Annotated in this window: 53 protein-coding genes, 1 tRNA gene and 5 pseudogenes (1 of these 59 running past the window's edge); 29 read left to right on the top strand and 30 right to left on the bottom strand. The window is 70.0% G+C overall.

Going from position 1 to position 56,384, the window contains the following annotated elements:
• The 6 genes from ABZ078_RS12365 to ABZ078_RS12340 form a co-directional block, all read left to right on the top strand.
• A protein-coding gene (locus ABZ078_RS12365) for a SulP family inorganic anion transporter (protein ID WP_356574339.1) crosses the window boundary here: on the top strand, window positions 1–1,233 show its end. 1,365 nt of this gene lie to the left of the window's left edge; 1,233 of the gene's 2,598 nt are visible here — the last part of the coding sequence; the start codon falls outside the window, past its left edge; the stop codon is at window positions 1,231–1,233.
• Between the two features lie 284 nt (window positions 1,234–1,517).
• Window positions 1,518–3,473, top strand: coding sequence for an acetate--CoA ligase (acs, locus tag ABZ078_RS12360; RefSeq protein WP_356574338.1), 1,956 nt, complete (start codon window positions 1,518–1,520; stop codon window positions 3,471–3,473).
• A gap of 201 nt (window positions 3,474–3,674) precedes the next feature.
• Window positions 3,675–5,114 (top strand): Na+/H+ antiporter NhaA, encoded by a 1,440-nt coding sequence (gene nhaA / locus ABZ078_RS12355; RefSeq protein ID WP_356574336.1) that lies wholly within the window; start codon window positions 3,675–3,677, stop codon window positions 5,112–5,114.
• A gap of 77 nt (window positions 5,115–5,191) precedes the next feature.
• A complete protein-coding gene (locus ABZ078_RS12350) occupies window positions 5,192–5,695 on the top strand; it encodes a phage holin family protein (protein ID WP_356574334.1) in 504 nt (167 codons plus the stop codon).
• Window positions 5,692–6,630, top strand: a complete 939-nt coding sequence (locus tag ABZ078_RS12345; protein ID WP_356574332.1) for an alpha/beta hydrolase — start codon at window positions 5,692–5,694, stop codon at window positions 6,628–6,630. The genes ABZ078_RS12350 and ABZ078_RS12345 overlap by 4 nt, the downstream gene beginning before the upstream one ends.
• A 127-nt stretch (window positions 6,631–6,757) precedes the next feature.
• Window positions 6,758–6,940: a hypothetical protein gene (locus ABZ078_RS12340; protein WP_356574330.1), complete on the top strand. Its 183-nt coding sequence runs from the start codon at window positions 6,758–6,760 to the stop codon at window positions 6,938–6,940.
• Between the two features lie 88 nt (window positions 6,941–7,028).
• Here ABZ078_RS12340 and ABZ078_RS12335 read toward each other — a convergent pair whose 3' ends face one another.
• The 3 genes from ABZ078_RS12335 to nth all read right to left on the bottom strand — a co-directional run bounded on the left by ABZ078_RS12335 (window position 7,029) and on the right by nth (window position 10,182).
• A complete protein-coding gene (locus ABZ078_RS12335; RefSeq protein ID WP_356574329.1) occupies window positions 7,029–8,228 on the bottom strand; it encodes a MarP family serine protease in 1,200 nt (399 codons plus the stop codon).
• Window positions 8,229–8,348: 120 nt separating this feature from the next.
• Complete coding sequence (locus ABZ078_RS12330; RefSeq protein WP_356574327.1) at window positions 8,349–9,044, bottom strand: CoA pyrophosphatase; 696 nt, start codon at window positions 9,042–9,044, stop codon at window positions 8,349–8,351.
• Between the two features lie 106 nt (window positions 9,045–9,150).
• On the bottom strand, window positions 9,151–10,182 hold the full coding sequence (nth, locus tag ABZ078_RS12325; protein WP_356574325.1) for an endonuclease III: 1,032 nt from the start codon (window positions 10,180–10,182) through the stop codon (window positions 9,151–9,153).
• Window positions 10,183–10,523: 341 nt separating this feature from the next.
• Here nth and ABZ078_RS12320 point away from each other — a divergent pair, with 341 nt between their 5' ends.
• From ABZ078_RS12320 to ABZ078_RS12310, 3 genes are all read left to right on the top strand, one after another.
• Entirely contained in the window at window positions 10,524–11,198 is a 675-nt protein-coding gene (locus tag ABZ078_RS12320; RefSeq protein ID WP_015658871.1) for a Crp/Fnr family transcriptional regulator, read from the top strand.
• 128 nt (window positions 11,199–11,326) lie between these two features.
• Window positions 11,327–12,193: an NUDIX hydrolase gene (locus tag ABZ078_RS12315; protein WP_356574323.1), complete on the top strand. Its 867-nt coding sequence runs from the start codon at window positions 11,327–11,329 to the stop codon at window positions 12,191–12,193.
• A 58-nt stretch (window positions 12,194–12,251) separates the two neighbouring features.
• On the top strand, window positions 12,252–13,082 hold the full coding sequence (locus ABZ078_RS12310; protein WP_356574321.1) for an MBL fold metallo-hydrolase: 831 nt from the start codon (window positions 12,252–12,254) through the stop codon (window positions 13,080–13,082).
• Window positions 13,083–13,101: 19 nt separating this feature from the next.
• Here the strand turns inward: ABZ078_RS12310 and ABZ078_RS12305 are convergent, their stop codons facing one another.
• The 3 genes from ABZ078_RS12305 to ABZ078_RS12295 all read right to left on the bottom strand — a co-directional run bounded on the left by ABZ078_RS12305 (window position 13,102) and on the right by ABZ078_RS12295 (window position 14,717).
• On the bottom strand, window positions 13,102–13,920 hold the full coding sequence (locus ABZ078_RS12305) for a nucleotidyltransferase domain-containing protein (protein WP_356574320.1): 819 nt from the start codon (window positions 13,918–13,920) through the stop codon (window positions 13,102–13,104).
• 171 nt (window positions 13,921–14,091) lie between these two features.
• Entirely contained in the window at window positions 14,092–14,559 is a 468-nt protein-coding gene (locus tag ABZ078_RS12300; RefSeq protein ID WP_356574318.1) for a RidA family protein, read from the bottom strand.
• Window positions 14,556–14,717: a DUF4177 domain-containing protein gene (locus ABZ078_RS12295; protein ID WP_003975360.1), complete on the bottom strand. Its 162-nt coding sequence runs from the start codon at window positions 14,715–14,717 to the stop codon at window positions 14,556–14,558. The genes ABZ078_RS12300 and ABZ078_RS12295 overlap by 4 nt, the downstream gene beginning before the upstream one ends.
• Before the next feature lie 117 nt (window positions 14,718–14,834).
• Here ABZ078_RS12295 and ABZ078_RS12290 point away from each other — a divergent pair, with 117 nt between their 5' ends.
• Complete coding sequence (locus ABZ078_RS12290; protein WP_356574317.1) at window positions 14,835–15,812, top strand: ArsA-related P-loop ATPase; 978 nt, start codon at window positions 14,835–14,837, stop codon at window positions 15,810–15,812.
• A 52-nt stretch (window positions 15,813–15,864) separates the two neighbouring features.
• On the top strand, window positions 15,865–17,262 hold the full coding sequence (locus ABZ078_RS12285; protein WP_356574315.1) for an ArsA family ATPase: 1,398 nt from the start codon (window positions 15,865–15,867) through the stop codon (window positions 17,260–17,262).
• Window positions 17,263–17,396: 134 nt separating this feature from the next.
• On the opposite strand, the gene wblA is transcribed toward ABZ078_RS12285, so the two are convergent.
• Window positions 17,397–17,735 carry a transcriptional regulator WblA gene (gene wblA / locus ABZ078_RS12280; RefSeq protein ID WP_356574313.1) on the bottom strand — a complete coding sequence of 113 codons (339 nt, stop codon included), beginning with the start codon at window positions 17,733–17,735 and terminating at the stop codon, window positions 17,397–17,399.
• Between the two features lie 589 nt (window positions 17,736–18,324).
• Between wblA and ABZ078_RS12275 the strand changes: the two genes are divergently transcribed.
• Window positions 18,325–20,625, top strand: coding sequence for a transglycosylase domain-containing protein (locus ABZ078_RS12275; RefSeq protein ID WP_356574311.1), 2,301 nt, complete (start codon window positions 18,325–18,327; stop codon window positions 20,623–20,625).
• A 192-nt stretch (window positions 20,626–20,817) separates the two neighbouring features.
• On the opposite strand, the gene ABZ078_RS12270 is transcribed toward ABZ078_RS12275, so the two are convergent.
• Complete coding sequence (locus tag ABZ078_RS12270) at window positions 20,818–21,282, bottom strand: GatB/YqeY domain-containing protein (RefSeq protein ID WP_356574310.1); 465 nt, start codon at window positions 21,280–21,282, stop codon at window positions 20,818–20,820.
• A gap of 204 nt (window positions 21,283–21,486) precedes the next feature.
• Here ABZ078_RS12270 and ABZ078_RS12265 point away from each other — a divergent pair, with 204 nt between their 5' ends.
• From ABZ078_RS12265 to ABZ078_RS12255, 3 genes are all read left to right on the top strand, one after another.
• Entirely contained in the window at window positions 21,487–22,413 is a 927-nt protein-coding gene (locus ABZ078_RS12265) for a metallophosphoesterase (protein ID WP_356574308.1), read from the top strand.
• A gap of 194 nt (window positions 22,414–22,607) precedes the next feature.
• A complete protein-coding gene (locus tag ABZ078_RS12260) occupies window positions 22,608–23,417 on the top strand; it encodes a Pr6Pr family membrane protein (RefSeq protein WP_356574306.1) in 810 nt (269 codons plus the stop codon).
• 33 nt (window positions 23,418–23,450) lie between these two features.
• Window positions 23,451–23,524 (top strand) — tRNA-Pro (locus ABZ078_RS12255).
• A 402-nt stretch (window positions 23,525–23,926) separates the two neighbouring features.
• On the opposite strand, the pseudogene ABZ078_RS12250 reads toward ABZ078_RS12255, so the two are convergent.
• The 3 genes and pseudogenes from ABZ078_RS12250 to ABZ078_RS12240 form a co-directional block, all read right to left on the bottom strand.
• A pseudogene (locus ABZ078_RS12250) lies at window positions 23,927–24,130 on the bottom strand (site-specific integrase); the annotation flags it as partial.
• A 1,111-nt stretch (window positions 24,131–25,241) separates the two neighbouring features.
• Window positions 25,242–25,826, bottom strand: a complete 585-nt coding sequence (locus ABZ078_RS12245) for a DinB family protein (RefSeq protein ID WP_356574305.1) — start codon at window positions 25,824–25,826, stop codon at window positions 25,242–25,244.
• A gap of 266 nt (window positions 25,827–26,092) precedes the next feature.
• Window positions 26,093–27,355: pseudogene (locus tag ABZ078_RS12240) on the bottom strand (MFS transporter); the annotation flags it as partial.
• A gap of 89 nt (window positions 27,356–27,444) precedes the next feature.
• Here ABZ078_RS12240 and ABZ078_RS12235 point away from each other — a divergent pair.
• Window positions 27,445–28,425 carry a winged helix-turn-helix domain-containing protein gene (locus ABZ078_RS12235; protein ID WP_356574303.1) on the top strand — a complete coding sequence of 327 codons (981 nt, stop codon included), beginning with the start codon at window positions 27,445–27,447 and terminating at the stop codon, window positions 28,423–28,425.
• A gap of 91 nt (window positions 28,426–28,516) precedes the next feature.
• Here ABZ078_RS12235 and ABZ078_RS12230 read toward each other — a convergent pair whose 3' ends face one another.
• The 3 genes from ABZ078_RS12230 to ABZ078_RS12220 all read right to left on the bottom strand — a co-directional run bounded on the left by ABZ078_RS12230 (window position 28,517) and on the right by ABZ078_RS12220 (window position 30,940).
• Window positions 28,517–29,542, bottom strand: a complete 1,026-nt coding sequence (locus tag ABZ078_RS12230) for a transposase (RefSeq protein ID WP_356574521.1) — start codon at window positions 29,540–29,542, stop codon at window positions 28,517–28,519.
• Between the two features lie 379 nt (window positions 29,543–29,921).
• Window positions 29,922–30,332 (bottom strand): DUF6069 family protein, encoded by a 411-nt coding sequence (locus ABZ078_RS12225; RefSeq protein ID WP_356574301.1) that lies wholly within the window; start codon window positions 30,330–30,332, stop codon window positions 29,922–29,924.
• Window positions 30,329–30,940, bottom strand: a complete 612-nt coding sequence (locus ABZ078_RS12220; protein ID WP_356574299.1) for a TetR/AcrR family transcriptional regulator — start codon at window positions 30,938–30,940, stop codon at window positions 30,329–30,331. The genes ABZ078_RS12225 and ABZ078_RS12220 overlap by 4 nt, the downstream gene beginning before the upstream one ends.
• 165 nt (window positions 30,941–31,105) lie before the next feature.
• Between ABZ078_RS12220 and ABZ078_RS12215 the strand changes: the two genes are divergently transcribed.
• Window positions 31,106–31,882, top strand: coding sequence for a hypothetical protein (locus ABZ078_RS12215; RefSeq protein ID WP_356574297.1), 777 nt, complete (start codon window positions 31,106–31,108; stop codon window positions 31,880–31,882).
• Between the two features lie 183 nt (window positions 31,883–32,065).
• Here ABZ078_RS12215 and ABZ078_RS12210 read toward each other — a convergent pair.
• Window positions 32,066–32,263: pseudogene (locus tag ABZ078_RS12210) on the bottom strand (LacI family transcriptional regulator); the annotation flags it as partial.
• On the opposite strand from ABZ078_RS12210, the gene ABZ078_RS12205 reads away from it, so the two are divergent.
• Entirely contained in the window at window positions 32,202–32,426 is a 225-nt protein-coding gene (locus tag ABZ078_RS12205; protein ID WP_356574295.1) for a hypothetical protein, read from the top strand. The pseudogene ABZ078_RS12210 and the gene ABZ078_RS12205 overlap by 62 nt on opposite strands.
• Window positions 32,427–32,625: 199 nt before the next feature.
• Here the strand turns inward: ABZ078_RS12205 and ABZ078_RS12200 are convergent, their stop codons facing one another.
• The gene (locus ABZ078_RS12200) at window positions 32,626–33,621 is read right to left on the bottom strand and encodes a YafY family protein (protein WP_356574293.1); all 996 of its coding nucleotides are present in this window, start codon (window positions 33,619–33,621) and stop codon (window positions 32,626–32,628) included.
• A gap of 63 nt (window positions 33,622–33,684) precedes the next feature.
• On the opposite strand from ABZ078_RS12200, the gene ABZ078_RS12195 reads away from it, so the two are divergent.
• Window positions 33,685–34,071, top strand: a complete 387-nt coding sequence (locus tag ABZ078_RS12195) for a VOC family protein (protein ID WP_356574291.1) — start codon at window positions 33,685–33,687, stop codon at window positions 34,069–34,071.
• 148 nt (window positions 34,072–34,219) lie between these two features.
• On the opposite strand, the pseudogene ABZ078_RS12190 reads toward ABZ078_RS12195, so the two are convergent.
• The 3 genes and pseudogenes from ABZ078_RS12190 to ABZ078_RS12180 all read right to left on the bottom strand — a co-directional run.
• Window positions 34,220–34,589: pseudogene (locus ABZ078_RS12190) on the bottom strand (ATP-binding protein); the annotation flags it as partial.
• 747 nt (window positions 34,590–35,336) lie between these two features.
• Entirely contained in the window at window positions 35,337–35,573 is a 237-nt protein-coding gene (locus ABZ078_RS12185; protein WP_356574290.1) for a hypothetical protein, read from the bottom strand.
• Between the two features lie 36 nt (window positions 35,574–35,609).
• Complete coding sequence (locus ABZ078_RS12180; RefSeq protein WP_356574288.1) at window positions 35,610–35,777, bottom strand: hypothetical protein; 168 nt, start codon at window positions 35,775–35,777, stop codon at window positions 35,610–35,612.
• Between the two features lie 78 nt (window positions 35,778–35,855).
• Between ABZ078_RS12180 and ABZ078_RS12175 the strand changes: the two genes are divergently transcribed.
• Window positions 35,856–36,416, top strand: coding sequence for a hypothetical protein (locus ABZ078_RS12175; protein ID WP_356574286.1), 561 nt, complete (start codon window positions 35,856–35,858; stop codon window positions 36,414–36,416).
• 102 nt (window positions 36,417–36,518) lie between these two features.
• Here ABZ078_RS12175 and ABZ078_RS12170 read toward each other — a convergent pair whose 3' ends face one another.
• A complete protein-coding gene (locus ABZ078_RS12170) occupies window positions 36,519–37,679 on the bottom strand; it encodes a transposase (RefSeq protein WP_356574284.1) in 1,161 nt (386 codons plus the stop codon).
• A 45-nt stretch (window positions 37,680–37,724) separates the two neighbouring features.
• On the opposite strand from ABZ078_RS12170, the gene tnpA reads away from it, so the two are divergent.
• Window positions 37,725–38,129 carry an IS200/IS605 family transposase gene (tnpA, locus tag ABZ078_RS12165; RefSeq protein ID WP_356574519.1) on the top strand — a complete coding sequence of 135 codons (405 nt, stop codon included), beginning with the start codon at window positions 37,725–37,727 and terminating at the stop codon, window positions 38,127–38,129.
• Window positions 38,130–38,151: 22 nt separating this feature from the next.
• On the opposite strand, the gene ABZ078_RS12160 is transcribed toward tnpA, so the two are convergent.
• The 5 genes and pseudogenes from ABZ078_RS12160 to ABZ078_RS12140 form a co-directional block, all read right to left on the bottom strand.
• Entirely contained in the window at window positions 38,152–38,556 is a 405-nt protein-coding gene (locus ABZ078_RS12160) for a hypothetical protein (protein ID WP_356574533.1), read from the bottom strand.
• Window positions 38,555–38,716, bottom strand: a pseudogene (locus tag ABZ078_RS12155) (LacI family transcriptional regulator); the annotation flags it as partial. The pseudogene ABZ078_RS12155 and the gene ABZ078_RS12160, both read right to left, overlap by 2 nt.
• A gap of 31 nt (window positions 38,717–38,747) precedes the next feature.
• Complete coding sequence (locus ABZ078_RS12150) at window positions 38,748–39,551, bottom strand: MerR family transcriptional regulator (RefSeq protein ID WP_356574283.1); 804 nt, start codon at window positions 39,549–39,551, stop codon at window positions 38,748–38,750.
• Entirely contained in the window at window positions 39,544–40,077 is a 534-nt protein-coding gene (locus tag ABZ078_RS12145) for a VOC family protein (RefSeq protein WP_356574281.1), read from the bottom strand. The genes ABZ078_RS12150 and ABZ078_RS12145 overlap by 8 nt, the downstream gene beginning before the upstream one ends.
• Window positions 40,074–41,117: a site-specific recombinase gene (locus tag ABZ078_RS12140; protein WP_356574279.1), complete on the bottom strand. Its 1,044-nt coding sequence runs from the start codon at window positions 41,115–41,117 to the stop codon at window positions 40,074–40,076. The genes ABZ078_RS12145 and ABZ078_RS12140 overlap by 4 nt, the downstream gene beginning before the upstream one ends.
• A gap of 389 nt (window positions 41,118–41,506) precedes the next feature.
• Between ABZ078_RS12140 and ABZ078_RS12135 the strand changes: the two genes are divergently transcribed.
• The 7 genes from ABZ078_RS12135 to ABZ078_RS12105 all read left to right on the top strand — a co-directional run bounded on the left by ABZ078_RS12135 (window position 41,507) and on the right by ABZ078_RS12105 (window position 49,914).
• A complete protein-coding gene (locus ABZ078_RS12135) occupies window positions 41,507–41,785 on the top strand; it encodes a hypothetical protein (RefSeq protein ID WP_356574277.1) in 279 nt (92 codons plus the stop codon).
• Between the two features lie 77 nt (window positions 41,786–41,862).
• A complete protein-coding gene (locus tag ABZ078_RS12130) occupies window positions 41,863–42,549 on the top strand; it encodes a hypothetical protein (protein ID WP_356574275.1) in 687 nt (228 codons plus the stop codon).
• Between the two features lie 106 nt (window positions 42,550–42,655).
• On the top strand, window positions 42,656–43,381 hold the full coding sequence (locus tag ABZ078_RS12125) for a TetR/AcrR family transcriptional regulator (protein WP_356574273.1): 726 nt from the start codon (window positions 42,656–42,658) through the stop codon (window positions 43,379–43,381).
• A gap of 125 nt (window positions 43,382–43,506) precedes the next feature.
• A complete protein-coding gene (locus ABZ078_RS12120) occupies window positions 43,507–43,785 on the top strand; it encodes a hypothetical protein (RefSeq protein ID WP_356574271.1) in 279 nt (92 codons plus the stop codon).
• A gap of 378 nt (window positions 43,786–44,163) precedes the next feature.
• Window positions 44,164–48,237, top strand: a complete 4,074-nt coding sequence (locus ABZ078_RS12115) for an AAA family ATPase (protein WP_356574269.1) — start codon at window positions 44,164–44,166, stop codon at window positions 48,235–48,237.
• Between the two features lie 283 nt (window positions 48,238–48,520).
• Complete coding sequence (locus tag ABZ078_RS12110; RefSeq protein ID WP_356574267.1) at window positions 48,521–49,144, top strand: GntR family transcriptional regulator; 624 nt, start codon at window positions 48,521–48,523, stop codon at window positions 49,142–49,144.
• A complete protein-coding gene (locus ABZ078_RS12105) occupies window positions 49,141–49,914 on the top strand; it encodes a glycosyltransferase (RefSeq protein WP_356574265.1) in 774 nt (257 codons plus the stop codon). The genes ABZ078_RS12110 and ABZ078_RS12105 overlap by 4 nt, the downstream gene beginning before the upstream one ends.
• Here the strand turns inward: ABZ078_RS12105 and ABZ078_RS12100 are convergent.
• The 4 genes from ABZ078_RS12100 to ABZ078_RS12085 form a co-directional block, all read right to left on the bottom strand.
• Window positions 49,904–50,092, bottom strand: a complete 189-nt coding sequence (locus ABZ078_RS12100) for a ferredoxin (RefSeq protein WP_356574263.1) — start codon at window positions 50,090–50,092, stop codon at window positions 49,904–49,906. The genes ABZ078_RS12105 and ABZ078_RS12100 overlap by 11 nt on opposite strands.
• Window positions 50,093–50,309: 217 nt before the next feature.
• Complete coding sequence (locus ABZ078_RS12095) at window positions 50,310–51,551, bottom strand: amidohydrolase family protein (RefSeq protein WP_356574261.1); 1,242 nt, start codon at window positions 51,549–51,551, stop codon at window positions 50,310–50,312.
• Between the two features lie 83 nt (window positions 51,552–51,634).
• Complete coding sequence (locus ABZ078_RS12090) at window positions 51,635–52,387, bottom strand: TIGR03943 family protein (protein ID WP_356574259.1); 753 nt, start codon at window positions 52,385–52,387, stop codon at window positions 51,635–51,637.
• A complete protein-coding gene (locus ABZ078_RS12085) occupies window positions 52,384–53,403 on the bottom strand; it encodes a permease (protein ID WP_356574258.1) in 1,020 nt (339 codons plus the stop codon). The genes ABZ078_RS12090 and ABZ078_RS12085 overlap by 4 nt, the downstream gene beginning before the upstream one ends.
• A gap of 183 nt (window positions 53,404–53,586) precedes the next feature.
• On the opposite strand from ABZ078_RS12085, the gene ABZ078_RS12080 reads away from it, so the two are divergent.
• Window positions 53,587–55,521 carry an NAD-binding protein gene (locus ABZ078_RS12080; RefSeq protein WP_356574517.1) on the top strand — a complete coding sequence of 645 codons (1,935 nt, stop codon included), beginning with the start codon at window positions 53,587–53,589 and terminating at the stop codon, window positions 55,519–55,521.
• Here ABZ078_RS12080 and ABZ078_RS12075 read toward each other — a convergent pair.
• Window positions 55,516–56,241: a hypothetical protein gene (locus tag ABZ078_RS12075; RefSeq protein ID WP_356574256.1), complete on the bottom strand. Its 726-nt coding sequence runs from the start codon at window positions 56,239–56,241 to the stop codon at window positions 55,516–55,518. The genes ABZ078_RS12080 and ABZ078_RS12075 overlap by 6 nt on opposite strands.
• Between the last annotated feature and the right edge of the window lie 143 nt (window positions 56,242–56,384).

The raw sequence follows: 56,384 nt of genomic DNA, 5'->3' as shown, positions 1-56,384 counted from the left end.
CTCGCGGTGCCCCGGCTCAGCCGGGCCCTGCATCTCGTCCCGCAAGGCTCCCGTGCCGTCGTGGAGTTGGACGGCTCCTTCATGGACCACGCGGCGTACGAGTCACTGCAGGACTGGCAGAACACCCACACCGCGCACGGCGGCTCCGTCGAGCTGGTCGGTCGCAGAGCCGGAGTCCGGATCGGCGAGCCGACAACGCCGATCGGCCTCCATCTCGACACCGGGACGGCCGCGGCAGAGTCGGCCGACTGCCGTTGCCACCCCTGGACCGCCTGGCGCAACCACCAGTGCGAGATCCCGGACTCGGTCCCGTCCCACGACGGACGCGACGCACACCCCGGGGAACCGCAGGCGAACACAACCGGTGCAGCCGACGAGTCCGGAGCGTCCCGCGCCCCGGACGCCTCCAGCGGTCCGGCCGAGCCCGACACGGCCGGCGGGTCCAGCAGTGCCGATGGACTCACCGGGGGCGGCGGTCCCAGCACTGGCGACAGGCCCGGCGGGTCAGGCCGACCAGGTGAGAGCGGAGCCGACGCCTCCGGCGGAACCGACGGAATCCGGCCGAGCGCGCATCAACTGGCCCGGGGCATCAGCGCGTTCCAGCGCAACACCGCACCCCTGGTGCGGGGCGAGCTGGCGCGGCTGGCGCGCGAGGGGCAGCAGCCTTCCCAGCTGTTCCTCACCTGCGCGGACTCGCGGCTGGTCACCTCGATGATCACCTCCAGTGGTCCCGGCGACCTGTTCGTGGTGCGCAACGTGGGCAACCTCGTTCCGCTGCCCGGCGAGGAGAGCGGGGACGACTCGGTGGCGGCCGCGATCGAGTACGCCGTGGACGTGCTGCGGGTGCGGTCGATCACGGTGTGCGGGCACTCCGGGTGCGGGGCCATGCAGGCGCTGCTCGGTTCCGAGCCCGGCGACCCGCAGACCCCGCTCAGGCGGTGGCTGCGGCACGGGCAGCCCAGCCTGGAGCGGCTGTCCGACGACAGCCGGCCGTGGGCCAGACTCGCCGGGCGGGCTCCGGCCGACGCGGTCGAGCAGCTCTGCCTGACCAACGTGGTCCAGCAGTTGGAGCATCTGCGCGCCCATGAGTCGGTGACCCGGGCCCTCAGGGCGGGTGAGCTGGAACTGCACGGGATGTACTTCCACGTGGGTGAGGCACAGGCGTACCTGCTCACCGAGGGACAGGGGGACGAGGTGTTCGACGACGTGGGCGTGGCCGATCTGCCGGCGTGAGGCGGGCAGGTGCTGTGCGGTCCCGTTCGGCGCGGGGCCGCACAGCGCGCGCCCGGAGTACGGCGTATCGCCTGCTCCTGGGCCGAATGTGAGAGGGATTACAGACCTGAACCGCCTCCGCCTCACGTCCGTGGGAACGGATGACCCCGGGCGCCGTGAGGAGCTCCGGAATCCACCCCGCAGACAGGTCTAAACCAATTTTCCGTCGACCCTTGTCATCGGCCCCTCGGGTCTGATGAGCTGTGGCCTGGGACACAACGGACACCCTGGGAAAGGGAGATGTCGTGAGCAACGAAAGCCTGGCCAACCTGCTGAAGGAAGAGCGCAGGTTCGCACCCCCCGCCGACCTGGCAGCCAACGCCAATGTCACCGCGGAGGCGTATGAACAGGCCAAGGCTGACAGGCTCGGCTTCTGGGCCGAGCAGGCCCGTCGGCTGACCTGGGCCAAGGAGCCGACGGAGACGCTGGACTGGTCGAACCCGCCGTTCGCCAAGTGGTTCAAGGACGGCGAGCTCAACGTCGCGTACAACTGCGTCGACCGGCATGTGGAGGCCGGGCACGGCGACCGGGTCGCCATCCACTTCGAGGGCGAGCCCGGCGACAGCCGCGCCCTCACCTACGCCGAGCTCAAGGACGAGGTCTCCAAGGCCGCCAACGCGCTGCTGGAGCTGGGGGTCCAGAAGGGCGACCGGGTCGCCGTCTACATGCCGATGATTCCCGAGACGGCGGTCGCGATGCTGGCCTGTGCCCGCATCGGTGCCGCCCACTCCGTCGTCTTCGGCGGGTTCTCGGCGGACGCCCTCGCCACCCGTATCCAGGACGCGGACGCCAAGGTCGTCATCACCTCCGACGGCGGCTACCGGCGCGGCAAGCCCTCCGCGCTCAAGCCGGCCGTGGACGAGGCGATCGGCAAGGTGGACAACGTCGAGCACGTGCTCGTCGTACGGCGCACCGGCCAGGACGTCGCCTGGGACGACAGCCGCGACGTCTGGTGGCACGAGATCGTCGAGCGGCAGTCCGCCGCACACACCCCCGAGGCGTTCAACGCCGAGCAGCCGCTGTTCATCCTCTACACGTCCGGTACCACGGGTAAGCCGAAGGGCATCCTGCACACCTCCGGCGGCTACCTCACCCAGGCCGCGTACACCCACCACGCCGTCTTCGACCTCAAGCCGGAGACGGACGTGTACTGGTGCACGGCCGACGTCGGCTGGGTCACCGGCCACTCGTACATCGTGTACGGGCCGCTGGCGAACGGCGCGACGCAGGTCATGTACGAGGGCACCCCGGACACCCCGCACCAGGGCCGCTTCTGGGAGATCGTGCAGAAGTACGGGGTGACCATCCTGTACACGGCGCCGACCGCGATCCGTACGTTCATGAAGTGGGGCGACGACATCCCCGCGAAGTTCGACCTCAGCAGCCTGCGGGTGCTGGGTTCCGTGGGCGAGCCGATCAACCCCGAGGCGTGGATCTGGTACCGCAAGCACATCGGCGCCGACCGGACGCCGATCGTGGACACCTGGTGGCAGACCGAGACCGGCGCGATGATGATCTCGCCGCTGCCGGGCGTCACGCAGACCAAGCCCGGCTCCGCCCAGACGCCGCTGCCCGGCATCGCCGCGACCGTCGTCGACGACGAGGCGAACGAGGTGCCCGACGGCGGGGGCGGCTACCTGGTGCTGACCGAGCCGTGGCCGTCGATGCTGCGCACCATCTGGGGCGACGACCAGCGGTTCCTCGACACGTACTGGTCGCGGTTCGAGGGCAAGTACTTCGCCGGTGACGGGGCGAAGAAGGACGACGACGGCGACATCTGGCTCCTGGGACGCGTCGACGACGTCATGCTCGTGTCGGGCCACAACATCTCCACGACCGAGGTCGAGTCCGCCCTGGTGTCCCACCCCTCCGTCGCCGAGGCGGCCGTCGTCGGCGCCGCCGACGAGACCACCGGGCAGGCCATCGTGGCCTTCGTGATCCTGCGGGGCACGGCGGCCGAGACCGAGGACCTGGTCGCCGAGCTGCGCAACCACGTCGGCGCCACTCTCGGCCCGATCGCCAAGCCGAAGCGGATCCTGCCGGTGGCCGAGCTGCCGAAGACCCGTTCCGGCAAGATCATGCGCCGTCTGCTGCGGGACGTCGCCGAGAACCGCCAGCTCGGTGATGTGACGACGCTGACCGACTCGACCGTCATGGACCTCATCCAGGCGAAGCTCCCCGCAGCGCCGAGCGAGGACTGAACCCGGCCAGGACTGAGTACGGCCGTCGAGGGGTACCCGGCACAGAGCGCGCCGGGTGCCCTTCGTGTACGTACGGTGGGCAGCGCTGGATGCACTCCGGCGCATTCTTAAGTAAGCTAACCAAAGATTCTCACCCTCAGGTGCGCCGGGAAGTCTGGTCGGCATGTGTTCCGTCATGCCCACCGACCGGAGGTCTCCCCCGTGCCCGCGCCCCGCACCCCCGCCCCCGTCCGCAAGGTGTTCGGACGCCTGTCCCTTCCCGAGCGGAACTTCGTCGCGGAAGCACTGCGCACCGAGACGGTCGGTGGTGTGCTGCTGCTCGTCGCCGCGATCACCGCGCTGCTCTGGGCGAACGTGCCCCTGCTGCACGACAGCTACGAGAGCGTCGGCCACTTCCACATAGGCCCCGAGGCCCTCGGCCTGAACCTGTCCATCGAGCACTGGGCCGCCGACGGGCTCCTCGCGATCTTCTTCTTCGTCGCCGGGATCGAGCTCAAGCGTGAGCTGGTCGCCGGCGACCTCAAGGATCCGAAGGCGGCCGCACTGCCGGTCGTCGCCGCGCTGTGCGGGATGGCGGTGCCCGCGCTCGTCTACACGCTGACCAATGTCACCGGGGGTGGCTCACTGGCGGGCTGGGCCGTCCCGACCGCCACCGACATCGCCTTCGCGCTCGCCGTGCTCGCCGTCATCGGCACCTCCCTGCCGAGCGCCCTGCGCGCCTTCCTGCTGACGCTCGCCGTCGTCGACGACCTCTTCGCGATCCTGATCATCGCGGTCTTCTTCACCCATCAGATCAACTTCGCCGCACTCGCCGGTGCCGTCGTGGGCCTCGCCGTGTTCTGGCTGCTGCTGAGGAAGGGCGTACGCGGGTGGTACGTGTACGTCCCGCTCGCCCTCGTCATCTGGGGGCTGATGTACAACAGCGGCGTCCACGCCACCATCGCGGGCGTGGCGATGGGCCTGATGCTGCGCTGCACGCGGCACGAGGACGAGGCGCACTCCCCCGGTGAGCACATCGAGCATCTCGTACGCCCCCTGTCGGCGGGGCTGGCCGTACCGCTGTTCGCGCTGTTCAGCGCCGGTGTGGCCGTCTCCGGCGGTGCGCTCGGTGATGTGTTCACCCAGCCGGAGACGCTGGGTGTCGTCCTCGGGTTGGTCGTCGGCAAGACGGTCGGCATCTTCGGCGGTACGTGGCTGACGGCACGTTTCACCAGGGCCTCGCTCAGCGACGACCTGGAGTGGGCCGACGTGTTCGCCGTCGCGGCCCTCGCCGGCATCGGCTTCACCGTCTCGCTGCTCATCGGCGAGCTCGCCTTCGAGGGCGACGCCGCGCTGACCGACGAGATCAAGGCCGCCGTGCTCATGGGGTCCCTCATCGCGGCGGCCCTGGCGACCGTGCTGCTGAAGATAAGGAACGCCAAGTACCGCCGGATGGTGGAGGAAGAGGAGCGCGACGAGGACGCCAGCGGCATTCCGGACATCTACGAGCAGGACGAACCGGAGTACCACCTGCGGATGGCCGCCGTCTACGAGCGCAAGGCGGCAGACCACCGCCGTATCGCCGAGGAGAAGATCGCCGCGCGCCACGCGCTTGCCGAAGTGGCGGGCGGGGCAAGCGAGGAGGACCAGCGTCGGGCATGATCTGACGGGACGGTACAAAAGACGGAACCGTACGCACTCAGGCAGAACACGGAACCGTAACGACGAGGGAGACCGCGATGAGCGCACCCGACGGCAGCCCGGTCGGCGCCGAACGCAGCATCGGCCAGCTGTTCGCCTCGGCGACGACCGAGATGTCGGCGCTGGTGCACGACGAGATCGCACTGGCGAAGGCGCAGCTCAAGCAGGACGTCAAGCGCGGCGCGACGAGCGGCGGCGCGTTCATGGTGGCCGGCGGGGTGCTGCTGTTCTCCCTGCCGATGCTCAACTTCGCCCTCGCGTACGGCATTCGGACCTGGAGCGACTGGAACCTCGCGATCTGCTTCCTGCTGTCCTTCGCGGCGAACGTCCTCATCGCCCTGGTCCTCGCGCTGATCGGGGTCGTCTTCGCGAAGAAGGCCAAGAAGAGCAAGGGCCCGCAGAAGGTCGCCGCCTCGGTGAAGGAGACGGCGGGCGTCCTGCAGAAGGCCAAGCCGCACCCGCGTCCGGCCCCGGCACCGGAACTGGAGCCGGCGGACCGCGCGCCCGCGGCCATCGAGGCTGTGGCACGCTCGTCGTCATGACGGATCCCGCCACCCCTTCGGCGCAACCTGCCTCAGTCGTCCGAATCGACGGTCCCTGGACACACCGGGACGTCGCGGCCAACGGCGCGCGCTTCCACATCGCCGAGCTGGGTGACGGGCCGCTGGTGCTGCTGCTGCACGGCTTCCCTCAGTTCTGGTGGACCTGGCGGCACCAGCTCGTCGCGCTCGCCGACGCGGGTTTCCGGGCCGTCGCGATGGACCTCAGGGGCGTCGGCGGCAGCGACCGCACCCCGCGCGGCTACGACCCGGCCAACCTCGCTCTCGATGTCACCGGCGTGATCCGCTCCCTCGGCGAGCCCGACGCCGCGCTGGTCGGCCACGACCTGGGCGGGTACCTGGCGTGGACGGCGGCCGTGATGCGCCCCAAGCTCGTACGGCGGCTCGCGGTCTCCTCCATGCCACACCCCCGGCGCTGGCGCTCGGCGATGCTCTCGGACGTCAAGCAGACCAGTGCGGGTTCCTACATCTGGGGGTTTCAGCGCCCCTGGATCCCGGAGCGTCAGCTCACGGCGGACGACGGGGCGCTCGTCGCCCGGCTGGTCCGCGACTGGTCGGGCCCGCGGCTGCCGGAGGACGAGGCGGTGGAGATGTACCGCCGCGCGATCTGCATCCCGTCGACGGCGCACTGCTCCATCGAGCCGTACCGCTGGATGGTGCGCTCGCTGGCCCGCCCCGACGGCATCCAGTTCAACCGGCGCATGAAGCGGCCGGTGCGCGTGCCGACGCTGCATCTGCACGGCTCGCTCGACCCCGTGATGCGCACGCGCAGCGCGGCCGGCTCGGGTGAGTACGTCGAAGCACCGTACCGCTGGCGGCTGTTCGACGGGCTCGGGCACTTCCCCCATGAGGAAGACCCGGTCGCCTTCTCAACCGAATTGATCAACTGGCTGAAGGATCCCGAACCCGATCGGTGACCGCGTCGACGCGCCCGGTATCCGGACCTGAACACCTGTCCTACGAACAGCCAATTGCCTGGCGCATAGGCCAATTGGGGGCGCCTGAGGCGGTTATCGACCATGGGGCAGGGGCAGACGTCGGGGTATGGGCTGGACGCACGACTACAGTGACGCAGCACGCAATCGCCGCTCGGCCAGTGGGCTGAGCTCCCACCAGCGAGGCAGCGCCCCGCAGATAGCGGAGCCGGACCCCCGGGTGGGCATTCCGCGCATTCTGCGCCGCCGGGCCCGCTGGGTCTCGGTACGGCTGCGCCACCCGCGCGGCTGACCGGCCGCCTTTCCCACGGCCGGGCTCAGCAGCCCTCACGACCGGGCTCGACGGCCTCACCACCGGGCAGCACGCCTTCAGCGGGGACCTACAGCGCGCAGCTGTCGCTGTCCACCTGCTGGTTGGCGGTACGGCCCTTGACGATGTCCTCCTGGATCTCGTCCGCGGTGAGCGCGTAGCCGGTGTCGGCGTCGTCGAGGGACTTGGCGAAGACCACTCCGTACACCTTGCCCTCGGGCGTGAGGAGCGGGCCGCCGGAGTTGCCCTGACGGACGGTCGCGTACAGCGAGTAGACGTCACGACTCACGGTGCCGCGGTGGTAGATGTCCGGGCCGTTGGCCGGCAGGCGCCCGCGCACGCGCGCGGCACGCACGTCGTACGCCCCGTTCTCCGGGAATCCCGCGATGATCGCGCCGTCACCGCTCTCGGCGTCGGTGGACGCGAACTGCAGCACGGGTGCCTTCATGTCCGGCACGTCGAGTACGGCGATGTCGCGCTCCCAGTCGTAGCGGACGACCGTCGCGTCGTACTTCCTGCCCTCACCGCCTATCTGGACGGTGGGTTCGTCGACGCCGCCGACGACATGCGCGTTGGTCATGACGCGGCGGTCGGCGAAGACGAAGCCGGTGCCCTCCAGGACCTTGCCGCAACTGGTCGCCGTGCCCATGACCTTGACGATGGAGCGCTTGGCGCGGGCGGCGACCGGGCTGTTGGCCAGAGCCGGGTCGGGTGGCTGGACCTCGTTGATCGGCTCGTTCGAGAACGGGCTGAAGACCTGGGGGAAGCCGTTCTGCGTGAGGACCGAGGAGAAGTCCGCGAACCAGGTGTCCGCCTGGTCGGGCAGCGCCTGTGAGACGCCGTGCAGCACCTTGGAGTTGCGGACCTCCTTGCCGAGCGTCGGCAGCGTCGTCCCGGCGAGAGCGGAGCCGATCAGCCAGGCCACGAGGAGCATCGCGACGACGTTGACGAGGGCGCCGCCGGTCGCGTCGAGGGCGCGGGCCGGGGACCAGGTGATGTAGCGGCGCAGCTTGTTGCCGAGGTGGGTGGTCAGGGCCTGCCCGACGGACGCGCAGACGATCACGACGACGACCGCGACCACGGCGGCGGTCGTGCTCACCTCGGCGTTGTCCGTCAGCGCGTCCCAGATGACCGGGAGCAGGTACACGGCCACGAGGCCGCCGCCGAGGAAGCCGATCACCGACAGGATGCCGACGACGAAGCCCTGGCGGTAGCCCACGATCGCGAACCACACGGCGGCGACCAGCAACAGGATGTCCAGCACGTTCACTGCTTCAGGCTCCGCCTCGTCACTTTCCGATCACGCCCGGTCGGCCCGGGGCCCGGCCGACCGCACAACGGCACAGCGGCGTGGCGGCCCCCGGGAGAACACAGCACGGCAGACACCCTGTCATGACCGCCAGTCGAGCGGGACCCGCTTGTCCCGGTCCCAGGGCCGCTCCCAGCCCGAGTAGTGGAGCAGACGGTCGATGATTCCTGCCGTGAAGCCCCAGACAAGGGCCGATTCGACCAGAAATGCCGGACCTCGGTGGCCGCTGGGGTGAACGGCCGTGGCTCTGTTGTCCGGATTCGTGAGATCCGCCACGGAAACGGTGAAGACACGGGCCGTCTCGTTCGGATCGACGACACCGACCGGACTCGGCTCGCGCCACCAGCCCAGTACAGGCGTGACGACGAACCCACTGACCGGGATGTACAGCTTGGGCAGCACGCCGAACAGTTGGACGCCGCTCGGATCGAGTCCGGTCTCCTCCTCGGCCTCGCGCAGAGCGGCCCGCAGTGGCCCGTCGGCCTGCGGGTCGCCGTCCTCGGGGTCGAGGGCGCCGCCCGGGAAGGAAGGCTGGCCGGCATGGGAGCGCAGGGAGCTGGCGCGCTCCATGAGCAGCAGCTCGGGTCCGCGCTCACCGTCGCCGAAGAGGACCAGGACGGCGGACTGGCGACCCGCGCCGTTCTCCGGTGGCAGGAAGCGGCTCAGCTGCATCGGCTCGACGGTCTCCTCCACCCGCACGACGGGATCCAGCCAGGCGGGCAGCCCCTTCTTGCTCAGCACCACCGACCCGTTCTGCGTATCGCTCGCCCGCGTCATCGCCGCCCCCCTCGTCCTGCCGAGTCCAACGCCTGACGGGTCTTGGATCGTTCCGTCCGGATGGGACGGGTGCGCGGCGGTGTCCCGCTCCGCCCGGTTCGTCCCGTCATCCGGCCCCCAGCGGCAGGGCCGGCTTTCCGCCGGCGTCCAGGTAGGACTGCGGGGGCTTGAGGCGTTGACCGGGGAAGCCGCCCTTCTCGTACTTGAGGAGCTTCTTCGCCTTCTCGGGGTCCGTCTCCCCTTCGCCGTAGGCCGGGCAGAGCGGCGCTATGGGGCAGGCGCCGCAGGCGGGCTTGCGGGCGTGGCAGATACGGCGGCCGTGCCAGATCACGTGGTGCGAGAGGTCCGTCCAGTCGCTCTTGGGGAACAGCGCGCCGATCTCGGCCTCGATCTTGTCGGGGTCCGTCTGCTCGGTCCACTGCCAGCGCCGCACCAGCCGCTGGAAGTGGGTGTCCACGGTGACGCCGGGGCGCCCGAAGGCGTTGCCGAGGACGACGAAGGCGGTCTTGCGGCCGACGCCGGGCAGCTTGACCAGGTCTTCGAGCCGGCCCGGGACCTCCCCGCCGTGGTTCTCCATCAGCGCCTTCGACAGCCCCATGACCGACTTGGTCTTGGCCCGGAAGAAACCGCACGGACGGAGGATCTCCTCGACCTCCTCCGGGTTGGCGGCGGCCAGGTCCTCCGGGGTGGGGTACTTGGCGAACAGCGCGGGGGTCGTCTGGTTGACGCGCAGGTCGGTGGTCTGGGCGGACAGGACCGTGGCGACCAGGAGCTGGAAGGGGTTGTCGAAGTCCAGTTCGGGGTGGGCGTACGGGTAGACCTCGGCGAGCTCCCGGTTGATACGGCGGGCCCGGCGGACGAGGGCGGTGCGGGACTCGGCGGTGGGGGGCTTCGGGGTGACGGTCTTGACGGGGGAGGCGGCCTTCACCCGGGCAGTGGCCTTCTTGGGGGCGACGACGGGCTTCTTGGTGATCGCCTTCTTCGTGACCACCTTCTTCGCGGGGGCTGCCACGTCCGCGGGTGCCTTCTTGGCCGCCGCCTTCTTGGCCGCGGGTGCCTTCTTCGCGGGCGTCTTCGCGGCCGCCGTCTTCCTCACCGCCGTCTTCCTCACCGCCGCCTTCTCGCCACCTGCCGCCATCTCACCCGGCGCCTTGTTCGCCGCTTTCGCGGCTTTCCTTCCGCCACCAGGGTCCTGTTCGCCCACAGCGGAATCGCGACGTACAACCACCCGCCCAGCCCCCTTGGCCTGTGCTCTCACCGGCGATTTGGACACTCGGCCAGCCTAAAGCCCGGCACCGACATCCGCCCCGGACCCTGAAGATCGGCCCCCAATTGGACCCCTGCCGCTTACCCCGGGACACCTGTGCGGCATCCTTGTGACAGATCACACTGTTTGGACTGTCCGGCAAAATGGGCACCACGGTCCCCTGGTACGTGGGGGAGCACGATCCCCTGAGCAGGTCGACAAGGAGAGAACTCGTGGACGACGTTCTGCGGCGCAACCCGCTCTTCGCGGCGCTCGATGACGAGCAGTCCGCGGAGCTCCGCGCCTCCATGAGTGAGGTGACCCTCGCACGCGGTGACTCCCTGTTCCACGAGGGCGACCCCGGTGACCGGCTCTATGTCGTCACCGAGGGCAAGGTGAAGCTGCACCGCACCTCACCCGACGGCCGGGAGAACATGCTGGCCGTCGTCGGTCCCGGCGAGCTCATCGGCGAGCTGTCCCTCTTCGACCCGGGTCCGCGTACGGCGACGGCGACCGCGCTGACCGAGGTCAAGCTGCTGGGTCTGGGCCACGGCGACCTCCAGCCCTGGCTGAACGCCCGCCCCGAGGTGGCGACCGCCCTGCTGCGCGCCGTCGCGCGCCGCCTGCGCCGCACCAACGACGCGATGTCCGACCTCGTCTTCTCGGACGTACCCGGCCGCGTGGCCCGCGCGCTGCTCGACCTCTCCCGCCGCTTCGGTGTGCAGTCCGAGGAGGGCATCCACGTAGTCCACGACCTGACGCAGGAGGAGCTGGCCCAGCTGGTCGGCGCGTCCCGCGAGACGGTCAACAAGGCGCTGGCCGACTTCGCACAGCGCGGCTGGCTGCGCCTGGAGGCGCGTGCGGTGATCCTGCTGGACGTGGAGCGGCTGGCCAAGCGGTCGCGGTAACGCGGTAAGACGCGCTTCTTCGTACGACGCCGGGGTCCCGTCTCACCGCGAGGCGGGGCCCCGTCGCGTTCGGCCGCCCGGACCGGCCACCCCTCGAACATCCGCGCACCAAGAGATAGCCTCCGCCCATGGCGAACGGGCAGTGGTACCCACCGGAGTGGCCGGACCGTATCCGCGCGCTCGCGGAAGGAGAGCTCACCCCCGTCGTTCCGAAGCGTGCGGCGACCGTCATGCTGCTCAGGGACGCCGAGAACGGCCCTGCCGTGCACATGCTGCGGCGCCGTGTCTCCATGGCGTTCGCCGGTGGGGCGTACGCCTACCCGGGCGGCGGTGTCGATCCGCGCGACGAGCATCCGATCCGCTGGGCGGGCCCCACGCGCGCGTGGTGGGCGCAGCGGCTCGGCGTCGACGAGGCGGCGGCCCAGGCGATCGTGTGCGCCGCCGTGCGGGAGACGTACGAGGAGGCGGGTGTCCTGCTCGCCGGGCCGACCGACGACTCCGTGGTCGGTGACACGACCGGCGAGCAGTGGGAGGCGGACCGCGCCGCCCTGGTCGCCCGGGACGTGTCGTTCGCCGAGTTCCTGGACCGCCGGGGACTGGTGCTGCGTTCGGACCTCCTGGGCGCCTGGACGCGCTGGATCACCCCGGAGTTCGAGCCCCGCCGCTACGACACGTGGTTCTTCGTCGCCGCCCTCCCCAAGGGCCAGCGCACCCGGAACGCCTCCACCGAGGCCGACCGTACGGTGTGGATCCGCCCCGCGGACGCCGCCGCCTCGTACGACAAGGGCGAGCTGCTGATGATGCCGCCCACCATCGCGACCCTGCGCCAACTGACCCCGTACGACAGCGCCGCCAGGGCCCTCGCCGCCGCCCCCGAGCGCGATCTCACGCCCGTGCTGGCGCAGGCCCGCCTGGAGGACGGCGAGATCGTGCTGTCCTGGCCGGGCCACGACGAGTTCACCAAGCACATCCCGACCGGCGGAGCCCCCGCATGACCATGCCGCCGCCGGCCGCATCGCTCGCATCGCCCGCAGCACCGGAAGGCCCCCTCGCATGACGGACGCAGCAGCCCTCCCCGGCCAGCCGCGAGGCGGAGTCCTCTCCGGCCCCGCCACCCCGCGCGCCGTCAACGTCCTCGCGCCCAACCCCTCCGCGATGACCCTGGACGGCACCAACACCTGGATCCTCTCCGAGCCGGACTCCGACCTGGCCGTCGTCGTCGATCCCGGCCCGCTGGACGAGGGGCACCTGCGCAACGTCGTCGCCACGGCCGAGAGGTCCGGCAAGCGCATCGCCCTGACCCTGCTCACGCACGGCCATCCCGACCATGCCGAGGGCGCCGCACGCTTCGCCGAGCTGACCGGCACGCGCGTGCGCGCCCTCGACCCGGCGCTGCGGCTCGGCGACGAGGGGCTCGCCGCGGGCAACGTGGTCACCGTGGGCGGCCTGGAGCTGCGGGTCGTGTCGACGCCCGGGCACACCGCCGACTCGCTCTCCTTCCACCTCCCGGCCGACCGTGCCGTCCTGACCGGGGACACGATCCTGGGCCGCGGTACGACGGTCGTGGCGCACCCCGACGGCCGCCTGGGCGACTACCTGGACTCACTGCGACGCCTCAGGTCCCTCACGGTCGACGACGGCGTCCACACCGTCCTTCCCGGCCACGGACCCGTCCTCGAGGACGCCCAGGGCGCGGTGGAGTTCTACCTCGCCCACCGCGCCCACCGCCTCGCCCAGGTCGAGACGGCCGTAGAGGACGGCTACCGCACACCGGCCGAGGTCGTGGCTCATGTGTACGCGGACGTGGACCGCTCCCTGTGGCCGGCGGCCGAGCTGTCGGTGCGGGCCCAGCTGGACTACCTGGAGGAACACGGCCTCATCTAGCCCACGCCGGGAGCGTCCATCAGGGCCGCGGCGCTTTGACACCGTGCACGCGCGCGTACTCCTCCGCGAGCCATGGCCCGAGATCCTCGACGTACGACCGCAGGACGGCCGCGTCGCCCGTCGGCTCGTGTCCGAGCAGGGCCGCCGTCCTCATGTGCCCGGCCCGCGCGGGGTAGTACGACGCGAAGGCTTCCGCCATCTCCCCGAGATCGCTGGTCCATCCGCCCCAACGGGGCATGACGAGCGTGAACCCGGTACGCACCAGATGCCGCGACATGAACCGCACGAGCGGCCGCCTGGCCTCGTGGCTGTCCCCGGCGTCGGTGATCCGCTCCCGCCAGCGGGGCAGCAGCAGGCCCAGATCGCCGTTGGTCTCCCGCGCGAGCAGCGAGTCGGGCCGGTAGCGCGGCAGGTACGTGGCGAGATCCTCCCCGAGCAGGGGTGTACAGAGGCAGGCGACGAACCATCCGAGGTCGTACCTCTCCAGGTCGCTCAGCAGCCGCCCGCGGCCGTACAGCAGCGTCCCGACGCCGTCGAGCTGCGCGAACTCCTCATCCAGCCCGGCGCCGAGCACGCGCGCGTCCGCCCGGTCCGCCTCGGTCGGCTCCTGGTGCAGGGCGACCAGCAGATCCAGGTCGCTGCGCCCCTCGCGCGCGGTGCCGCGCGGAATCGACCCGTAGAGATAGGCGCTGTGCAGCCGCGCCCCGAACACGGCCGGCAGACGGCCACGCGCCGCGGCGACAACGGGCCGGAAAGCATCGGGAACGCGCCCGAGGGATCCTTCGCGCGCGATGTACCCCTGAGCGTCGAGTCCCCTGTGGAGAGCGGCTGCGGCCATAGGGCCATAGGGCCATAGGGCCATAGGGCCATAGGGCCATAGGGCCACTGTGCCGTGGCGGGCGTACGAGGGTGACTGATTTTTTGCGGGAGTGACTGATTTTTCCGTCGCCGCCCGACAGTCCCGGCCCTTCGCGGTGACCGGGAGCACGCCGCCCGCCACGCCGAAGGGCTACGCCTGCGTCAGCTCCACCTGGATCTCGACCTCCACCGGCGCGTCCAGCGGGAGGACGGCCACACCCACGGCGCTGCGCGCGTGGACGCCCTTGTCGCCGAGGACCTCGGCAAGCAGCTCACTCGCGCCGTTGATCACGCCCGGCTGCCCGGTGAAGTCCGAGGCCGAGGCCACGAAGCCCACCACCTTCACCACGCGCGCGATACGGTCCAGGTCGCCCGCCACCGACTTCACGGCGGCGAGGGCGTTCAGGGCGCACGTGCGGGCGAGTTCCTTGGCCTCCTCGGGGGTGACCTCCGCGCCCACCTTGCCGGTGACCGGGAGCTTGCCCTCCACCATGGGGAGCTGGCCGGCGGTGTAGACGTACACGCCCGACTGGACCGCCGGCTGGTACGCGGCAAGCGGAGGCACGACGTCCGGGAGCGTCAGGCCCAGCTCGGCGAGGGTCGCCTCGACCGCGCTCACGCCTGCTTCTCCCGCTTCAGGTAGGCCACGAGCTGCTCGGGGTTGTTCGGCCCGGGCACGACCTGGACGAGCTCCCAGCCGTCCTCGCCCCAGGTGTCCAGAATCTGCTTCGTGGCGTGGACGAGCAGAGGCACGGTTGCGTATTCCCACTTGGTCATGTGGCCGACTTTATCCGCTGCCCGGCAGGGGTCGAGCGGCGGCCGAGCGGCCGACCGCGGTCACGTTGTCCACAGGCTGTCGCGTAGTCGGCGCACCGACTGGTTAGGCTCGAAGACGTGAGCAGGCTCCAGGTCGTCAGCGGCAAGGGCGGGACCGGCAAGACCACGGTCGCCGCCGCACTCGCGCTCGCCCTCGCGACGGAGGGGAAGCGGACGCTTCTCGTCGAGGTCGAGGGCAGGCAAGGCATCGCGCAGCTCTTCGAGACAGAGGCGCTGCCCTACGAGGAGCGGAAGATCGCCGTCGCTCCAGGGGGCGGGGAGGTGTACGCCCTCGCCATCGACCCCGAACTGGCCCTTCTGGACTACCTCCAGATGTTCTACAAGATGGGCGGCGCCGGCCGGGCCCTGAAGAAGCTCGGCGCCATCGACTTCGCCACCACCATCGCGCCGGGCCTGAGGGACGTACTGCTGACCGGCAAGGCGTGTGAGGCCGTGCGGCGCAAGGACAAGAGCGGGCGGTTCGTCTACGACTACGTCGTGATGGACGCCCCTCCCACAGGGCGCATCACCCGCTTCCTGAACGTCAATGACGAGGTGGCGGGGCTCGCCAAGATCGGCCCGATACACAATCAGGCGCAGGCCGTGATGAGGGTGCTGAAGTCGGCGGAGACGGCCGTGCATCTGGTGACGCTGCTGGAGGAGATGCCCGTCCAGGAGACCGTGGACGGCATCGCCGAGCTGCGGGCGGCGCGGCTTCCGGTGGGGCGGATCATCGTGAACATGGTGCGGCCCGAGGTGTTGGACGCGGCCGACCTGGAACTCGTACGCAGCGTTCCGCGCGCCGCCATGGCCAAGGCGCTGTCCTCGGCCGGGCTCGGCGGGGCGCGGCGCGGCGGGAACGCCGAGCGGCTGGTGGACCCGCTGCTGGCGCAGGCCGACGAGTACGCCGAGCGGCACGCGCTGGAACACGATCAGCGGTCGGTGCTGGGCGAGTTGGGGCTGCCGGTGCACGAACTGCCCCTGCTGGTCGAGGGCATGGACCTGGCGGGCCTGTACGAACTCGCGGGCGAGCTGCGGGAACAGGGACTGTCATGAGGTCGTTGACAAGTCGGGAGCCGCACGCGGTACGTCGGAAGCAGGGGATGTCATGACTCGTCCGGAACCCGCCCACGCGCACGACACCGCACGTCACCATGCCCCGCACCTCTCCCCCGCCCGCGTACTCGACCTCGACCCGCTGCTCGACGACCCGAAGACCCGCATCGTGGTGTGCTGCGGCGCGGGCGGAGTCGGCAAGACCACGACCGCGGCGGCGCTCGGACTGCGGGCCGCCGAGCGCGGGCGGAAGGTGGTCGTGCTCACCATCGACCCGGCCCGCCGGCTCGCCCAGTCCATGGGCATCGACTCCCTCGACAACACTCCGCGCCGGGTGAAGGGCGTCGAGGGCGACGGCGAGCTGCACGCCATGATGCTCGACATGAAGCGCACCTTCGACGAGATCGTCGAGGCGCACGCGGACCACGAGCGGGCGGCCGCGATCCTGGGCAACCCCTTCTACCAGTCGCTCTCGGCGGGCTTCGCGGGCACGCAGGAGTACATGGCGATGGAGAAGCTGGGGCAGCTCCGGGCGAAGGACGAGTGGGACCTCATCGTCGTCGACACGCCGCCGTCCCGCTCGGCGCTGGACTTCCTGGACGCCCCCAAGCGCCTCGGCTCGTTCCTGGACGGCAAGCTGATCCGCGTACTGCTGGCGCCGGCGAAGGTCGGCGGGCGCGCGGGGATGAAGTTCCTGAACGTCGGCATGTCGATGATGACGGGGGCACTGGGCAAGCTGCTCGGCGGTCAGCTGCTGAAGGACGTACAGACGTTCGTAGCCGCGATGGACTCGATGTTCGGTGGGTTCCGTACGCGCGCGGACGCCACGTACAAGCTGCTTCAGGCACCCGGGACGGCGTTCCTGGTGGTGGCGGCGCCGGAGCGGGACGCACTGCGTGAGGCCGCGTACTTCGTGGAGCGGCTGGCCGCCGAGGACATGCCGCTCGCCGGGCTGGTGCTCAACCGGGTCCACGGCAGCGGCGCCGACCGGCTGTCGGCCGAGCGGGCGCTCGCCGCCGCGGAAAATCTTGAAGAGCCTGGCATTGTGGATCAGGAGGGCGGGAAAGCTGGACTTCGTAACTCCCCCGAGACATACGACAGTTCAGAATCGCCCGCTCCCGAGGCACCGGCTCCTGACGAAGGCTCCCCCGCCGTCACGGACATGGAGCACACCGCGACCACGGACGAACCTCGATCCGTCGTCCCCCATCTGGAGCGGTCCGTCGACCAGCTCACCGCAGGCCTGTTGAAGCTGCACGCCGAGCGTATGCAGCTCATCTCCCGTGAGCAGCGCACGCGTGACCGCTTCACCGCGCTCCACCCCGAGGTGGCGGTGGCCGAAGTGGCCGCGCTGCCCGGCGATGTGCATGACCTCACGGGGCTGCGGGACATCGGAAACCGGCTCGCGGCCAATCGGCCGGAGCTGCCCGATCCCGCGGTCGGTGCCTGAGGAAGGGCTCCTGCCCGAGTAAGGGCTCCTGGGCTCGTCCGAGTCCCCTGAGCCCGCTCTCCGAGCCCTCTCGACCCTCTCGGCCTTCTTGGGCCTTGGGCCTTCCTCAGCCTTCTTGGGCCTTCCTGGCCCCCTCAGCTCACCGCCGCGTAGTTCTCGTACACCTCGTCGTCGTCCAGGGGCACCAGGCCGGCCCCTCGCTCGTACTCCGTACGCGCCGTCTCCAGCAGCCGGCGCCACGAGGTGACGGTCGGCCGCCTGCGCAGCAGCGCGCGGCGCTCCCGCTCCGTCATGCCTCCCCACACGCCGAACTCGACGCGGTTGTCCAGCGCGTCCGCCAGGCACTCCGTGCGCACCGGGCATCCGGTGCACACCGCCTTGGCCCTGTTCTGCGCTGCTCCCTGAACAAACAGTTCATCCGGATCGGTAGTGCGGCAGGCCGCCTGCGCACTCCAGTCGACTACCCAGCCCATACCGGCGCCGTCCTCTCCCGAATCGAGGCTCCCCCACGGCGGCAGCGGCATATTCACCGCCGCCAGTTGAGGACGTTACGGAAGGTGGGCACAGCGCAACACCCCCTTCGGGCCCAATCTTGAATGGCCCGAACGGACTATGCGTAAGCGGCAGATCACCCGGGGGAGTGAGCTGGCGACATGCGTGACTTTCCTGGCAAAGCGGGACAGTCCTGCTGCGTCACAACGGACGCCGGATGACACACAAGGCGGATTCGGACACGCCTCACCAAAAAAAGTGAGCAACCTCCGGAACACTTCGGGGTCTCCGGACGTATTGATACGTGGCCGCACTGCTGTGACAGTTGAGAGCAGCTTAGGCCAAGGCATTGACGTGTGTCCGGCAAATGAGAACGCAGGTGCCTGACTTTGCCGTGCCATGAGACACGGACAGTCCCAGCGCCGCGAGCGCCGAGCGAGGTACGTCACAGTCCGCCGGACGCCGTCCACGCGCACACGAACCTTCGCCGCACGTCACGATCTCGCTCCGAACATCCCGACAGGCAACCGCTCTCTCGGAACGCTCATGCGTACGGATTAGGCTGCACCCATGCCAAAGAAGCGCTCGGGCGGTGGTCTGTCGACGACGCAGCAGGCCGCGAAGTTCCTCGGTGTCAGTGTGCTCGCGGGAGCCGTGATGGCAGGCATCGCGCTGCCCGCGGCCGGCGCGCTGGGACTCGCGGCCAAGGGGTCGGTCGAGGGATTCGACGAGATCCCGGCCAACCTCAAGCGCCCGCCACTGAGCCAGCGCACCACGATCCTGGACGCCAGGGGCGGCCAGATCGCCACGGTCTACTCGCGTGACCGCACGGTGGTCGACCTCAAGGACATCTCGCCGTACATGCAGCAGGCGATCGTCGCGATCGAGGACGCCCGCTTCTACCAGCACGGCGCGATCGACCTGAAGGGCGTGCTGCGCGCCCTCAACCGCAACGCCCAGAGCGGTGGCGTCGCCGAGGGCGCGTCCACGCTGACCCAGCAGTACGTGAAGAACGTCTTCGTGGAGGAGGCCGGCGACGACCCCACGAAGGTCGCGCAGGCGACCCAGCAGACCCTCGGCCGCAAGATCAAGGAGCTGAAGTACGCGATCCAGGTCGAGGAGGAGCTCGGCAAGAAGAAGATCCTCGAGAACTACCTGAACATCACGTTCTTCGGCCAGCAGGCATACGGCGTCGAGGCGGCGTCCCAGCGCTACTTCTCCAAGTCCGCCAAGGAACTCAACGTTCAGGAAGCGGCCCTGCTCGCCGGCATCGTCCAGTCGCCGAGCCGCTACGACCCGGTCAACGACGAGGCCGAGGCCACCAAACGGCGCAACATCGTGCTCCAGCGGATGGCCGACCTCGGCGACATCTCCCAGGCCGAGGCCGACAAGGCCAAGGAGACGCCGCTGGGTCTGAAGGTCAGCAAGCCCAAGAACGGCTGCATCACCGCGGTCAAGGGCGGCGGTTTCTTCTGTGACTACGTCCGCCAGGTGTTCCTCAAGGACCCGGTCTTCGGCAAGACCAAGGAGGACCGGGCCAAGATCTGGAACCAGGGCGGTCTGACCGTACGGACCACGATGGACCCGCAGGCGCAGAAGTCGGTGCAGCGGTCCATCAAGGAGCACGTCTACCAGAGCGACGAGGTCGCCACCGCCGCCACCATCGTGGAGCCCGGCACCGGCAAGATCCTGGCGATGGGTCAGTCCCGGCCGTACGGCATCGACGTCAAGAAGAACGAGACGACGATCAACCTCTCCGTCGACCAGAACATGAACGGCGGCGCCGGCTACCAGCCCGGTTCGACGTTCAAGCCGATCGTGGCCGCGGCGGCCCTGGAGGACGGCATGCCGCCGACCAAGGCGTACTCCTCGCCGTACGAGATGGACTACCCGAGCCCGGTCGCGGCCTGTGACGGCAAGACCTGGAACGAGAAGGGCGTCCCGGTCGCCAACGAGAACGAGTCCGAGGTCGGCCCGTACGACATGAAGGAAGCGACCGCGTTGTCGGTCAACACCTACTACGTGCAGATGATCTCTGACATCGGCATCTGCCCGGTGACGACGATGGCGAAGAAGATGGGCGTCGAGCGGGCCGACGGCGGCGAACTCGCCCAGGCCCCGTCCATCGCCCTCGGCACCATGGAGATGTCTCCGCTGACGATGGCGGCCGGGTACGCGTCGTTCGCCTCGCGGGGCATGTACTGCACGCCGATCGCCATCGAGTCGATCACCCAGAAGGCCGGCGGCAAGACCAAGTCCCTGGAGGTCCCGAAGTCGACCTGCCGGCGCGCGATGTCCGAGACCACCGCCGACACCATCAACACGCTCCTGCAGGGCGTGGTCGAGGACGGTACGGGTACGGAGGCGGGCCTCGGCCCCAGCCGTCCGAGCGCGGGCAAGACCGGTACGACGGACGAGCGCTACGCGGCCTGGTTCGTGGGCTACACGCCGAACATGGCCGGCGCGGTCTGGGTCGGCGACCCCAAGCACGAGCGGAAGATGCAGAACATCCGCATCGGCGGTGTCCGGCACGACAAGGTGTTCGGTGGCAAGGTCCCCGGCCCGATCTGGCGCGACATGATGGAAGGCGCCCTGGAGGGCAAGGAGGCGCCGAACTTCAACATCGTCCACATCCCCGACGGCGACAAGGGCCGGGACCGGGACGAGGACGACGACGAGGACAACGGCAACGGTGACGGGAACGGCAACGGGAACGGGAACGGCGGCAACGGCGGCTTCATCGGCGGCCTGACCGACGGAGGCGCCACGGGCGGCGGCGACGGCGGTACCTTCCCGACGCCCTCCTTCTCGATCCCGGAGGGTTGGTGGCAGGGCCAGACGAACGGCAACGGGAACGGGGGGCGTGACTGACGCCGAGGCCCTTGTGTGAACACCCTCGTGACGAGGGTGTTCACACTTCTCCTTCTGCTGTTTCTGCTTCTGCCTCTGCTTCTGCTTCTGCTTCTACCGCTTTCTGCTTCTACCGCTCCGCTACGAGCACTGGCTCCGCCGCCGCCAACGACCGCGATCGCCCTCGGCCGTTGAACGACCGCGCGTAGGAGCTCAGCCGGCCAGCAGCTTCTTCACCGCGGCTGCGACACGCCCGCCCTCCGCCTGGCCCGCCACCTTCGGGTTCACGATCTTCATGACGGCACCCATGGCCCGCGGACCCTCGGCGCCCGCCGCCCTGGCCTCCTCGACGGCCTGGGCGACGATCTGGTTCAGCTCGTCGTCGCTGAGCTGCTTCGGCAGGTACGCGGCGAGCACCTCGCCCTCCGCCTTCTCCCGCTCGGCCTGCTCCCCACGCCCACCCTGCGCGAATGCCTCGGCCGCCTCACGGCGCTTCTTCGCCTCGCGGGTGATCACCTTCTGCACCTCGTCGTCGGAGAGCTCGCGCTTCTCCTTGCCCGCGACCTCCTCCTTGGTGATCGCGGCGAGCGTCAGCCGGAGCGTCGAGGAGCGGAGCTCGTCGCGCTCCTTGATCGCGGAGTTGAGGTCTTCCTGCAGCTTCGACTTGAGCGTGGTCATGGGGTTGATTGTCGCAGGTGTGGGGAGGGGAACGCCCGTTGATTTCAAGGGGTGTGCGGGCGGGGGCGTGGCGGAGGCAGAGGGGAGGGGGGAGGGAGAGGAGAGGAGAGGAGAGGGGAGGGGAGGGGAGAGAGGGTAGGGGGAGGGCGGTGACGGGTGGCAGGCGGGCGCGGGGCACTCCCCCGGTCTGACACGATGGGTCGTATGCGCGCGCGATACGGAGTACCCCTGGGAATCACGGCGGTTGGCGCCGCCGGTCTGCTGTATTCGGCGGGTTTCGAAGCCCGCTCCTTCCGCCTCCGACGGGTGACGATCCCCGTTCTGCCGACGGGCATGCGCCCGCTGCGGGTGCTCCAGGTCTCCGACATCCACATGGTCGGCGGCCAGCGCAAGAAGCAGCGCTGGCTGCGCTCCCTGGCCGGCCTGCGTCCCGACTTCGTGATCAACACGGGCGACAACCTGTCCGACCCGGAGGGCGTCCCGGAGGTCCTGGACGCACTGGGCCCGTTGATGGAGTTCCCGGGCGCGTACGTCTTCGGCTCGAACGACTACTACGGCCCGAAGCTGCGCAACCCGGCCCGCTATCTGCTCGAGAAGGCGCAGGGGCGCCACGGCCTGAACGGCAACCCGCCCGCCGTCGGCGCGATCCACAACCCCTGGGAGGACCTGCGTGACGGCTTCGACGCCGCGGGCTGGCTCAACCTGACGAACACGCGGGGGACGCTGAAGGTCGAGGGCGTGTCGGTGGAGCTCACCGGCCTGGACGACCCGCACATCAAGAGGGACCGCTACGAGCAGGTGGCGGGCGGCCCGTCGGGCGCCGCCGACTTCGCGATGGGCGTGGTGCACGCGCCGTACCTGAGGGTGCTGGACGCGTACACGGCCGACGACTACCCCCTGATCCTGGCCGGCCACACCCACGGCGGCCAGCTCTGCGTCCCCTTCTACGGTGCCCTCGTCACCAACTGCGACCTGGACACGGACCGCGTGAAGGGCCTGTCCACGCACACGGCGGAGGGCCGTACGGCGTACCTGCACGTCTCGGCGGGCTGCGGCACGAACCGTTACACGCCGTTCCGGTTCGCGTGTCCGCCGGAGGCGACGCTGCTGACGTTGGTGGGGCGGGAGTAGGGCTGCTGTTGGGGCGGGACAGGGCTCGGCGGTAGGCGCTGGGCGGTGGGCGTAGGTCGCCGAGGCGGGCGTATGCGCGGTCGGCGGGGTCAGGTCCGGCCACTGCCCGTGACGGCGCACGGGCGGCCTCCGCAACGTAACCCACACGGCCTACCTATATCGCCCCTTTTGCCCACCCTGCTTAGCGTGAGGGCATGACCGCCCCGATACCCAGGGACATCCCGGACCTCCCCGCGATACCGGGCATACCCGCACTGCTGCCCTCCCATGTCCCGGCCACGGCGGTGAGAGCCCCCGTACGCCGCCCTCTGGCCGCCATCTTCCGCTTGCTGGTCGCGCTCGCCGCGGCCGCGGCGGTAGCGGTCGAGCTGACCCTCGGCAGCCCCCTGCGCACCCTGAGCCACTTCGCCATCCAGAGCAACATCCTGCTGGCCCTGGTCTTCGCCCTGGCAGCCCGACGCGCCTGGACCGCCCGCCGCCCCCTGCCGTCGGCCCTGACAGGAGCCACGCTGCTCTACGCCATGGTCACCGGCCTCGTCTACCACCTGCTCCTGGCGAACGAGGCGAGCCCCTTCGCGGTGCCCAGTGTCCTCACGGCCGAGGCAGCCGGACCGACAGGCTGGCACGCGATCACCAACCAGATCCTGCACACGGCGACGCCCGCCGCGGCCCTGCTGGACTGGATGCTCCTGACACCCCCCGGCCGACTGCGCCTACGCCGGGCAGCGACCTGGCTTCTCTACCCCCTCGCCTACCTGGCGTTCACCTTCATCAGAGGCGAGCTCCTCCTCCCCGGCACGCCGGCCCGCTACCTCTACCCCTTCCTCGACGTGGGCCAGCACGGCTACAAGAGCGTCCTGGGCAACGCCCTCCTCATCGGCCTCGCCATCTACGCCCTGGCCATCGCCCTGGTGGCCCTCGACCACGCCCGCCCCAACCCGGTCCGCCACCACGTCCACCACCGCGCGAAAACCGGATTTCGTCTCCAGCCACCAGTGGGCTAAAGTAAACGTCGTCGCCGCGACAAGCAGTGACATCGGGGTGTAGCGCAGCTTGGCAGCGCGCTTCGTTCGGGACGAAGAGGTCGTGGGTTCAAATCCCGCCACCCCGACAGTGAAGTACCAGGTCAGGGGCCTGATCCGCGAGAGCGGGTCGGGCCCCTGCTGGTTTGCGTGATTATCTCGCCGAAACCCGCCTCACAGGCCGTGGCGCCGGGCTAGCGTGGCGCCCGGCCGCTGCGCGCGGTCGGGCTGAGCCTGCCGTATCTGCCCAGCCTGGCCGTGCCTGAAGGGAAAGGTACGTGGCCACGTGAGTTGAGGCGACCGAATCAGTCAGCTGCTCCTCGCCATCACCAGTCTGCTCGCGCTCGCCATGATGCTGCTGCGCGCCCTCCTTCGGGACGTGATCTCAACCATCCGAGAGCCGCGTAACGAGTGGAACAAGCTGCAGTCGTCCGACAGCGACCAGGCATGTGTGGGGATGGGAACCCGTTAGGCACCTCACCCCCACACGGTCACTGCCTGCGATCTGTCCCAAAGATCCTGTCCATGGCAGCCGCTCCTGTCTGGATCACTGGGCGGATCTGCTTCCGGTAGCCCTCCTCGGCCACCGCCGTGCCGGAGTGGCCGACGAGCCGGGAGATCTCTTCCAGTGGGACGCCACGCTCGGAGAGCAAGGACACGAAACTGTACCGGAGCTCCCTCGGCGCCCACTCGTCGGCGTGAGTCCGCGCCGTCCCTACCGGGGCAGCGCGGACCCGCGTCGGCGCCGATCGCCGCGTACCTGCCCGGAGTTCTTCCTTGGAGGCGTTGCGCACCACCTGCCGGTCGGATCGCTGCTCGTCCAGTTTCGAGGGTGAGCTGGAGGCTGTCCGGCGTCGCCGGGCTTGCCGACCGGCTCCCGGCCGTCCCACCAGAGCTGCCCGAGCACCCGCGAATTGCCTCAGCAACGTCGCCGTCTGCCACGACGCGACCTTGCGAACTCGGCGCCATGCGCCCTGAGCCACAGCATGGAAACCGGCCGAGTACCAGACGACGACAGTCAGGTGAGAACCACTTGCGATCCGAGTCTGGTCACAGGACGTCACCCAGTGCACGGGCAAGCGATACCAGGGTGGGCCGCGCCAACATGGATCCTGCGGTTGTGCACGAGCCCGCGGTGCAGCGGAAGGCGGAGCTCATGGCCGCAGACAATAATCGTCATTGTGGCCCCACGCCCCTCTGCTGTCGTACAGCCCTCCACAGCGGTCGGTGAGCTGGGCGAACGCGCCGCCCTTCTCCCATTGGGGCACCGAGTGCGGATTCTGGCTCCCGGAGGGCCAGCGCGTCGGAGGCGACGCCGGGGACAGGACGCTGGATAGCTCCACGGCATGGGGCAGTCGGGGAGCAGCAGCCCATGGCGGAGGTCGGGTGTCTGCGGTGGTGGAGGATCTCGGGGATCCGACCGACTAGCTGAGGTCGATCATTCGGGCCGGCTGCCCGGTGGTGCGGGCGATGGTTTCGAAGTCGCGGTCGTAGTGCAGCAGTGAGTCCTGCCTCTTCCGCGGTCGCGGTCGGGCTTCGTGCGCGGCCGGCCCAGACCGACCCGCGGAACACGGATCTTCGCCAGCACCGTCTGGAACTGGGTGCAGTTGGCCCGGGACTGCTTCAGCCTGTTGATCGCTCGTTCGATGGAGTTGCGCTTCTTTTGTCGGCCGCAGCTCCTGCTCCAGTGGCCAGAAGATCAAGTCGCCGACACGGCCGGACGGGCATGCCAGAGCTCCGTCCGGCCTGTCCAGCCAGGCTCGGCCGCTACAGCTTCACTGATGCCCGGCTGCCTGATATGTCCGGCTAAGCCTTGATTGGTGCGGCCGACCTGGCGGCCTGCTCGATCTTCGCGCAGTAGGCTGCACGGACTTCCTCGTCGATCTGCTGCTCGTTTTCGGCGCGCACCCCGGTCCGGCCGTCGAGGCCCTCGCGCAGGATGTCGGCGTGCCCGGCATGCCGGATGGTCTCGCCGAGGACATGGACCATGACGGCGAACAGGTTCGTGTTGGGACAAGGCTCCGGCCACCACGGCACGTGGCCGGGGGCGTCGAGGGGAAGCTCGTTGATCGTCGCGTCCGAGTGTTCCCACGTGCGCCGGTAGAACCCGATGATCTGATCGCGGGTCTCGTCCTCGGTCGCCCACTGATCGCTGCCGTCGGAGTCCTGCCACCGGGGCAGCGGTTCCGGGGAAGGGCGGTCGAAGACCTCGCCGAAGTACCTGGCCTCGACGGTGGCCACGTGTTTGACCAGGCCGAGGAGGTTGGTCCCGGTCGCCGTCAAAGGTCTGCGGGCGTCGTATTCGGACAAGCCGTCGAGTTTCCAGAGCAGCGCCTCGCGGTCGCGCCGCAGTCTCCTGTGCAGGTTGTCCTTCGCGAATTCATCGATCATGGGGCGTGAACCTTCCATGGGCTGTTCGTGGTTTCAAGATCCCGTACGTGGTCCGCAACGGCCGGCAGAGCCGAGGCTCAGGACTCCTCACACCATGAGCTACCGGGAATGACTGTCTTTCAGAGAGCCGTGGGGGTGGGGTGCGTGACCGCTCGCGGCCGACCCGGCCTGCGACGGTTACCGCGCAGGAGAACTGCAGCATGCTGTTCGGTGCCGTTCTCTGATCCCGTTGAGCAGTTCGGGACGGGGACCGGGGAGGTGGACGGGTGCCAGGTGAGAATCCAGCCGGCGGTGAGCACCGCCGCGCCGCCTGCCAGGGCGATTGCGCCGCCTGTTGCGATGCCTGCGGCCACCGAGCCGAAGCAGGCCGGCCCGACGCCCTGCAGCGTCATGCTGCCGGAGCCGAGCAGACCGAAGGACCTGGCCCTGGCCCTGGCCATCCTGCGGCAGGGCGTCCAGGAACGGCCGTTGCAGGCCGAGACCGTAGGCCAATCCGAAGCCGCAGAGCAGCAGCAGACAGGACGAGACGAGACGCCCACTCCGGGCTCGGTGGCGAAGCCGACCAGCGGCAGTCCCGTCAGCGCGATCAACGGGACTACCAGAACCAGTCGCTCCCGGGTGGGTGGCCGTAGCCATCGACCCACCAGCAGGTCACCGACAAGCATGCCGACCGGCAGACAGCCCATCAGCACCGCGTACCAGCCGGGCGCGAAGTGGCGTCCTCCCGCGTAGGCGATGATCAGACCTTCCGCGCCCGCTACGAACGCGGGCGGTAGCCACTGGGCCAGCATCAGTCGTCGTACCGTGTGTCCGCGCAGCAGCAGGCCGGCACCGTGCAGGCTTGCCCGGACGGCCCCGCCATCGCCCCGAGCGCTGCCGGGAGTGCCGCCGAACTCTCCCGGCTCCAGCCGGGGTAGCCGGATACGGACAGCGAGCGCGCAGCCGAGGTAGAGGGCGGCGCTCACCGCGAGCGCCCGGCGTGGGCCGAGTACCGCGACGACCCACCTCCCAGCGCCAGACCGAACAATTGCGCGCCAGAGGAGGCGATGTTGTTCAGTGAACGGCCCAGTACATAGGCGTCGCCCTTCAACCACTGCGCGACCAGCCGACTCGACGCGCCACCGAACACCGGTGTGGCGAGGGCGACCCGCGCCACGACACCGAGGCTTGCCGCGATCGGCGTCCGCACCAGGGCGAGCAGCAGGGCGGCGGCGCACTCCAAGGCGTAGCCGCCGGCGATGAGCGCGCGGGGCGGCAGTCGGTCGGCCAGTGAGCCCAGCAGCAGCGAGCCGAACAACTGCGGGAGAAAGCCGATGCCGAAGGCGAATGCGCTCAACAGCGCGGAGCCGGTGGCCGCGAAGACCAGTACCGAGAACGTGGTGATCCGCCGAGAACGTGGTGATCCGCAGCGAGCCCGCAGTGATCGCGACGGCGCGGGTCGAGAAGATCAGCCGGAATCGCGGCTCGGCCAGCACCTCGCGGTAGGTGGCACGGTGGTCGCCCTGCGCGGGTTCGGCGGTTGGGGTCATGACGCGCAGCCTCGCCGTGCGCCCACGCCACTCACCAATGATTCGTCGCTGGACGAATCGGAACAGACGTCCGGCCGTAGCATCGCAGGGTGCTCCGCTTCGAAGTCTCCGTCGAGGACCTGCTGCGCAGCCGCTTCGCGCTGTCGCCCGCGCTGGACCTCTGCTTACTGCTGCGCTCGCTCGCCGGCCAAGACCGGCCGCTGCCGCGAGCCTGGGCCACCCGGCTCCGGCCGGCCTTCGAACGGCTTCGCCGCGAGACCGAACTGGACGCCGTCCTCGCCCTGCACACCCCGCGATCCGGACCGAGCTTCGTCGCCCCGCCCCCGCGCGGCCTCAACCAGACCTGGGCAGACGACCTGGCCATGATCCGGGCCGCACCGCTGGAAGCGGCCCGCCACGAAGTCGCCATCACCGCGACCGGCCCGTCCGCCCGTGATCCCCGCGTACGCGCAGTGCTGGACTCCACGGACGCCGTCTCCAGGATCGCCGCGGCGATGGACCAGGCGTGGCACGAGCTGCTCGCCACGGACTGGCCGCAACTGCGCGCGATCTGTGAGCGCGATGTCGTGCACCGGGTGGGTGTGATCGGCCAACACGGATGGGCCACGACCATCGAGAGCCTGCACCCGAGCATCGCCTGGCGCGCCGGCGGTATCGAGATCGGCTTCTTCCCTCCGGTCGGAACCGTCCACCTTGCCGGCGACGGGCTCCTGCTGATCCCTTCGGTCTTCGTCGCGAATATCGCCGCCCACCTGGAAGACCCCTGGCCCAGGACCTTGGTCTATCGTGCCCGCGGCACCGCCGCCCTGTGGGGCGAACGGGCGACCGTCCCCCAACCGGACGCGCTGACCGCTCTGGTCGGCCGGGCCCGAGCCCGGCTGCTGTTGGCGCTGGACGCCCCGGCCAGTACCAGCCACCTCGCCCGAAGCCTCGCCATGGCACCCGGCGCGGTGGGAGACCACCTCGCCATCCTGCGAGGCGCGGGGCTGCTCGTCCGCGCCCGGTCCGGACGGTCGGTGCTCTACCGGCGCACCCCGCTCGGCGAGGCGCTGGTCGCCGGTTCGGGCTGAGGGCTCGGATCAGCACTGTTTTTTCAGGCGCCGCCGGCAGATGATTGCGCGGCCGAGGGTGAGGAAGGCCTGGAGGAGGGCCTGGTGGATGTCAGCGCGGATTTCCCAGCGGATACGCAGTCGGCGGAACCAGCGCAGAAGTGTGCAGGCCGCTTCGACGGCCCAGCGGTTCTTGCCCAGGCGTCTCCTCGATCCTCCAGCGCATCCCGGCTACGCGTACCAGCGTGCCGATCGGCACCGGATGGGGACTGAAGCAGCGGTAGTAGGCCAGTTCGCCGGTGGTGCGGTTGCGGCGGATGAGTAGCCGGAGACGCCCGCGACGCCCTCCGGTAGCAGGGCGATGGCGGCCCGGTCGTAGTGGCGCGGCCCTTTCGCGCCGCCTCCGGTGGACATTCGCCGCCAGGGGGTGCGCGGCACCTTGCGACCCAGTGAATCGACACGGAACTTCCCACCGGCCGTGCGAACTTCGGTGCGGCACGAGACCGCCATGACAGACCCGATCTGGCGCTCGGCCGGCATCTGGGCCAGAGCGGGGTCGCCTCCATCGCCTCCATAGACCTCGCCCCAGGGTCACCCAGCCGACCGTGTGCCCGGTCTCGCAGAACCGCTCGATCATCGCGGCGGCCGGCTGCGTCTTGGTCGCAAAGCGCGTGGTGTCGGGCTCCGGCCCGGCCGCCCGGCGTCGCTGAGGGTCCTCGGACCAGATGGGGGGCAGGGACAATTCCCGGTCCACAGCGCCGTGTCCACGCTCGGTGGCATACACCAGGTAGACCGTCACCTGCGCGTTTTCGATCCTGCCCGCCGTGCCGGTGTACTGACGCCGCGCCCCGACCGTCGCCTGTCCCTTCTTCCCATCGCCGGTCTCGTCGACGATCAGCGCCGTCTGCTCGGCGCCCAGGTGGTCGACGACGCACTCACGCAGATCGTCTTGGACCGCGTCCGCGTCCCACTTCGCCCGCTCCAGCAGATGCTGCATCCCATCCGGTGTGGCCTCACCGGCCCACTCCGCGATCGCCAGCAGTTCTTCCGCGGGCCGGTCCGCCGGCAGCCCTCGGACGAACTTCCCCACCCGACGGCGGGGTTCGGCACGCACGCACCGTCCGGCTATGCGCCGCATCAGCCCTGCGAAGTCATCGTCCCAACGGCCAGGGTCGACGCTGTGACCAGCGGCCACCGCCTGATCTTCAGTATTCACACACCGATGACCACCGGTGGCCGCACCCGTCTCCGAACCCGTCTCCGACCCCGCCCCTGGCCTCCCCCAACCTCGCCTACGGCTCCGACATCGCCAAAACATCGGCCTGACCATCCCGGCGGTGGCCATCACAGCGATCTCGTACGAAGGTCCGCTCCTGCTGGGCCTCGGCGCGACCCACCAGGCATCGCTTCTTCATCTCGATCGTGATGGGCGCTCTGACGGTCATCCCCAGCCACGCGACGCTCTAGCGGGGGTTGCCTCCATCTGGAGTTGTCCGCGGCGTACTTGGTGCCGGCGGTCACCCGCCAGCGGCACCGCCTCCCGCCCCGGGGGACCTGCCGCCCAGCCCCGGGATCAGCACCGCCGCCACCGCCAGGTGCATCAGGGCGAGGGAGACCCGGGTGCCGCCGTCCATGCCGTCGCCGATGAACGGCAGGAAGGACACGGCCAGTACGGCGCCGGCCACCCCGGTCCAGATGGCGCGGGCGCGCCGCGCCCCGAACCGCTCCAGGGCTGCCAGCAGTCCCCAGCCGGAGAGCGACGCGAGCAGTGCGACGACCGCCACGGGCACGGCGCCGATGTCGAGCGTCTGCTCTCCGTCGGCGATCCGTAGCCGGTGCCCCAGCAATGGTTCCGTGACCAGCCACACCAGGACGGGGGCCAGGGCGGCCAGGGCCGTAACCCCCAGGCGCCTTCTCCGCGTGCTCACTTGGCACCCTCCGTGAGCGCTCCGTGCAGGAAGACCTCCACCAGCTCCTGCGGGGTCAGGTCGGGCTCGTCCTCCGTACGCGGCTGGGTGAAGAGCAGCCCGAAGAAGAGGGCAGCGATCTGCTCCGGCGGCCGGCGCAGGGCGGCCTTGTCGGGCTCCAGCAGCTCCGCGAGGGCCGCGCGGATACGGGTCGTCGACTCGTCGCGGCCCGCGCCGCGCACCGTGCCGGGGTGCTTGCCGCCGCGATGCCCCAGCGAGCCGACGATCGCGCCCATCCTGGACATGTGCGCTTGCAGCGCCTCGGCCGCCTCCGCGAGCCGATCGGGCAGCGACTGGGACACGTCGATCGCGTCGAGCTCGCGGACCGCGTTCTCGGGGGAGAGTGCCTCGGCAATGCAGGCCTGCAGCAGCTCGTCCTTGTCGGCGAAGACGCGGAAGATCGTGCCCTCGCCGATGCCCGCGGCGCGGGCGATCTTCGCGGTCGTCACCGCGGCGCCGTACTCCGCGATCAGCGGGATCGCGGTCTGGATGATCATTTCGCGGCGCTGCTCCGGCGACATGCCGGGGGCGCGGCGGCGGGTGGTCTGGTTCTCCTTGGGTGCTGTCATGACGACGAGAGTACGGAGTGAGTACTCACTCCGTCAATGAGTGAGTACTCACTCCGTTCAGCCTGGCCGAATACAGCTGCAAGGCCACACCGGCCCGCCCCGTCGTGGAGGTGTACGACGCCGACGCCTACTTGAGCGACGACGCGGCTGGCATGATGCGCGCTCATGGGAACGAGGGACGACAGTGACGAGGCGTACGTAGTCAGGTTGTGCAATCAGGTGCTCGGCGAGACGGCCTTGACCCAGCACAAGTTCGACTGGTTGCTGGGCGACCCCGGCACGGGCGGCCGACGTGCCAAACTGCCGGTCGACGCCTACTGGCCCGGCCACCAACTCGTGGTCGAGTACCGGGAACTCCAGCACGACCAGCCCATGCCCCACTTCGACAAGCCCGACATGCTCACCGTCAGCGGTGTCCACCGGGGCGAGCAGCGGGCACTGTACGACGCCCGGCGCGACAAGGAGATTCCCGCGCACGGACTGCGGCTGATAGTGATCCGGCCGGCCGACCTCGACGCGGACCGTCGCGGACGACTGCTTCGTAATCGGGAGGCGGACCTGGTTGCGCTGAAGAAGATCCTGGCACGCCACAGCGACGAGGACCGGGTCACGGACGCCTTCCGTACCTGGCTTCTTGCCGAGGGCTGGACACCGGTTGATCCCACGGACCGTTGGACCGACCTCGAAGCCGTACGTGGCGATGAGCGGCTGATCTGCGAAGCGAAGGGCCGCACCAGTGAGAAGGGAATCGACGCCGACATCGCCTACGGGCAGTTGCTGCGGCGGATGACGAGCCAGGAACCCCTCACGCGGTACGCGCTGGTTGTGCCGTCCTCGTCCGTGAAGGCCGTCGAGCGCGTTCCCGCGCATGTCCGCAGGGTCTTGCGCATCGACGTGTACGAGGTGACGGACGACGACGTGGTGCGCCGACTGCCGGCGTAGACGGGTTCCCGTCCCGGACCACCGCGCCCCAGTGCAAGGACGAGCCGGCCGCCGGGCAGCCCCTTCGGTGGTTTGATTCGCCGGACACCAGCCGCTGCCCGTCGGCCCCTTCGAGTTCGGCGATGGCGTGCGGCAGCGCGGCACCCACGGTGGCGATCGCGGTGCCGAGGCGGCATTCTCCGTCGAGAGCACGTTGGACACGGTGCCGGTGGAAACGCCTGCGCGGCGGCCGACGTCCATGAGCTTGGCACCGGTGTGTCCACCGGTGCGGGCGGTGCCCTGGCCGCGGAAGGCCCTTCGGTGGTTGATTCCGTTTTCCGTGGCAGGGGCAGGTGTTGGCTTCGTACGGGCGATGTGGTCGGCGACCAGGGCCGACAGCCAGATCCCCTTCGCGGAAGGGCTCGTCATTGCCCGCGACCTCTGGGCCGCCCGCCGCGTCAGCCGCGTCCTGGACCACGAGACCGCACTGCTGAAGCAGACCGACCCCCTCGACGCCTTCCTCGACGCCTTCCTCGACGCCTTCCTCGACGAACTTCCTCGATGACGAGTTCGACGGGATGGTTTCGTGGGTGAGAGCGGGCAAGGCTTATCGACGGCTTCTGGCAGCACTCAGCGATCACTTGGTTCGGAAATGTCGATGAGAACTGGCAACGCTGGAGCGATGGAGCCGCGCCTCTCGTGAGCACCTGCAGGTTGGGGGTGGCTCCGGCCGCATCTCTCTGATCGGTGACGCGTTGTTCTGGTCATTGGTGCTCGGCGCTCGTGCGCGCAACGTCATTGCCGTGACTGCCTGCGTTGTCCTCGAAGATCTCCTGGATATGGCTCAGCAGGGCGTTTCGTACAGCTTCCGGTGACAGGACTCGTAGGGGTGTGGCCAGGCTGAGGAGGTACCTGGCGAGCCCGTCCGCGTCGGGACCGCCGATGTCGACGATCGTGGCGTCGGGGCCGTCGGGACGGTGGGTTCCGACCGTCGACGGGATCAGCCGCAGGGCTTGGTCCATGGACATCGGGAGGCGGACCGTCGCGCAGAGCGGGTAGGGGCCGGTTGCGACAGAGCGGGAGACGAGCAGCGCAGGGTCGGGTGGGTCGGTGAGTTCCACTGGGTGCCCAGTTGGCTTCAGCCGGTCTACCCTGTCGGCCCGGAAGGTCCGCCATTGGCCGCGCGTCACGTCCCGGGCGACGAAGTACCAGCGGCGGCCGGTGTGGACGAGGCGGTACGGGTCGACGTCCCGGACCGTGGATCTTCCTTCCCAGTCGCGGTAGGACAGTCGGGCGCGCTCGCCCCGGCGGCATGCGGCGGCCAGTTCCAGCAGCATGCCGGGGGTGATCTGGGGCTCGTCGGGTCTGGGGGTGTGCACGAAGGCGGCGTCCATCTCGCTCAGCCGGTCCGCGATCCGCTTTGGCAGAACCTGCCGCAGTTTCAGCAGCGCCGAGAGTGCGGCCTGGTCGCCGCCGAGAGCGCCGCTCAACGCGGCCTCGCGCAAGCCGACAGCCACGGCGAGTGCTTCTTCGTCATCGAGGATCAGCGGCGGCACCTGGGAACCGGCATGCAGGCGGTAACCGCCCCATGGGCCGGGGTCGGACTCGATGGCGTAGCCGAGTTCTCGGAGCTTGGCGATGTCCCGCCGCACCGTGCGCTCGGTGACCGTCATCCGGTCGGCCAGTTCGCCGCAGGTCCACGACGGCCGGGCGGCCAGCAAGGAGACCAACCGCAGCAGGCGGGCGGAGGCGCTGATCACGTTCTGGAGTGTTCCACATGACCAGGACGGAATCTGTCCTGGTCCCGTCGTAGCGTCCTCCCCATGAGCACAGGGAACTCTTCCGCGCCCACGTTCCGTTACTCGGCCGTCTCCTTCGACTGCCCGGACCCCGCTGAACTGGCCCGCTTCTACAGTGAGGTCCTTGGACTGCCCGTCGTCTTCGCCGCCGACCACTTCGTCTTGCTCGGCCAGGAGGGCGCGGCCGGATTGGGATTCAACCGGCTGGCCGACTACCGCCGTCCCACCTGGCCGGACCCTGCCCAGGAAAAGCAGGCCCACATCGAAGTGGGCGTCGATGACTTGGATGCCGCGCAGGCCCGGCTGCTTGCCCTGGGGGCCGTCGTGCCCGAGTTCCAGCCGGACCCTGACCGGTGGCGCGTCCTGCTGGACCCCGCGGGCCACCCGTTCTGCATCTCCACCCTGGTCTGAGCACTGCATACCGATTGATCACGATCGCGTACCCAGGCAGGGCAGTAACCTCGGCTCTGTCCCGTCGGGGGCGCGGGGAGGACACACAACTCACCTGCCGGTGGTCCCGCCCAAGTCACGGCGGGCCGCCGAATGATGTTGGTCGGGATCAGCCGGCGACAACGTCCTGCGCCCGCGCCGCCCTGGTGCTGGCGAGCCGATAAGACTCCCTGCCGGTCTCAATGATGTCCCCGCCGAAGGTGAGCCGGTCGACGATGGCCGCGCAGAGCCGCGGATCGGTGAACGTTTTCGTCCACCCGCCGAACGACTCGTTGGAGGCGATGGCGACGCTGTTCTTCTCCTCCCGCTCGGTCAGGACCTGGAATAGCAGTTCCGCCCCCCTTGCGGTCCAGGTCCATGTAGCCGAGTTCGTCGGTGCAGAGGAGATCGACGCGTCCGTAGCGGGCGGTGGTCTTGGTCAGGATCTTCTCGTCGGCGGCTTCGACGAGCTCGTTGACCAGTGTGGTGGCGAGTGTGTAGCCAGCCGCCGTTCGGTCAGCGAGTTCACGTTGGTCGCCTCCGGCTCTGCAGAGACGAGCGGAGCCGCGGCGTCGTCGGCCCCGTAAGGCGGAGGCGAGCCCGGTGACGAGGAGTTCGTGGGAGACGTGTCGGCCCAGCAGCAGGACCTCGATCAGGGCCCGGGTGCCCTCCCGCTCACCGTGGGCAGCCTCCCACCAGGCATCATGAACGGGGGTGAACTTCCCTGCCGAGCGGGCCTGTTCGAGGGCGGTGGCTCCGGGAAACGCGCCGGGCTTGCGGACCATGGCTTCCAGGTAGTGGTCCAGTTCTCGACATGTTCGGCCTTTGGCGACGAGCCGTTCGTGGCGGGCGACTTCCTGCTGGCCGTCGTAGACCACGAGCTCGGAGGCGTGCAGCATGGCTCGCACCGTCCGGCCGATCAGTCGCACCGGCACTGAGTAGCGGTTGGTGCGGACGCTGATCTGGCTGAAGCGGTCCATCCGCAGACTGAACAGCCGCTGCCGTAGCGGCTGTTCGACGGTGAAGTACTCGCTCACCGGCCGCCGCCGGATGCCGATCCGGCGCTGCTCGTCCTCCACGTCCCACTGCTCGATCATCGCGTTCAGCTCGGCGAGGGAGGCGACTTCCGGGACGGGACCATGTGAGTGCGGCGGAACCAGCCGATCTGCCCCTCGACCCCGCCCTCCTCGTGGGCGCCCTCGATGCCGGGCAGGCAGTAGGCGGCCTCGATGCCGTATTCTCTGAACTTATTGTCGGGCCTTGCTTGTGGCCACGATGTCGATGGCGACTCGAAGCGGTGTCTCGGCATTCCCAAGTAGCGCCCGGGTGATTGCGATCGCCTGGATGACGCTCATACCGCGCTCGGCCAGGAGGGTCTGGACAGCCTCCATTCCGTCGCTCTCAAGGACTGGTCGGGACTGCTCAACCAGATCGGTCCAGCGTGCGGCGTCCTCGGGGCTTAGCCCGATGACGTGGTCAAACACGACTTCCCCCTCCCGTGATGAGTCGATGAGATGTGCTCACGTCTCGTCAGAGCCCAGTGCTGCAGTCAGGACCTTCACGGCGTCAGCGTATTGAAGGCGGTCGAACCGAAACGGGCCGAACCCCGAGTAGTCGCGTGTCTTGCGGTGGGGCTGTTCGAAGGAGTCCCAGGTCACGTGGTCAGGAGTCACTGTGATGTCGGCCATCAGCGGCCAGCATCCCCACTCACCGCATTCACAGCCGAGCACAGGCGTCTTCGGCCCCATCGCTCCGGTGAATCGTCCATGGAAATGGTCTTCCATCGGGCCGAATCGGAAGAACTGCGGGACAAGACCTCCGTAGGCGTCTCCGGCTGGTTGCATTCCAGCGTTCATCTCGAACTGGTCGACCAAGTCGGTAAGGAGTGTTCCGTCGATGCACGGGACGACTTCGAGCACGCCACGATCAGCGTGGCGCCGGCAGTCGAAGAGGATCTCCTGGCTGGTCATATGCTGATTGTTGCAGCTCACTTCTTCCCTGCTCCTCCTGATTATGGTGGGCAGTCATGGCCGGGGCGGGAGGGCTGTGGAGGCTGGTTGCGGGGTGGGGATGCCGAGACCGACAACGGTCCGATGGTCGCGACGCCTGTTGATTTGAGCCAGTTTGTCCTCTGCGCCGGCGAGGCTGACATGCGGTCCTTCAACCTCGCCGAACCAGCCTTCGCGCTCGGCCTCGGCGATGCGGGCGATCAGGTTGTCGCGGATCTCGACCAATCGGTCGCGTCGGGCGGGGTCGGGCCAGAGCATCGGGCAGCGGACGCAGGCGTGCTCGTGGATGCAGGGGGTAGTCAACTACTCGGCCCCTAAAGGGACCGAGCTTGGAGGCTGAGTCCCTGTGAGGGCTTTGCTTATGCTCCCGACTGCCCCCTACGACAGGACGGTCACGGGTCACATCTACCGGTCCCCGCGCTATGCGGGGACCGGATCGGGCATGTTGGCGAATACCCACGCCGTGGCCCCTCGCTGCGCGATGTTGACCCCGGCGACGTGATCAGCCGGGCCAGCGAGCCCGCACTGACGACAGTGGAAGTGGTCCCGAGTCGGGCGGTTGGCGCGCTCGGTGTTGCCGCAGCGCGGACAGTGCTGCGAGGTGTAGGCCGGGTCCACCTCGATGAACGGGACGCCGGCGCGCTTGGCCTTGTAGGCGATGAACGCGCCGAGCTGGTGGAACGGCCAGGAGGACTGGCGTGCTCGCTGGTCGCGGGGAACCGTAACCCGCTCACGGATACCGCCCAGTTCTTCCAGGGCGATACCGCGTTCGGTGCGTTGGGCGACAGCAACGACAGTCTTGGAGATCTTGTGGTTGATTTGGGTGGCGTGCCGGACCTCGCGGCGGGCACGCTTCTTGAGAAGCTGCTTCGCGCTCCGGGTCTGCCTGGCCTGGAGTTCGGCTTTCTTGCGGGCCTGCCAGCGTCGGTAGCGGCCCAGACGGCGGCCGGTGTGATTGTCCCCGTCACTGGTGGTGGCAAGGTTGTTGATGCCCCGGTCCACCCCGATGAAGCCCTTCGGCTCGTACAGGTCTGGCTCGGGGAGGTCGATTGTGGCGACCAGGAACAGCTTCCCGTCACGCTGGATCAGGTCGGACTCGCCCTTGCGGCGCTCGGTGAGCTGCTTGAGCGCATCGGCTGAGCAGGCGAAGCGGACGTTCTTGATCCGGCCCGCGAGGGTCCAGATGCTCACGGTCTGGGCGTCGTAGTTCCACGACAGGCACCGGTCGTCATATGTGTGTGCCGCGTCGGGACGGAAGGTGATCGGCTTGGACTCCGCCTTACGGCGCCGCTTGGAGCCCTCCGGTCCGAGGTTCCCGGCCCGGATGTTCGCCCGCAGCGTCGTGTACGAGTCGGCGACCCGCTTGATGATGTGCTGCGCGGCCTGCGCGCCGAAACCTCGGTCCTTCAACTCGCTGTAGCACAGCTTTCGCAACTCCCGCACTGCCCCCTTCAGCCCGAAGCGCTCGAAGGAGACGGCTGAGACCCAGTTCGCGGCCTCGTTCGCCGCGTGCAGAGTGTGCTCAACAGCCGGCGCCTGCATGGCATCCGGCGTGAGCTTGACCTGCACGGTGATCTTCACATACGCATCGTAGCGTCGTGTCTATGTCACCACGCTGGGAACCAAATCCCCATCCGCAGGGGCCGCAGCGTCGTCTACACCCTTCACGCGCATCTGGTCTTCACTCCCAAGTACCGGCGGAAGGTCTTCACCGACGCGATCCTCACCAGGTGCGAAGAGATCATGAGCGAGGTGTGCGCCAAGGCCAACGTCGAACTGCGGGAGTTCAACGGCGAGACCGACCACGTCCACCTGCTCGTGCACTACCCACCGCAGGTCAAACTGTCCGCCTTGGTCGGCTCCCTCAAAGGCGTCTCCGCGCACTACCTACGCAAAGAGTTCCCCGACCACATCAAGAAGTACCTGTGGGGTGAGCGCTTCTGGTCCCCCTCGTACTTCGCCGCCTCTTGCGAGGGCGCCCCACTGGCCGTGGTCAAGGAATACATCGAGAACCAGAAGCGCCCGGACTGAGCGCGGCGCCGTTGCGGGAGATTTACGGAGCGATGCGGCGGCGCTCCGCGCCGCCCAGCTCAGGATGCGATTCCTCCCGAGCCCCTAAAGGGGCCGGGGTTCCTCGCAAGAACATGCTGAACGAGCGGCCGCAGGTGCCGACGGAGACCTTGCGCCGCTCGAAGTGGCCCAGGAATTCGGTCCACTCCTCGTCGGTCGGGACGCGGTATTCATCGGTTGGCCGCATGGCTCGTCGACGGGCCAGGAAGGCCAGATGGGCTTGGACGGCCTCGTCGGGAAAGACCGCCTTGTAGCCGAGGGTGACGTTGATGTCCTGGTGCCCGGCGATGACCTGGGCGATGTGCGGGGGCAGACCGCCGAGGACGGCGTCGGTGATGAACAGTAGCGCTACGGAAGTCGTGTTCCCCGGCCTCAAATGAATGTCCAATCAAGTCCGTCGCGTCGATGGTGCGGTAGCTGTCGTCCTTGGGCGGGCAGCGGATCAGCTCGCCCGAGTCCAGCTCGTACGGCTGATGTTCCACACGCCGCATGCCCGTGAGCCCGAGGATCACGGCGACGAACTCGTCGTCGCGGCCGGACAGCAGGGCTCCCGGGGGTGTCGGATTCCGGACCCGCCCTCTACTCCCAGCTCGCCGTGTCGGGGTCGATGCCGTGGGCGCGTGCGCCGGCGTCGATGATCTGGCGGAACCACGTGGCGAGGCCGGCGCGGATGCCGTCGTAGTGGGCGGCGAATCCCGGGTCTGCCTCATACATGCGGCCGAGACAGACCTGCATCTGCCTGGTGAGGGGGAAGTACGCGGCAAAAACCTCGCGGTGCCGCTCGACGAGTTGATTCGCTTCCGGGCTGCCCGGTGTGACGCCGGCGTCCATCGCATCCCCGAGGGCGCGGTCGAGGTCGGCAACGGCGTCGGCGATGGCCTGCCATTCCTCCGGACCGCGAGAGGCCGAAGCTTCGGCGTACTGCCGCCATTGCGTCGTGTCTCCGTAGCGCTGACAAGCCTCGGCGGGCCAGTCCGGGTTCCACTGGGGCCCGAAGATCGCGGCCTGCTGCTCGGCGGTCAGCAGCAGGCCGCGCTCGTGGGCGTCGATCATCCGGTCCAGTCCGGCGCTGAGCTGCTGGAGGCGGTCGATCCGTTCGGCGACCTGGGTGCGCTGCGCGCGCAGGGCGCCGGGCACGTCCGCGGTCGAGTCGTCCAGGATGGCCCGAATCCTGTCCAGGCCGAGACCGATCTCGCGGTAGACGACGATGCGGTGCAGGCGTTCCAGGTCACCAGCGGTGTAGAGCCGGTATCCGGCAGCCGTGCGCAGCGACGGTCGCGCCAGACCGATCTCGTCCCAGTGGTGCAGCGCGCGGACCGTCACGCCGAGACGCGTCGAGACCTGACCGACGGTCAGGCCGTCGGTGTCGGTGGCATCAGGCATGCTCCTCATTGTCGCCGCCGACGGCCGGTGGGGTGATCCCGACGGCTGCAAGGTAGCGCGCCTCCTCGCTTTCCGGGTCGAAGGGTTTTGCCGCAGTCATGACGATCCGCGCGTTCTCGGGGGTGATCACCGTCACATCTCGGGTGTTCCAGGGGGTGTCCCGTGGACCGTCGACCGAGTTCGGGCGCAACGCACGACATGCCTCGACAACGGAATCGACCTGGCCGAGCACGCACGCGAAACTGAGGCTCATCGCTGGTGCCTGCTCCGGGTCGCCCGCCGCCGGGACGAGGAGTACGTCCTGGAACGCCCACCGGCGCAGATGCACCACGCTGCCGGGGATGCTGAACAGTTCGACGAACCCGAGCCCACGAGTCCAGAAGTCCACCGACGCCGCCAGATCGCTCGTGGGGATCGTCGCGAACGCGGGCATGGCGTAGATGCCCCGGAACGGCTCCGGCGGAACCGCATCCGGGCCGGCAGCGGGCACGGGGCTCATCTCGAACGCGTTGTAGTAGTCGCTCATGCACCCCACCTTCGGGCCTCACGCAACGTGAGGGTCAAGCCGGATCCGTGAATCTCGCCCTGCTCCGACGATGCGACCAGCGTTGTGGCTGGGTACGGGCGCGAGGTGCCGTCTTCGGCGTCGTGGGCCAGGGCGCTGTGGCGGATCCGGTGGAGGGTCCACCCCTCCAGAGCGTCGAAGTCGTCGGGGCCCGCGAGGGGGTTGGCCAGCAGCCGGGTGCCCTGCTCGAAGATCTCTTCCGCCCGGCGGTAGGACAACCGTGCGCGGCCAGTGGTCGGGCAGATGTCGGGGGTCGGGGTGCGGGCGGGGGCTTTGCGGTCGGTGAGGAAGAGCGGGCCGCGGGTGCGGCCGGCGATGAGCCGCGGCAGGAGCCGGGCAGTGCCGGACCGCCAGTGAATCCACTGCACCGCGCCGCCCCTGGAGACGACACGGCCGCGTTTGTCGGCGGGGAACAGCTCCTCGACGTTCAGGCACAGAACGTCCTCGGCCCGTGCGGCGCTTTCGTAGAGGAGCTTCCAGAAGGTCTTCTCCCGTACGGACGTCTCCAGCGCCCACAGGGCGGTGATCTGGGGCTTGGACAGCGCCTTCGTACGGTCCTGGGGTGCGGGGCGGCGCTCGATCCCGATCGTGGGATCGGCCTCGATCCACCCCTGGGCCCGCCACCAGCCCACCGCCTTGCGCGCGATGGACAGCTCACGGTTGACGGTGTCGGCGTCCATCTCGTCCGCCCGCGCCGCCGCGAGTTCGGCGAGCACCGATGGCAGGCCCGGGTCGTCGATGGCCGCGAGGTCGAACGCTTCCGGCTTCGCGCCGCGGCGGGCCGGTCCGGTCGGGGCTCGCTCGCCGCGCAGCATCCACCCCCACGTGGTGAGCGAGATGCGGTAGATCCGGGCGGAGGACTTAGCGATGCCCGCCCCGGTGAGGTACCGCTCGACAGCCTCCGCGTACGACAGCGGCGGGGTGGACAGCGGTAGGACCCGGGTGCGGGACGCTCGTGACGCGCCCTCGGCGTCCGGCGTGGCCGCCCGTTCGATCCCCACCTCGCCGATCCCCCCGGCTCCACGACGGTAAAGCAGTACACGCGTACGCCTCGCTCCGCACTGCCGTGATCACGCGTGGTCGAATCTCACACCCGCCACTGGAGCAGCGCGCCGGAAGGACGCTAACGGCGCTGCCGCAGTGAATCCGGCATTTACTGCGACCGGCACCAAATACTCACGTCTCTCCGAGGCACACAGCTGGAGAAGGATCTTAAAGGTGCACTACTTTCTAAAGGCCCTTTAGGGATCGTTGGTTGCGGGCACGGGGAGACGACATGTGGAGAAGCGTTCTGTGTGGGGGTCTGGTGTGCCTGGGAACGCTGGTTGCCCTGGGGCTCATCGCCTGGGCATGCCTCGGGGATCTGAACCAGGCCGATCAGGTGGCGAGTGTGTGCGGAGCGATTGCGGGCATCATCGCGGCCGTGGTGCCGCTGGTGATCCTTCTGAGGACTCCGAGCAGCCCGCCCCCGGTGATCACCATGCGCGCCGGCCGCGGCTCGCTCCTCGCTCAAGGAAGCATCGAGAGGTCACGCGCCCGCGTCCCTCGTGAGGGCTCGTCGCAGGTCGACGCTGGTGAGCATGTGCACATGGCCGCGGGAGACGGCTCCGTCCTCTCCGGTGCCGGCCTGCGGGATGTGACCGCTGGAGAGGACACCACCAACTCGTGACAGGAAAACCCGACTTCGACGCACGACCTGATCGGAAGCGGTCGGTGCCGCCTCCTCCTGCTCATCCTCCCGCCACCGTGTTCACCGCGGGTGACGGGGCGATGCTGGCCGGCCGTGACATCACGAACCCGGTCACCGGCCCATCCATCGGTCGGGACAACCGGGGCACGGTCGCGGGCCGGGACATCAACAACACGACCAAGAAGGGTGGGAGCTGGTGGATCGGGCTCGCGGTCCTGCTGCTGACCGGAACGGGCGGGAGCGTCTACTGGGCTACGCAGGGCGACGGGGCAGGCTCCGTCGCCGAGGTCGGAGCACAGCCGGGAGAAGCGGGTGTGCGTGACACTTGGGCCGCCACGTCCGAGGCGGTGCGGGAGGGGGACGGGGAAACCGTGTGCGCTCTCATGACCGTGGACTACCGCAAGAAGCTGGAAGACACCGTCCCGGACACGTGTGCTCAGGCCGTGGGTGAACTCTTCGCCGGCTCGGAGTCCTCCACATTGAACGATGCTGCCTCGGGCAGTCTGCAGGAGGTGACTGTGCGGGGAGACTGGGCAGAGGTCGTCGGGGTGTGGCCGGGCGCCGCGGAGCCGTCCTACAGATACATGGAGCGTTTCGGCGACAGATGGCGCTGGACGCATCGGTTCCGCTTCGCTGCATTCCACCCTGACGAATGTCCGGAGCTCCATTGGAACAATCTCGGATCACAGGACCCCAAGTGCGGCCAGGAATCGCTGTTCCCACCCGATACCGGCGGGCAGTGACCGTCCACCGCTGACGGATCTCCAGGTGCGGCGGCCATGCGGGCTTCCCGCCGTTGCGATGGCGTAGCGTGCTCCCTGAGCTCAAGGTGTAGGGAGGGCCAACCAGATGGCGGCGCCGGGGCGGCGTGAACGGCTGCGGGCGCAGATGTCCGCAGAAGTGCGGTCCGCTGCCCGTCAGATCATCACCCGCCAGGGGGTTGATGCCCTCACCCTGGCCGAGATCGCTCGGCGCGTCGGCGTGACCCCTGCCGCCCTGTATCACCACTTCGAGGGTGGGCTCCCGCACATCGTGTACCAGGTCGCCGAGGACATCGTCGACGACCTGGTGCGAACCCTTCGGTCCGCGGCCGATTCACACCCCGAAGACAACTTCGCGATGCGGATGATCGAACCGGTCCGCGCGCTCCGAAGCTGGGCCATCACGCACCAACCCGAGTTCAACCTGCTTTTCGGCACACCATCCGCAGCCGCAGGTGACGCTCACGGAGAGCTCACCAGTGCCTGGGTGCGGCGGCTCGCCGCCGTCTGGGGTCCGATCTTCGTGCGGCTGTGGACGGAGCGCGGCTTCCCGGTCCTCGCCGAGGAGGAGATGGATCCGCGCCTGCGGCAGCAGATGCTGGACTACCGAGCGGACACCGGCGTGGACCTCCCTCCCGGCGCGATGGTGGTGATGCTGAGCTGCTGGCGGTCGCTCTACGGCCAGATCGCGCTGGAGGTCTTCGGGCACTTCGCCCCGCTTTTCTCCGACCAGGAGCCCATGTTCGAGCTGCTGATGCGGGAACTGGTGAGTGGCATGGGCCTCGCAGACCAGTACGAGCCGCCGGCCCGGTAGGCCGTCGGCCTGGAATCGCCACCGTCACCGACCCGCACGGCCGAATCGGCGGTGGGTCGAGCACCGATGCAGTTCGCCGCTCGCCGTGAGCGAGTCGCCGACGCCCGTCACAAGGAGGCTGATTGATGACTACGTGGTTGATCATCGCAGAGGAGACGGTCGCTGCCGATGGGTCGGCAGCGCATCGACAGGTCAAGGTCGTCCGGCCGGTGAACGGGAAGAAGACCCGGGAGGAGGCGCTCGTCGAGTTGCACAAGGTGGCCCGCAGCCACACCCCTGACGCGCTGAAGGGCATCTCCACGGTGGTGGGACGTGACAGCGACGGCTCCTACTGGGTGCTGCCGAAGAACGGCAAGGGTCACGCTGCCTGCAATCTCCGTCTCATCGAGCAGATACGTCCCTGAACCGGATGGACGGGCATGGCGGCTTGACGCGGACCGCGTCGTCCGGCACCGGTCCCTCCCCTCGTGGGGACCGGTGCCGGACGGCGGGGGCGGTGTCGATCCGGGACCCGTGACTCCCGCAGGCGGAGATCGGATGGGCGGAGATCCGACGGAAAGTGTCCGAGAACATGCGGCGCCATGAGTGGTCTCTCCGAGCTCCGGGCCGGTGGCCTGCCCGGGCGACGCGCGAAGGCTGTGCACTTGCGTCGTGATCCTGCCAGCCGAGCGTGCCGACGAGGAGGTTCCGGTCTCCGGACGACGCCTTCACCGCAGGTCAGCCGTATAAAGTGAGTTTTCCGGTCCGGATGTCCGGTGCGGCGGAAGTAAGGGAGTGGAGGCTTGAGTTCCGACTCGGCGGCACGCACGGCCTTCGCGGAACGGCTCGCGCTGCTCTACAAGGAGGCCGGCAACCCACCCCTCAAGAGCGTGGCCGAGGCGGTCGTCAGGCTTCAGCGGGTCGACGAGCGGGGGCGGGCCGTTCGGGTGTCCGCTCAGCGGATCAGTGACTGGCGCCGGGCCAAGAACGTGCCCGCTCAGTTCGCCGCCCTGTCCGCCGTACTGCACGTCCTGATTCCCCAGGCGCGGCGCGTCCGTCCCACGCCGGTGTCCGCCGGGCTGTACGACCTGGGCCAGTGGCAGCGCCTGTGGGAGCGGGCGACCTCCGGGGAAGAGGAGGAGCAGGCTCCGGTCGAGGTGCCCGCGGTCGCGGGCGGGGTGTGTCCGTATCGAGGGCTGGCCTCGTACCGGCAGCAGGACGCCCGGTGGTTCTTCGGCCGGGAGCGCAGTACGGACGTCCTGGTCGCCCAACTCCGTGCGGTGGAGAGGACCGGCGGGCTGGTCATGCTGGTCGGCGCCTCGGGGGCGGGGAAGTCCTCCCTGTTGAACGCCGGTCTGGTGCCCGCGCTGCGGGACGGCGCCCTGGGCGGCGAGAGCGGACGGGCGAGCCCGGTCGTGCACCTCGTTCCGGGCGGCGATCCGCTCGACGAACTGGTCCGGCGGGTTCCGGAGCTGGCCGATGTCGTCTCCTCCTTGAAAGAGCCGCAGGGAGAGGAGTCGGGAGAGTCGTCCCGGGCGGGTGACCCGGGTCGCCCGGATCGCCCGGGTCACCCGGATGGGCCGCAGGGCGCGGAGGCGACCGGCGCCCGGGTGCGCGGTGCGGACTTCGTGCAGGCCACGCGGGACGCCGTTCTCGCCTGGGCCCGGCGCGAAGGCGCCTCCTCCAGCCCCGGACCTCCCGTGCTGATCGTCGATCAGTTCGAGGAGACCTTCACCCTCTGCCCCGACGAGGCCGTCCGCCGTACCTTCATCCAGCTCCTGCACGCCGCCTGCACCCCCGCCGAACCCGGCGCCCCGGCCCCCGTCCTCGTCGTCCTCGGCATCCGTGCCGACTTCTACGAGCGGTGCCTGGGTCACCCGGAGCTGGCCGACGCGCTCCAGCACCGGCACATGGTGCTCGGGCCGCTCACGGCGTCGGAGCTGCGGGAGGCCGTGACCGGCCCGGCCAAGGCCGTGGGGCTGGAGCTGGAGCCGGGGCTGGCGGAGCTGATCGTGCGGGAGGTCAGTGCCGACGGGTCGCGCGGGACGCATGACGCGGGGGCGTTGCCGCTGCTGTCGCACGCGCTGCTCGCCACCTGGCAGCGGCGGAAGGCGGGGCGGCTGACGCTGGCCGGGTACCGGGCGGCCGGCGGCATCCAGGGGGCCGTGGCGGCGACCGCCGAGCGCGCCTGGTCCGGCCTCGATCCGGCGGCGCGCACGGCCGCGCGGCTGCTGCTGCTCAGGCTGGTCCGGCTGGGCGAGGACACGCAGGCGACGCGCAGGCGGGGGACGCGGCGCCAACTGGCGCAGGAGTCGGCGGACCCCGCCAAGACGGAGGAGTCGCTCGAGGCGCTCGTACAGGCCCGGCTGGTGACCCTGGACGCCGAGACCGTGGAGATCACGCACGAGGCGCTGCTGCACGCCTGGCCACGGCTGCGGGGCTGGATCGACGAGGACCGGCAGGGCAATCTGCTGCGCCAGCGGCTGGAGGAGGACGGCCGGGCCTGGGAGGGGTCCGCGCGGGACTCGTCGCTGCTGTACCGGGGCTCCCGGCTGGAGCAGGCCGCCACCTGGGCGCGCTCCGCCGGTGACACCTTTCTGACCCGCAGCGCGATGGAGTTCCTCGCCGCGTCGGTCCGGCTGCGCAGGCGCACGGTCTGGATCATGCGGAGCGCGGTGGCGGCACTGGTCGCGCTGGCGGTGCTGGCCGTGGGCGCGGCGGTGGTCGCCTGGCAGCAGCGGGACGACGCCGTGTTCGCGCAGGTGCTCGCCGAGGCCGACCGCTTCCAGTACACGGACCCGTCGCTGTCCGCCCAGCTCGACCTGGTGGCACACCGGCTGCGCCCGGACGACGAGGACACCACCAGCCGGCTGATCTCGATCGTGAACGCGCCGCTGGCCACGCCCCTGCGCGGCCACACCGGCGCCGTCTACCTCACCACGTTCAGCCCGAACGGACGGCTCCTGGCCACCGCCAGCTACGACCGGACCGTACGCCTGTGGGACGTCGCCGACCCGGCGCGGCCCAGAGCCCTCGGCAAGCCCCTGACCGGGCACCGGAGCTGGGTGAGCAGCGCGGTCTTCAGCCCGGACGGCCGCACCCTCGCCAGCGCCTCGGACGACGGCACGGTCCGGCTGTGGGACGTCGCCGACCCGGCGCGGCCCAGAGCCCTGGGCAAGCCCCTGACCGGGCACAAGGGGACGATCTACCTGGTCGCCTTCAGCCCGGACGGGCGCACGCTGGCCTCGGTCAGCGAGGACCGCACCGTACGCCTGTGGGACGTGGCCCATCCGAAGCGGCCGAAGGCGCTCGCCACGCTGACCGGTGCCGAGGCGGCCGTGCGGTCCGTGGCGTTCAGCCCGGACGGCCGCACCCTCGCGGCCGGGGGCGACGACGACACGATCCGGCTGTGGGACCTGGCCGAACCGGACCGGCCGAAGGCGCTCGACACGCTGAGCGGGCACACCGCCCTGGTGCACTCCGTCGCCTTCAGTCCGGACGGCCGCATCCTCGCCAGCGGCAGCTCGGACGACACCATCCGGCTGTGGGACGTCGCCGACCCGCGGCACGGCAGCCAGCTCGGCCCCCCGCTCACGGGGCACACCGGCCCCATCTGGTCGGTGGCCTTCAGCCCGGACGGCGAGACGCTCGCCGCCGCCAGCGCGGACAGCACCGCGAGCCTGTGGAACGTCAGCGACCCGGCGTATCCCTCGCAGGTCGGCGAGCCCCTCGCGGGTGCCAGCGGGGAGATGTACGCGCTCGGGTTCAGCCCCGACGGCCGTACGCTCGCCACCGGCAGCGGCGACAGCAAGGTCCGCCTGTGGTCGATCCCCACCTCGGACATGATCGGCCGCAGCGGGGCGTTCCGCCCGGACGGGCAGGTGCTCGCCACCGCCGCGCGCGACGGGAGCGTACGCCTGTGGAACGTGACGAAACCGGCCCGGCCCGTGCTGCTGAACGAGCCCTTCATGCCCGGCGACGGCGGCCAGCGGTCCCTGGTGTTCTCCCCCGACGGCCGCACCCTCGCGGTGCTGACCGGCAGTCGCGCGGTGTATCTGTGGGATGTGCGCGACCCGGCCCGGCCGGCCTCCCTCGGGCCGCCCCTCACCCTGCGCACCCGGTTCATGGGCCCGGAGGCACTGGCGTTCAGCCCGGACGGGCGCACGCTGGCCACCGCCTACGACGACCGCACCTTCAGGCTGTGGGACGTCGACGAGCCCTCCCACGTCGTTCCGCTCGGCCCGCCGGTCACGGGGCACGCCGGCTACATCAACTCCCTGGTCTTCAGCCCGGACGGCCGCACGCTGGCCAGCGGCAGCGCGGACAGCACCATCCGGCTGTGGGACGTGACCGACCCGCGCCGGCCCGCCCTGTCCGGCGCGCCGCTCCGCGGTCACACCGGGCCCGTCAACGCGCTCGGCCACAGCCCGGACGGCCGCACCCTCGCGAGCGGCAGTGACGACGACACCGTACGGCTCTGGGACGTGGGCGACCCCCGCCGGGCGGCCTCGCTGGGCTCGCCCCTCACCGGGCACACCGAGGCGGTCGTGTCGCTGACGTTCAGCGAGAGCGGCCGCACCCTGGCCAGCGGAGGCAACGACAACACGGTCCGGCTGTGGAACGTCACCCGCCCCGCCGGGGCCTCCCCCATCGGCCAGGCGATGAGCCCCAACGCCACGACGGGCAACTTCCTGCTGTTCAGCCCCGCGAGCCACATGCTGGGCGTCTCCAGCGGCACCGACACCGTCCGGCTGTGGGACCTGGACGTCGACCACGCGATCCGCCGCGTCTGCTCGACCACGCGCGGCGTGCTGACCAGGGAGAAGTGGGACGAGTACCTGCCTCGGCTGTCGTACGAGCCGCCGTGTGGGCGGTGACTCGGAGCGCACAGTGACGGGAGGCGGACGCAAGTGGCATGACGCGGGTCCAGCGGACAGCGGTTTCCGTGATCCCGATCACAACCCCTCCCCGCAGCCGATCAGGCGGCTCCCGCCAGGCAGGCAGCCTTGTTACTGTGGACACAGCCCGATCGCTGGTGCATCCCCCGTCGCCAGCGATCGGGCCTTCGCATGTCTTGCCGCCGCATGTCCTGCCGGGCGCATGTCCTGCCGGGCGCATGTCCGCGGCACAGGTCGTCCGCGGCAGTCGTACGCTGATCCCGTGCGAGAGGCGTGCGAAGGGACCGCGGACGACCCGGGGCGTCCCCGCACCCCGATCCTGCGCGACAACCACCGGCACCAGTGGGAGAAGGACCGGTCCTGCCGCCCGCTCGCCGTCCGGGCCGCGACCGGGGTGACGGAGCACGAGACCGGCCTGGAGCCGCGGGACCTCGTCTTCCACGCGCGGTACCGCGAGATCACCGCACCCCCGGAGCTCGCGGCCGCCTTCGGCGTCCCGGAGGGCACCCCGCTCCTGGAGCGCACCTACCGGACGCGGTGCTCGACCGAGACCGCCCCCTTCAGCCTCGTCACGTCCTACCTGGTCCGCGACATGATCGCCGCGAACCCCGATCTCCTGGACGACTCCAAGGAACCCTGGCCGGGCGGCACCCAGAACCAGCTCCGCACGGTCGGCATCGAGGTGGACCGGATCGAGGAGCGGGTCACCGCGCGGCCGCCGACGCCCGAGGAGGCGCGGGACCTGGAGCTGCCGCCGGGGACGTCGGTGCTCCTGCTGCGCAAGACGTCGTACGACACCGAGGACCGCGTCGTGGACGTCTCCGAGGCCACGCTGCCCGGTGACCGTACGGAACTCGTCTTCACCACGCGTCTGGAAAGGTGGTGAGCGCCGCCGTGTCCCGGCGCGTCATCGTCGTCACCGCTGTCCACGGCCCTTCGGCGGAGTTCCTGCCCCAGGCCCACAAGTCGCTGGCGGAACAGGAGGTGCCGGCCGGGTGGGAGTGGCACTGGGTGATCCAGGAGGACGGGCGGACGGACGAGGTCCGGCCCTACGTCCCCGACGACGCCCGCGTGACCTTCCGGCAGGGCCGGCCCGGGGGACCCGGCGTGGCGCGCACCATCGCGCTCGCGCACGCCGAGGGCGAGTACGTGAAGATCCTGGACGCCGACGACCAGCTCACCCCGGGGACGCTGGCCCGTGACGTGGCCGTCCTCGAAGCGGACCGCGCCATCGGCTGGACGACCTCCCGGGTCCTGGACCTGCTGCCGGACGGCTCGACGGCCGGCTTCCCCGGCGACCCCGACGAGGGGCCGATCGAGCGCGGCGCCGTGCTCGACTTCTGGAAGGCGAACGACTTCCGCGCCCAGGTCCACCCCGCGACCCTGTGCGTACGCCGGGACCTGCTGCTCGGCCTCGGCGGCTGGATGGCGCTCCCGGCCTCGGAGGACACGGGCCTGCTGCTGGCGCTGAACTCCGTGAGCCGGGGCTGGTTCTCGGCCGAGGTGGGCCTGCTGTACCGCAAGTGGGACGGGCAGGCCACGGGGCAGGCGGCGCATGTCGACCCCGCCGAGCGGGCGGCGCGGATGGCCGTGGTGGAGGCCAGGGCGCGGGCGTTGGGCTCGTTCGGGTGGGCGTATCCGCCCGCTACCCGGTGAGGGAGATGGCCTGGGACGGGCACTTCTCGGCGGCCTCCCGCACCTGAGGGTCGTCGCCGCTGTCCTCCCGTCCCGGTCGCACGACGCCGTACTCGTCCACGAACGCGAAGACCGACGGGGCGCGGTGGACGCACTCGGCGGAGCCGTAACAGAGGTTCGGATCGATGGAGACCTTCATCCGCGCTCCCGTCGCAGGCACACCCGTCTGGACCGTCATCGACCATCATGGACGGCCGTGGACGGTCATGGACGGTCATGGACCGTCGTGGACGGTCATGGACCGTCGTGGACGGTCATGGACCGTCGTGGACGGTCATGGACCGTCGTGGACCGTCTTGGACGTCATCACTGGACTGCCCAGCCGGTGAGCCCCCTCAATCCTCTTCCGCTCCTCCTCAATCCCCTTGGTCGAAGGGGAGGTCGAGCATCCGGATCGCGTTTCCGCGCAGCAGCTTGTAGGCCACCTCGTCGGAGAGCCCGCCGACATGCTCCTCGGCCACCCGCTTCGTCTCCGGCCAGGTGGAGTCGACGTGCGGATAGTCCGTCTCGAAGGTCGCGTTGTCGACGCCGACCGTCTCGATGGCCTCGATGCCGTGCTTGTCACGGAAGAAGCAGCAGAAGATCTGGCGGTAGTAGTACGTCGACGGCGGCTCCGGGATCAGGTCCTTCACGCCGCCCCAGGCGCGGTGCTCCTCCCAGACGTCGTCCGCGCGTTCCAGGGCGTACGGGATCCAGCCCATCTGGCCCTCGCTGTAGGCGAGTTTGAGCCGGGGGAACTTCACCAGCACCCCGGAGAAGAGGAAGTCCATCATCGACGCCATGGCGTTGTTGAAGCTCAGCGACGCCTGCACGGCGGGCGGGGCGTCGGGGGACGCGGCCGGCATCTGGGACGAGGACCCGATGTGCATGTTGACCACCGTGCCCGTCTCCTCGCAGGCCGCGAAGAACGGGTCCCAGTAGCCGCAGTGGATGGAGGGCAGACCCAGGTACGTCGGGATCTCGCTGAACGTCACCGCGCGCACCCCGCGCGCCGCGTTCCGGTGGATCTCCGCGACCGCGAGGTCGATGTCCCACAGCGGGATCAGGCACAGCGGGATCAGCCGGCCGCCGCTGTCGCCGCACCACTCCTCGACCATCCAGTCGTTGTAGGCGCGCACACAGGCCAGCCCGACCTCCTTGTCCTTGGCCTCGGCGAAGGTCTGGCCGCAGAAGCGCGGGAAGGTGGGGAAGCAGAGCGAGGCCTCGACATGGTTGATGTCCATGTCCGCCAGCCGGGCCTTCGGGTCCCAGCAGCCGCGCCGCATCTGCTCGCGGGTGATGCCGTCGAGCGTCATCTCGTCGCGGGAGAAGCCGACGGCCGCGATGATGCGCTTGTACGGGAAGAGGTCGCCCTCGTACTCCCACCAGTCGGTGAGCTGGCCGTCCGGGTCCGTGGTGAACCGGTACTTGCCGCCGACGTACGCGAGTTCGCCGATCCCCGCGGTGAGGGGCTTCGGGCCCCGGTCCCGGTACTTGGCCGGGAGCCAGGTCTCGAAGAGGTGCGCGGGCTCGATCACGTGATCGTCCACGCTGATGACCTTGGGCAGGTCCTTCGTGCCGCTCTCGGTACTGGCCACGCCTACCTCCATCCGACCCATATCTGACGACCCGTCAGATTCAGTGCCAGGGTAGTGCTCCGGCCGGAGTCCCGCCAGGGCTCACCGGGGGTGACGTCCGGAACTCAGCTGTTCCCGCTCTCGTCGTACGGGTCCTTCGGCGCGGCCACCGGCTTCGCCTCCATGACCTCGACGAACGGGATCGGGCCGCCGTTGACCGGGTCCTTCGCGCGGCGCGGGGTGTAGGTGCCGGTGACCCGGAGCCAGGTGTCCGGCTGGAGGACCGGAGGGACCTGGCCGGTGAGGGCGACCTTGACCGGCTGGGCGTCGGCGGCGCAGCAGTTGAGGGCCATGCGGGCGAGGTAGGGGGTGCCGTCGCGGTCCAGGGCGAGGAAGCCGGTGAGCTGGACCCGGCGGCCCCGCAGGGTGCGGCCGTGGTCGTAGACGGCGCGGCCGGCGTAGTCGACCACACTGAGGGGCAGGGGGTCGGCGGCGGGGAGCGCCGGGTAGGCGAGGGGTTCCTGGAGGGCCGTACCGGTGCGGGTCGCGCTGTAGGAGCCGAGGGCGGGCGGGGCGACCAGGATCAGGGCGAAGAGGGGGAGGACGAGGAGCCAGGAGACGCGGGGTTCGGGGTGGGTGTGGGCGTGGGCGTGGGCGTGGGCGTGGCCGTCCTGATGGTCGGCCTGCTTCTGACGTCGCGCGCGCTTCCGCTCGTACCAGACCGTCGCCACCGCCGCCGCGATCAGTACCGCGCCGGAGAGCAGCACCAGCGGGCGCAGGCCCTGCTTGACGTACCGCAGGTACAGGTCGGTGGTGGCGGCGTGCAGCAGGGACGCGCCCAGCAGGAACAGGACGGCGGCTTGGGCCTGGCGGTTCACAGGATCACCAGCCCGGTCAGCACCGACACCACCAAGGCCACCGCGAAGGTGGCCGGCGCGAAACGCAGGGCGAAGGCGCGGCCGAAGGTGCCCGCCTGCATCGCGAACAGCTTCAGGTCGATCATCGGGCCCACGACGAGGAAGGTGAGGCGGGCCGTGAGCGAGAACTGCGACAGCGACGCCGCCACGAACGCGTCCGCCTCCGAGCAGATCGACAGCACCACGGCGAGGATCGCGAGGGCGAGGACCGCCAGCACCGGGTTGTCGGCCGCCGCGCGCAGCCAGCTGTCCGGCGCCACCGCCTTGAGCGTCGCCGCCGCCATCGCGCCGACGACCAGGAAGCCGCCCGCGTGCATCACGTCGTGCCGTACCGAACCCCAGAAGGTCTCGCCCTTGCTCTGGCCGTCGTAGGACGTACGGGACGGCGGGCGCAGCCAGTCGGTCCGGCCGAGGCGCAGCCACAGCCAGCCCATCGCGCACGCCACGAGGAGGCTGGCGACCAGGCGGGCGAGGACCATCTCGGGGTTGCCCGGGAACGCGACGGCGGTCGCCGTCAGCACGATCGGGTTGATCGCGGGGGCGGAGAGCAGGAACGCCAGCGCCGCCGCCGGGGTCACCCCCCGCCGGACCAGTGCCCCGGCCACCGGCACCGACGCGCACTCGCAGCCGGGCAGCACCGCGCCGGCCGCTCCGGCGACCGGGACGGCGAGGGCGGGGCGGCGGGGCAGGGCGCGGGCGAAGAAGGACGGCGGCACGAACACCGCGATCGCCGCCGAGAGCAGCACGCCGAGCACCAGGAACGGCAGCGCCTGGACCATCACCGCCACGAAGACCGTCGTCCAGCTCTGCATGACCGGTGCGGAGAGCGCACGGCGGATGGGGCTCTGGAGGAGCACCAGCACGAGCATGAGCATGGTGAGCAGGAGGGCCGAGTTGAGGTGCCGGCCCTCCTCCTGCGGCCCCGCCGGTTCCCCGCGGGCGTCGGTCCGCTGCGGGACGGTCTTGGTGATCGCCACGGGCGAGGTACCTCCGGTGGTGCGGAAGGGCGATGGTTTCCCTCCCCTCCGGTACGGCCGGAGGGGCGCGGGCGTTCAGGTGCTTCAGGGGACGCTTGTGGAACCACCCGTCACCTTGAGGCAGTCTTTCCCCTCGTGGGGAGCGTTCCGAATCAGGGCTTGGGCGGTGACGCCGCCGCGCACATGGTGGTGTGCGGCGACGACGGGCTGGCGCACCGGCTGGCCGCCGAGTTGCGCGGGGTGTACGGCGAACAGGTCACGCTCCTCGTGCCGCCCTCCGAGCGCACGGTACGGCCGCCGGTCGTGGGCCGCGCCCGGGCCGCGTCGGCGGCGCTGCTCGGGGTGGTGACCGCTGCCGTCAACCGCGCGAACGGCCAAGCCGGCGGCGGCGAACCCGCCGGAAGCGTCCGGGTGGTGGAGGCCGCCGAGGCCACCGAGACCGCGCTCGCCGACGCGGGCGTGGAACGGGCCGCCGCGCTCGCCCTCGTCTATGACGACGACGAGACCAACATCCGCGCCGCCCTCACCGCCCGCCGCCTCAACCCCCGCCTCCGGCTCGTCCTGCGCCTGTACAACCGGCGGCTGGGCCAGCACATCGAGGAACTCCTCGACCAGGCGGCCACATTGGCGACGGGCGCGGGAGACGCCGGTGTGGACGCTTCCACGACCGTGCTGTCCGACGCCGACACGGCCGCCCCCGCGCTGGCCGCGACCGCTGTCGTCGGCACCACCAAGGTCGTACAGACGGACGGCCTGCTGCTGCGCGCGGTCGAGCGCCCGCCGCCGCGCCCGGGGCAGACCCCCGCCGCCGGACTGGCCACGCTGGCGTTGCTGTCCGCGACCAGCAACGACCCGGCCGGGGCGGACGGTTCGGAGAGCAGCGGCGAGCAGGGGCCGCTCCTGCTGCCGGACGCGGAGACCGTGCGGGGGGCGAGGGGCCGTGGAACGGTCGTCCTGGAGCAGGTGTCGTACGCGGGAGTCTCGCTGCCGTCCGGACGCGGCGCCGTGCCGTCGTTCGCCTCGCTGTTCTCGCGGCGGTTGAGGTGGTCACTGGCGGGACTGGTGGGGTGTGTGGCGGCGCTGGCCGTGGCGCTGACGATCGTGACCGGCGAACACCCCTTGTACGCCACGTACATGACCCTCCTCGACCTCTTCGCCATCAACGAACCCGCGCTCCACCAGTCCACGGCCCGTCAGGTCCTCCAACTCCTGTCCGGGCTGATCGGCCTGCTGCTGCTCCCGGTGCTGCTGGCGGCGGTACTGGAGGCACTGGGCACCTTCCGTTCGGCGTCCGCGCTGCGCAAACCCCCGCGCGGGCTGGGTGGCCATGTGGTCCTGCTCGGCCTCGGCAAGATCGGCACCCGGGTGCTGACCCGGCTGCGGGAACTGCACATCCCCGTGGTGTGCGTCGAGGCCGACCCCGAGGCACGCGGGATGGCGACGGCGCGGCGGCTGCGGGTGCCGGTGGTGCTCGGGGACGTCACCCAGGAGGGCGTCCTGGAGGCCGCCAAGATCCACCGGGCGCACGCGCTCCTCGCGGTGACCAGCGTCGACACCACGAACCTCGAGGCCGCCCTGTACGCCCGCTCCATCCGCCCCGGCCTGCGCGTGGTGCTGCGCCTGTACGACGACGACTTCGCCACCGCCGTCTACCGCACCCTGCGCGCCGCGCACCCCCACGCCCTGACCCGCAGCCGCAGCGTGACCCATCTGGCCGCGCCCGCGTTCGCCGGGGCGATGATGGGCCGCCAGATCCTGGGGGCGATCCCCGTCGAGCGGCGCGTGCTGCTGTTCGCGGCGGTGGACGTGGCCGGCCATCCGCAACTGGAGGACAAGACCGTCGGCGAGGCGTTCCGGCCCGGCGCCTGGCGGGTCCTGGCCCTGGACCGGACCGGCCGGGACGACCACCGCGACGACCGCCGAGAGGAACCGGCGGCGGAGGATGCCTACGAGAACACCCGAGCGGGCGGCGCGTCGGAGTGGGTGTGGGACCTGCCCGACACGTACGTCCTGCAGAAGGGGGACCGCGTGGTGCTGGCGGCGACACGCAGAGGGCTGGCGGAACTGCTGGGCAGACGGTCACGGGAGCGGGCGGGGACCCAGCCCGGCCGCCTATGAACTCCCGCCGATCCTCACCTCTCCCTCCTCGTCGACGCGTATCGGCACGTCGCTCCACTCGAAGTCGTAGTCACCGTTGCTGCACGACCAACTGAGGCTCTGGCAGTAGTAGCCGGTGTCCCGGCCGGGCTCGGCGGTGAAGATCTCCGGGAGTCTGTCGCACCGCGGATCCTCCGGAGCCGACAGGCTGTCCGGCCCGTTCTTCCCCGCTTCCCAGGCGAACCAGTCATAGACCTCCTGGGCGAGTACCACTCCCTTCAACGGCCGCGCGGTGTACTGGTAGTCGATGGCGTAGGGCCTGCCCAGGCCCTGTGGCAGCGCGTTGGTGATCTCCACCTGCCAAGGCACCTCGACGTCCTCGTAGAGCACCGTGCAGCGCGTGGTGTCCCCCACGTCCAGAACGAGCTCGCCGCCCTCGCACCGGCCCGGCTCGATCCGGCCCAACTCGCCCACCATGTTGAGCGTCTTCTGCTGCAGGTCGTACAACACCTGCGCGGTGGGGCCGGCGTCCCGGTCGGGACGCGGGGGCAGGGCGGCCGTCGCCTCGCGCCCGCCCAGCCCGGGATGCCTCTCGCTGGGCCGGATCTTCACGGGCCGCTTCTCGCCCTCGACCGGGAAGGTCTTCGGCCGGTTCTCCCAGCCGCAGCCGGGCACGTCCTCACCGCAGCCGCTCATCAGCACCGCGGCCGCCGCCACCGCCGGGATCAGGGCACGCCTCACCTTCTGGTCCTCCCCTCGCACCAGTCGTCCGTGCGACGACGCGCAGGCGCGTCCGGGGCGTGGTCTGTAGGGGCGTTACCCGGATCGTTCCCCCTGGAGAGGTCGTCAGGGAAGCCGTACGTGTGGCCGTCGCCGTCGGGAGC

Source organism: Streptomyces sp. NPDC006385 (genome assembly GCF_040612485.1).
Taxonomy (GTDB): Bacteria; Actinomycetota; Actinomycetes; order Streptomycetales; family Streptomycetaceae; genus Streptomyces.
Note: the sequence above shows the minus strand (reverse complement) of the source record. Positions and strands in the feature narration are given on the sequence as shown.

Excerpts from the sequence above, each read along its gene's own strand:
- ABZ078_RS12350 (WP_356574334.1), top strand. The coding sequence starts at position 5,192 with ATGAGCGCACCCGACGGCAGCCCGGTCGGCGCCGAACGCAGCATCGGC.
- ABZ078_RS12345 (WP_356574332.1), top strand. The coding sequence starts at position 5,692 with ATGACGGATCCCGCCACCCCTTCGGCGCAACCTGCCTCAGTCGTCCGA.
- ABZ078_RS12340 (WP_356574330.1), top strand. The coding sequence starts at position 6,758 with ATGGGCTGGACGCACGACTACAGTGACGCAGCACGCAATCGCCGCTCG.
- ABZ078_RS12330 (WP_356574327.1), bottom strand. The coding sequence starts at position 9,044 with ATGACGCGGGCGAGCGATACGCAGAACGGGTCGGTGGTGCTGAGCAAG.
- nth (WP_356574325.1), bottom strand. The coding sequence starts at position 10,182 with ATGGCGGCAGGTGGCGAGAAGGCGGCGGTGAGGAAGACGGCGGTGAGG.
- ABZ078_RS12315 (WP_356574323.1), top strand. The coding sequence starts at position 11,327 with ATGGCGAACGGGCAGTGGTACCCACCGGAGTGGCCGGACCGTATCCGC.
- ABZ078_RS12310 (WP_356574321.1), top strand. The coding sequence starts at position 12,252 with ATGACGGACGCAGCAGCCCTCCCCGGCCAGCCGCGAGGCGGAGTCCTC.
- ABZ078_RS12305 (WP_356574320.1), bottom strand. The coding sequence starts at position 13,920 with ATGGCCGCAGCCGCTCTCCACAGGGGACTCGACGCTCAGGGGTACATC.
- ABZ078_RS12295 (WP_003975360.1), bottom strand. The coding sequence starts at position 14,717 with ATGACCAAGTGGGAATACGCAACCGTGCCTCTGCTCGTCCACGCCACG.
- ABZ078_RS12285 (WP_356574315.1), top strand. The coding sequence starts at position 15,865 with ATGACTCGTCCGGAACCCGCCCACGCGCACGACACCGCACGTCACCAT.
- wblA (WP_356574313.1), bottom strand. The coding sequence starts at position 17,735 with ATGGGCTGGGTAGTCGACTGGAGTGCGCAGGCGGCCTGCCGCACTACC.
- ABZ078_RS12275 (WP_356574311.1), top strand. The coding sequence starts at position 18,325 with ATGCCAAAGAAGCGCTCGGGCGGTGGTCTGTCGACGACGCAGCAGGCC.
- ABZ078_RS12270 (WP_356574310.1), bottom strand. The coding sequence starts at position 21,282 with ATGACCACGCTCAAGTCGAAGCTGCAGGAAGACCTCAACTCCGCGATC.
- ABZ078_RS12265 (WP_356574308.1), top strand. The coding sequence starts at position 21,487 with ATGCGCGCGCGATACGGAGTACCCCTGGGAATCACGGCGGTTGGCGCC.
- ABZ078_RS12260 (WP_356574306.1), top strand. The coding sequence starts at position 22,608 with ATGACCGCCCCGATACCCAGGGACATCCCGGACCTCCCCGCGATACCG.
- ABZ078_RS12245 (WP_356574305.1), bottom strand. The coding sequence starts at position 25,826 with ATGATCGATGAATTCGCGAAGGACAACCTGCACAGGAGACTGCGGCGC.
- ABZ078_RS12230 (WP_356574521.1), bottom strand. The coding sequence starts at position 29,542 with ATGCGGCGCATAGCCGGACGGTGCGTGCGTGCCGAACCCCGCCGTCGG.
- ABZ078_RS12220 (WP_356574299.1), bottom strand. The coding sequence starts at position 30,940 with ATGACAGCACCCAAGGAGAACCAGACCACCCGCCGCCGCGCCCCCGGC.
- ABZ078_RS12215 (WP_356574297.1), top strand. The coding sequence starts at position 31,106 with ATGGGAACGAGGGACGACAGTGACGAGGCGTACGTAGTCAGGTTGTGC.
- ABZ078_RS12195 (WP_356574291.1), top strand. The coding sequence starts at position 33,685 with ATGAGCACAGGGAACTCTTCCGCGCCCACGTTCCGTTACTCGGCCGTC.
- ABZ078_RS12180 (WP_356574288.1), bottom strand. The coding sequence starts at position 35,777 with ATGGCCGACATCACAGTGACTCCTGACCACGTGACCTGGGACTCCTTC.
- ABZ078_RS12175 (WP_356574286.1), top strand. The coding sequence starts at position 35,856 with ATGGAAATGGTCTTCCATCGGGCCGAATCGGAAGAACTGCGGGACAAG.
- ABZ078_RS12150 (WP_356574283.1), bottom strand. The coding sequence starts at position 39,551 with ATGCCTGATGCCACCGACACCGACGGCCTGACCGTCGGTCAGGTCTCG.
- ABZ078_RS12145 (WP_356574281.1), bottom strand. The coding sequence starts at position 40,077 with ATGAGCGACTACTACAACGCGTTCGAGATGAGCCCCGTGCCCGCTGCC.
- ABZ078_RS12125 (WP_356574273.1), top strand. The coding sequence starts at position 42,656 with ATGGCGGCGCCGGGGCGGCGTGAACGGCTGCGGGCGCAGATGTCCGCA.
- ABZ078_RS12120 (WP_356574271.1), top strand. The coding sequence starts at position 43,507 with ATGACTACGTGGTTGATCATCGCAGAGGAGACGGTCGCTGCCGATGGG.
- ABZ078_RS12100 (WP_356574263.1), bottom strand. The coding sequence starts at position 50,092 with ATGAAGGTCTCCATCGATCCGAACCTCTGTTACGGCTCCGCCGAGTGC.
- ABZ078_RS12095 (WP_356574261.1), bottom strand. The coding sequence starts at position 51,551 with ATGGGTCGGATGGAGGTAGGCGTGGCCAGTACCGAGAGCGGCACGAAG.
- ABZ078_RS12080 (WP_356574517.1), top strand. The coding sequence starts at position 53,587 with ATGGTGGTGTGCGGCGACGACGGGCTGGCGCACCGGCTGGCCGCCGAG.